The organism is Sphingobium sp. FG11 (assembly GCF_057809915.1).
Map to the genome: position 1 here is coordinate 166409 of NZ_JBMDKW010000001.1, position 55326 is coordinate 221734.

The 55326-nt window shown below is 64.0% G+C and carries 56 protein-coding genes (2 of these 56 only partly in view); 20 read left to right on the forward strand and 36 right to left on the reverse strand.

The window, feature by feature from the left end:
• Positions 1-2302: the 3' portion of a putative bifunctional diguanylate cyclase/phosphodiesterase gene (locus ACODSN_RS00855; RefSeq protein WP_489052370.1), read on the forward strand. The gene continues 212 nt to the left of window position 1, outside the view; only the last 2302 of its 2514 coding nucleotides appear in the window; its start codon lies off the left edge, out of view; its stop codon occupies positions 2300-2302.
• Between the two features lie 44 nt (positions 2303-2346).
• Here the strand turns inward: ACODSN_RS00855 and ACODSN_RS00860 are convergent, their stop codons facing one another.
• Both ACODSN_RS00860 and ACODSN_RS00865 read right to left on the reverse strand, forming a co-directional pair.
• The gene (locus ACODSN_RS00860; protein WP_489052372.1) at positions 2347-3453 is read right to left on the reverse strand and encodes an RcnB family protein; all 1107 of its coding nucleotides are present in this window, start codon (positions 3451-3453) and stop codon (positions 2347-2349) included.
• Between the two features lie 170 nt (positions 3454-3623).
• Positions 3624-4109, reverse strand: a complete 486-nt coding sequence (locus ACODSN_RS00865; RefSeq protein ID WP_489052373.1) for a GAF domain-containing protein — start codon at positions 4107-4109, stop codon at positions 3624-3626.
• 104 nt (positions 4110-4213) lie between these two features.
• On the opposite strand from ACODSN_RS00865, the gene ACODSN_RS00870 reads away from it, so the two are divergent.
• Genes ACODSN_RS00870 through ACODSN_RS00880 form a run of 3 tightly spaced genes read left to right on the forward strand, consistent with a single transcriptional unit; the run spans position 4214 to position 6692 of the window.
• Positions 4214-5449, forward strand: coding sequence for a glycosyltransferase family 2 protein (locus tag ACODSN_RS00870; protein ID WP_489052375.1), 1236 nt, complete (start codon positions 4214-4216; stop codon positions 5447-5449).
• Positions 5450-5481: 32 nt separating this feature from the next.
• On the forward strand, positions 5482-5850 hold the full coding sequence (locus ACODSN_RS00875) for a GtrA family protein (protein ID WP_489052376.1): 369 nt from the start codon (positions 5482-5484) through the stop codon (positions 5848-5850).
• The gene (locus ACODSN_RS00880; RefSeq protein WP_489052378.1) at positions 5847-6692 is read left to right on the forward strand and encodes a class I SAM-dependent methyltransferase; all 846 of its coding nucleotides are present in this window, start codon (positions 5847-5849) and stop codon (positions 6690-6692) included. Before ACODSN_RS00875 ends, ACODSN_RS00880 begins: the two co-directional genes overlap by 4 nt.
• Before the next feature lie 3 nt (positions 6693-6695).
• Here the strand turns inward: ACODSN_RS00880 and ACODSN_RS00885 are convergent, their stop codons facing one another.
• Genes ACODSN_RS00885 through ACODSN_RS00900 form a run of 4 tightly spaced genes read right to left on the reverse strand, consistent with a single transcriptional unit; the run spans position 6696 to position 10697 of the window.
• Positions 6696-7853: a glycosyltransferase family 4 protein gene (locus tag ACODSN_RS00885; protein ID WP_489052379.1), complete on the reverse strand. Its 1158-nt coding sequence runs from the start codon at positions 7851-7853 to the stop codon at positions 6696-6698.
• The gene (locus ACODSN_RS00890) at positions 7850-9577 is read right to left on the reverse strand and encodes a hypothetical protein (RefSeq protein ID WP_489052381.1); all 1728 of its coding nucleotides are present in this window, start codon (positions 9575-9577) and stop codon (positions 7850-7852) included. Before ACODSN_RS00890 ends, ACODSN_RS00885 begins: the two co-directional genes overlap by 4 nt.
• A gap of 4 nt (positions 9578-9581) precedes the next feature.
• Positions 9582-10007, reverse strand: a complete 426-nt coding sequence (gene arfB / locus ACODSN_RS00895) for an alternative ribosome rescue aminoacyl-tRNA hydrolase ArfB (RefSeq protein ID WP_489052383.1) — start codon at positions 10005-10007, stop codon at positions 9582-9584.
• 12 nt (positions 10008-10019) lie between these two features.
• Positions 10020-10697, reverse strand: coding sequence for an RluA family pseudouridine synthase (locus ACODSN_RS00900; RefSeq protein ID WP_489052384.1), 678 nt, complete (start codon positions 10695-10697; stop codon positions 10020-10022).
• Positions 10698-10765: 68 nt separating this feature from the next.
• On the opposite strand from ACODSN_RS00900, the gene ACODSN_RS00905 reads away from it, so the two are divergent.
• Positions 10766-11758 carry an acyltransferase family protein gene (locus tag ACODSN_RS00905; protein WP_489052386.1) on the forward strand — a complete coding sequence of 331 codons (993 nt, stop codon included), beginning with the start codon at positions 10766-10768 and terminating at the stop codon, positions 11756-11758.
• 14 nt (positions 11759-11772) lie between these two features.
• Here the strand turns inward: ACODSN_RS00905 and ctrA are convergent, their stop codons facing one another.
• The gene (gene ctrA, locus ACODSN_RS00910; protein WP_489052388.1) at positions 11773-12480 is read right to left on the reverse strand and encodes a response regulator transcription factor CtrA; all 708 of its coding nucleotides are present in this window, start codon (positions 12478-12480) and stop codon (positions 11773-11775) included.
• 207 nt (positions 12481-12687) lie between these two features.
• Positions 12688-13581 (reverse strand): LysR family transcriptional regulator, encoded by an 894-nt coding sequence (locus ACODSN_RS00915; protein ID WP_489052390.1) that lies wholly within the window; start codon positions 13579-13581, stop codon positions 12688-12690.
• 114 nt (positions 13582-13695) lie between these two features.
• On the opposite strand from ACODSN_RS00915, the gene ACODSN_RS00920 reads away from it, so the two are divergent.
• Together ACODSN_RS00920 and wrbA are read left to right on the forward strand one after the other, a co-directional pair.
• Positions 13696-14421, forward strand: a complete 726-nt coding sequence (locus ACODSN_RS00920; RefSeq protein WP_489052391.1) for a pirin family protein — start codon at positions 13696-13698, stop codon at positions 14419-14421.
• An 84-nt stretch (positions 14422-14505) separates the two neighbouring features.
• Entirely contained in the window at positions 14506-15105 is a 600-nt protein-coding gene (gene wrbA / locus ACODSN_RS00925) for an NAD(P)H:quinone oxidoreductase (RefSeq protein ID WP_489052393.1), read from the forward strand.
• A gap of 67 nt (positions 15106-15172) precedes the next feature.
• Here wrbA and ACODSN_RS00930 read toward each other — a convergent pair whose 3' ends face one another.
• From ACODSN_RS00930 to ACODSN_RS00940, 3 genes are all read right to left on the reverse strand, one after another.
• Positions 15173-15727: a nuclear transport factor 2 family protein gene (locus ACODSN_RS00930; protein WP_489052395.1), complete on the reverse strand. Its 555-nt coding sequence runs from the start codon at positions 15725-15727 to the stop codon at positions 15173-15175.
• 165 nt (positions 15728-15892) lie between these two features.
• Positions 15893-16543, reverse strand: coding sequence for a hypothetical protein (locus ACODSN_RS00935; protein WP_489052397.1), 651 nt, complete (start codon positions 16541-16543; stop codon positions 15893-15895).
• A 98-nt stretch (positions 16544-16641) separates the two neighbouring features.
• Positions 16642-17898 (reverse strand): S8 family serine peptidase, encoded by a 1257-nt coding sequence (locus ACODSN_RS00940; RefSeq protein WP_489052399.1) that lies wholly within the window; start codon positions 17896-17898, stop codon positions 16642-16644.
• Positions 17899-18038: 140 nt separating this feature from the next.
• Between ACODSN_RS00940 and ACODSN_RS00945 the strand changes: the two genes are divergently transcribed.
• Together ACODSN_RS00945 and ACODSN_RS00950 are read left to right on the forward strand one after the other, a co-directional pair.
• Complete coding sequence (locus tag ACODSN_RS00945; RefSeq protein ID WP_489052401.1) at positions 18039-18527, forward strand: RNA polymerase sigma factor; 489 nt, start codon at positions 18039-18041, stop codon at positions 18525-18527.
• Positions 18524-19216, forward strand: a complete 693-nt coding sequence (locus ACODSN_RS00950) for an anti-sigma factor family protein (RefSeq protein WP_489052402.1) — start codon at positions 18524-18526, stop codon at positions 19214-19216. The genes ACODSN_RS00945 and ACODSN_RS00950 overlap by 4 nt, the downstream gene beginning before the upstream one ends.
• Positions 19217-19228: 12 nt before the next feature.
• Here the strand turns inward: ACODSN_RS00950 and ACODSN_RS00955 are convergent, their stop codons facing one another.
• From ACODSN_RS00955 to ACODSN_RS00985, 7 genes are all read right to left on the reverse strand, one after another.
• Entirely contained in the window at positions 19229-22390 is a 3162-nt protein-coding gene (locus ACODSN_RS00955; RefSeq protein WP_489052403.1) for an amidohydrolase family protein, read from the reverse strand.
• Positions 22391-22409: 19 nt separating this feature from the next.
• Positions 22410-25178 (reverse strand): TonB-dependent receptor plug domain-containing protein, encoded by a 2769-nt coding sequence (locus tag ACODSN_RS00960; protein WP_489052404.1) that lies wholly within the window; start codon positions 25176-25178, stop codon positions 22410-22412.
• Positions 25179-25361: 183 nt separating this feature from the next.
• On the reverse strand, positions 25362-26114 hold the full coding sequence (locus ACODSN_RS00965; protein WP_489052405.1) for a metallophosphoesterase family protein: 753 nt from the start codon (positions 26112-26114) through the stop codon (positions 25362-25364).
• Between the two features lie 38 nt (positions 26115-26152).
• The gene (dcd, locus tag ACODSN_RS00970) at positions 26153-26707 is read right to left on the reverse strand and encodes a dCTP deaminase (protein ID WP_489052406.1); all 555 of its coding nucleotides are present in this window, start codon (positions 26705-26707) and stop codon (positions 26153-26155) included.
• A 6-nt stretch (positions 26708-26713) separates the two neighbouring features.
• Positions 26714-27175 carry a cytidine deaminase gene (locus ACODSN_RS00975; protein WP_489052407.1) on the reverse strand — a complete coding sequence of 154 codons (462 nt, stop codon included), beginning with the start codon at positions 27173-27175 and terminating at the stop codon, positions 26714-26716.
• Positions 27172-27837 carry a GH25 family lysozyme gene (locus ACODSN_RS00980; RefSeq protein ID WP_489052408.1) on the reverse strand — a complete coding sequence of 222 codons (666 nt, stop codon included), beginning with the start codon at positions 27835-27837 and terminating at the stop codon, positions 27172-27174. Before ACODSN_RS00980 ends, ACODSN_RS00975 begins: the two co-directional genes overlap by 4 nt.
• Positions 27838-27869: 32 nt before the next feature.
• Positions 27870-28352 (reverse strand): UPF0262 family protein, encoded by a 483-nt coding sequence (locus ACODSN_RS00985; protein ID WP_489052616.1) that lies wholly within the window; start codon positions 28350-28352, stop codon positions 27870-27872.
• Between the two features lie 121 nt (positions 28353-28473).
• Between ACODSN_RS00985 and ACODSN_RS00990 the strand changes: the two genes are divergently transcribed.
• Complete coding sequence (locus ACODSN_RS00990; RefSeq protein WP_489052410.1) at positions 28474-29964, forward strand: replicative DNA helicase; 1491 nt, start codon at positions 28474-28476, stop codon at positions 29962-29964.
• On the opposite strand, the gene ACODSN_RS00995 is transcribed toward ACODSN_RS00990, so the two are convergent.
• Both ACODSN_RS00995 and ACODSN_RS01000 read right to left on the reverse strand, forming a co-directional pair.
• A complete protein-coding gene (locus ACODSN_RS00995; RefSeq protein ID WP_489052411.1) occupies positions 29955-30608 on the reverse strand; it encodes a ferritin-like domain-containing protein in 654 nt (217 codons plus the stop codon). The two genes, ACODSN_RS00990 and ACODSN_RS00995, sit on opposite strands and share 10 nt — an antisense overlap.
• The gene (locus ACODSN_RS01000) at positions 30605-31831 is read right to left on the reverse strand and encodes a glycosyltransferase family 4 protein (RefSeq protein ID WP_489052413.1); all 1227 of its coding nucleotides are present in this window, start codon (positions 31829-31831) and stop codon (positions 30605-30607) included. The genes ACODSN_RS00995 and ACODSN_RS01000 overlap by 4 nt, the downstream gene beginning before the upstream one ends.
• 104 nt (positions 31832-31935) lie before the next feature.
• Here ACODSN_RS01000 and ACODSN_RS01005 point away from each other — a divergent pair, with 104 nt between their 5' ends.
• Entirely contained in the window at positions 31936-32340 is a 405-nt protein-coding gene (locus tag ACODSN_RS01005; protein ID WP_489052415.1) for a GtrA domain-containing protein, read from the forward strand.
• Positions 32341-32360: 20 nt separating this feature from the next.
• Here ACODSN_RS01005 and ACODSN_RS01010 read toward each other — a convergent pair whose 3' ends face one another.
• The 6 genes from ACODSN_RS01010 to astD form a co-directional block, all read right to left on the reverse strand.
• Complete coding sequence (locus ACODSN_RS01010) at positions 32361-33146, reverse strand: phosphoadenylyl-sulfate reductase (protein WP_489052417.1); 786 nt, start codon at positions 33144-33146, stop codon at positions 32361-32363.
• Complete coding sequence (locus ACODSN_RS01015) at positions 33139-33579, reverse strand: DUF934 domain-containing protein (protein WP_489052419.1); 441 nt, start codon at positions 33577-33579, stop codon at positions 33139-33141. Before ACODSN_RS01015 ends, ACODSN_RS01010 begins: the two co-directional genes overlap by 8 nt.
• A complete protein-coding gene (locus ACODSN_RS01020; RefSeq protein ID WP_489052420.1) occupies positions 33572-35203 on the reverse strand; it encodes a nitrite/sulfite reductase in 1632 nt (543 codons plus the stop codon). The genes ACODSN_RS01015 and ACODSN_RS01020 overlap by 8 nt, the downstream gene beginning before the upstream one ends.
• Before the next feature lies 1 nt (position 35204).
• A complete protein-coding gene (locus ACODSN_RS01025; RefSeq protein WP_489052422.1) occupies positions 35205-35504 on the reverse strand; it encodes a DUF2849 domain-containing protein in 300 nt (99 codons plus the stop codon).
• Entirely contained in the window at positions 35504-36289 is a 786-nt protein-coding gene (gene cobA / locus ACODSN_RS01030; RefSeq protein WP_489052423.1) for a uroporphyrinogen-III C-methyltransferase, read from the reverse strand. Before cobA ends, ACODSN_RS01025 begins: the two co-directional genes overlap by 1 nt.
• A 95-nt stretch (positions 36290-36384) precedes the next feature.
• On the reverse strand, positions 36385-37818 hold the full coding sequence (gene astD / locus ACODSN_RS01035) for a succinylglutamate-semialdehyde dehydrogenase (RefSeq protein WP_489052424.1): 1434 nt from the start codon (positions 37816-37818) through the stop codon (positions 36385-36387).
• A gap of 138 nt (positions 37819-37956) precedes the next feature.
• On the opposite strand from astD, the gene ACODSN_RS01040 reads away from it, so the two are divergent.
• From ACODSN_RS01040 to fghA, 6 genes are all read left to right on the forward strand, one after another.
• Positions 37957-38826 carry an alpha/beta fold hydrolase gene (locus tag ACODSN_RS01040; RefSeq protein WP_489052426.1) on the forward strand — a complete coding sequence of 290 codons (870 nt, stop codon included), beginning with the start codon at positions 37957-37959 and terminating at the stop codon, positions 38824-38826.
• Positions 38819-39961, forward strand: coding sequence for a glycosyltransferase (locus ACODSN_RS01045; RefSeq protein ID WP_489052427.1), 1143 nt, complete (start codon positions 38819-38821; stop codon positions 39959-39961). The genes ACODSN_RS01040 and ACODSN_RS01045 overlap by 8 nt, the downstream gene beginning before the upstream one ends.
• A 95-nt stretch (positions 39962-40056) precedes the next feature.
• A complete protein-coding gene (locus tag ACODSN_RS01050; protein ID WP_489052428.1) occupies positions 40057-41460 on the forward strand; it encodes an NAD(P)H-dependent flavin oxidoreductase in 1404 nt (467 codons plus the stop codon).
• Complete coding sequence (locus ACODSN_RS01055) at positions 41460-41672, forward strand: DUF2093 domain-containing protein (protein ID WP_489052429.1); 213 nt, start codon at positions 41460-41462, stop codon at positions 41670-41672. Before ACODSN_RS01050 ends, ACODSN_RS01055 begins: the two co-directional genes overlap by 1 nt.
• A gap of 360 nt (positions 41673-42032) precedes the next feature.
• A complete protein-coding gene (locus ACODSN_RS01060) occupies positions 42033-43142 on the forward strand; it encodes an S-(hydroxymethyl)glutathione dehydrogenase/class III alcohol dehydrogenase (protein WP_489052430.1) in 1110 nt (369 codons plus the stop codon).
• Positions 43142-43978 (forward strand): S-formylglutathione hydrolase, encoded by an 837-nt coding sequence (fghA, locus tag ACODSN_RS01065; RefSeq protein ID WP_489052432.1) that lies wholly within the window; start codon positions 43142-43144, stop codon positions 43976-43978. The genes ACODSN_RS01060 and fghA overlap by 1 nt, the downstream gene beginning before the upstream one ends.
• A gap of 26 nt (positions 43979-44004) precedes the next feature.
• On the opposite strand, the gene ACODSN_RS01070 is transcribed toward fghA, so the two are convergent.
• Positions 44005-44886 carry a TIGR03619 family F420-dependent LLM class oxidoreductase gene (locus ACODSN_RS01070; RefSeq protein WP_489052433.1) on the reverse strand — a complete coding sequence of 294 codons (882 nt, stop codon included), beginning with the start codon at positions 44884-44886 and terminating at the stop codon, positions 44005-44007.
• Positions 44887-45184: 298 nt separating this feature from the next.
• Here ACODSN_RS01070 and ACODSN_RS01075 point away from each other — a divergent pair, with 298 nt between their 5' ends.
• On the forward strand, positions 45185-45337 hold the full coding sequence (locus ACODSN_RS01075; RefSeq protein WP_489052435.1) for a hypothetical protein: 153 nt from the start codon (positions 45185-45187) through the stop codon (positions 45335-45337).
• Between the two features lies 1 nt (position 45338).
• Here ACODSN_RS01075 and purU read toward each other — a convergent pair whose 3' ends face one another.
• From purU to ACODSN_RS01090, 3 genes are all read right to left on the reverse strand, one after another.
• Entirely contained in the window at positions 45339-46181 is an 843-nt protein-coding gene (gene purU, locus ACODSN_RS01080) for a formyltetrahydrofolate deformylase (RefSeq protein WP_489052617.1), read from the reverse strand.
• 106 nt (positions 46182-46287) lie between these two features.
• A complete protein-coding gene (locus ACODSN_RS01085) occupies positions 46288-47301 on the reverse strand; it encodes a 2-oxoadipate dioxygenase/decarboxylase family protein (protein WP_489052437.1) in 1014 nt (337 codons plus the stop codon).
• 72 nt (positions 47302-47373) lie between these two features.
• Positions 47374-48384 carry an SPOR domain-containing protein gene (locus ACODSN_RS01090; RefSeq protein WP_489052439.1) on the reverse strand — a complete coding sequence of 337 codons (1011 nt, stop codon included), beginning with the start codon at positions 48382-48384 and terminating at the stop codon, positions 47374-47376.
• Between the two features lie 287 nt (positions 48385-48671).
• Between ACODSN_RS01090 and ACODSN_RS01095 the strand changes: the two genes are divergently transcribed.
• Positions 48672-50069, forward strand: a complete 1398-nt coding sequence (locus ACODSN_RS01095; RefSeq protein ID WP_489052440.1) for an SPOR domain-containing protein — start codon at positions 48672-48674, stop codon at positions 50067-50069.
• Positions 50070-50100: 31 nt separating this feature from the next.
• Here the strand turns inward: ACODSN_RS01095 and msrB are convergent, their stop codons facing one another.
• Positions 50101-50550, reverse strand: a complete 450-nt coding sequence (msrB, locus tag ACODSN_RS01100; RefSeq protein ID WP_489052441.1) for a peptide-methionine (R)-S-oxide reductase MsrB — start codon at positions 50548-50550, stop codon at positions 50101-50103.
• Positions 50551-50621: 71 nt separating this feature from the next.
• Between msrB and ACODSN_RS01105 the strand changes: the two genes are divergently transcribed.
• Complete coding sequence (locus ACODSN_RS01105) at positions 50622-50882, forward strand: hypothetical protein (RefSeq protein ID WP_489052443.1); 261 nt, start codon at positions 50622-50624, stop codon at positions 50880-50882.
• Here the strand turns inward: ACODSN_RS01105 and cobU are convergent, their stop codons facing one another.
• The 5 genes in view from cobU to ACODSN_RS01130 are tightly spaced (each overlapping or abutting the next) and all read right to left on the reverse strand, a layout consistent with a single transcriptional unit that may run on beyond the window.
• The gene (cobU, locus tag ACODSN_RS01110) at positions 50883-51395 is read right to left on the reverse strand and encodes a bifunctional adenosylcobinamide kinase/adenosylcobinamide-phosphate guanylyltransferase (RefSeq protein ID WP_489052444.1); all 513 of its coding nucleotides are present in this window, start codon (positions 51393-51395) and stop codon (positions 50883-50885) included. It lies immediately after the preceding gene.
• Positions 51392-52855, reverse strand: a complete 1464-nt coding sequence (locus ACODSN_RS01115) for a cobyric acid synthase (protein WP_489052446.1) — start codon at positions 52853-52855, stop codon at positions 51392-51394. The genes cobU and ACODSN_RS01115 overlap by 4 nt, the downstream gene beginning before the upstream one ends.
• The gene (gene cbiB / locus ACODSN_RS01120; protein ID WP_489052447.1) at positions 52843-53781 is read right to left on the reverse strand and encodes an adenosylcobinamide-phosphate synthase CbiB; all 939 of its coding nucleotides are present in this window, start codon (positions 53779-53781) and stop codon (positions 52843-52845) included. Before cbiB ends, ACODSN_RS01115 begins: the two co-directional genes overlap by 13 nt.
• Positions 53774-54751 carry an aminotransferase class I/II-fold pyridoxal phosphate-dependent enzyme gene (locus tag ACODSN_RS01125; RefSeq protein WP_489052449.1) on the reverse strand — a complete coding sequence of 326 codons (978 nt, stop codon included), beginning with the start codon at positions 54749-54751 and terminating at the stop codon, positions 53774-53776. Before ACODSN_RS01125 ends, cbiB begins: the two co-directional genes overlap by 8 nt.
• Positions 54748-55326, reverse strand: the 3' portion of a protein-coding gene (locus tag ACODSN_RS01130) for an adenosylcobinamide-GDP ribazoletransferase (RefSeq protein ID WP_489052451.1). Its footprint extends 153 nt past the window's final position; only the last 579 of its 732 coding nucleotides appear in the window; its start codon lies beyond the right edge, outside the window; it ends in the stop codon at positions 54748-54750. The genes ACODSN_RS01125 and ACODSN_RS01130 overlap by 4 nt, the downstream gene beginning before the upstream one ends.

A 55326-nucleotide genomic window follows, 5' to 3' on the forward strand; every position in this document is an offset into this window, starting at 1 on the left:
GATTCGCAGGGGCTATGACTGGTTGGGCAGGTTCGATCCGGCGGATCGCAAAGCATTGATCCGGGCCGCCGTGCAGTCACCCAATCCCGGCCCCATTCCGGTGCAGATGACCGGCGCGAACGGCGAGCGGCGATCGGCCCTGATACGCATGATGCGGGTTCCGTCCACCGGCCCTTCGCCCCGCTGGTACGGCACGATCGAGGATATGGGCGATTGGCAGGACGAACTCGCAACGTTGCGGGCGGCCCTGGCCGAAAGCCGCGACCATCATCGCGCCTCTATCGAACTTACGCCGCAGATCATGTGGACGGCAACGCCCGAAGGGGCATTGGAAGAGATTAGCCCGCGCCTGAGCGATCTGACCGGCATCACTATGAGGGAACAGTGGGATTCCGCCTGGCGCGGCATGATGCACGTCGACGATGTCGCGCATACTGTAAATACATGGGCGGATCATGTCCGTTCGGGCGAACCAGTCGATGTCGAACAAAGAGTTCGCATGCGCGACGGGAATTACCGCTGGATGCGTACGCGCGGCGTCACGCGTCGCGACGCGCAGGGTGTGATCATGCGCTGGTACGGCACGCTGGAGGATGTGCACGAGCAAAGGCTGGCGCAAAAGGCGCTGCTGGAGAGCGAGGAGCGCTTCCGGCTGGCGGTGCAGGCGGCTCGCCTTGGAATCTGGGACTTTGATATCGAGGCCGACGAGCGGACCTGGTCCGCCGAACTGCGCGCGATGCTCGGGCTGGACGCGGATTCGCCCGCGACGCAGGAGCAGGCGATCGCGCTGCTCCATCCCGACGATCGCGCCGTGCTGGCGAAGATGATGGAGGAAGTTGCGCAGCGGGATTCCTCCACCCATTTCGAAGCGACCCTGCGTATTTATCGCGCCAATGACGGCGCTTTGCGCTGGATCAGGAGCATCGGCTGGACCACCCAGTCGGCCGGCGGCCATCCGAACCGCGTTCTCGTGACATTTCAGGATATTACCGAACAGCGTGAGGCCGACGAGCGGATCCGCTGGGCCGCCGGGCATGATGCGATGACCCGCTTGCCCAATCGCGCGGCGTGGCAATCGACGCTGGAGCAGATGGCACGGGAGGCCCGGCTGACGGGCGAACGCTTTGGCCTGATGTTGCTCGACATAGACGATCTCAAACGGACGAACGATTCGCTCGGCCATGATGCGGGGGACGCGTTGCTGAGCGAATTTGCGGCCCGCCTGCGGGACTCCGCGCCACCCGGCGCCATGCTTGGACGTCTGGGCGGGGACGAATTCGGCCTGATCTCGACTTCGCTCGGCGACAGCGCGGCGTTGCAGGCAAGCAGCGCGGCGATACTGGACGCCGTGCGGAAACCCTATGTCCATAATGGCCGGGCGCTCGACTGCGGCGTCAGCATCGGCACCGCCATGAGTGGCGAGCATGGCGACCTGGCCGAAGATCTGTTCAAGGCAGCGGACCTGGCGCTCTACGCATCGAAGGCGGCCGGGCGCGGCCGGTCGACGCTGTTCCATTCCGACCTGCGCGCGCACGCACAGCAACATAGTTCGATGATTAACCTGGCGCAGCAGGCGGTGGCGGACGATCTGATCACCCCTTATTACCAGCCCAAGATCGATATGCGCAGCGGACGAAATATGGGCTTTGAGGCGCTGCTGCGCTGGCGCCACCCCCGCCTTGGCATCCAGTCCCCGGCCAGCATAGTGGCGGCGTTCGAGGTTCCTGAGATCGCCGTCGCCATGACCGGCAAGATGCTGGACGCGGTGGTGCGCGATGTCGGGCGCTGGTTGAAGGCGGGCTTCGATCCGGGTCGGGTCGCGTTCAACGCATCGGCGGCCGATTTCATGAATGATGATTTTGCCGAAACCGTGCTGCAACGCTTTGCCCGCGCTGGCCTTTCACCCCGGCATTTCGAGGTCGAGGTGACGGAAACGGTGTTTCTGGGGCGCGGCACCGAAAATGTGGAGCGCGCCTTGCGCTGCTTCGCGCAGGCGGGCGTGCGGGTGGCGCTCGACGATTTCGGCACGGGCTACGCCTCGCTCACCCATATCAAACAATATCCGGTGGACGTGCTGAAGATCGACCGCAGTTTCGTGAGCAATATCGAGCGTGACGCCGGAGACGCGGCGATCGTCGACGCCATCGTCAAGCTGGGCGACAGCTTTGGCATGGAAGTCGTCGCGGAAGGTGTGGAGACCGAGCGCCAACGGGACATGCTGATCAAACATGGCTGCCATATCGGCCAGGGCTATCTGCTCGGCTATCCCGAGCCGTTCACCAGCAACCCGGCGGCGCGCTGAATGGGGGCCGACTCACCGGCCGACCCCGTCCAGTCCACGCTATTTCATTTGCAGGCGCAGGCCCGGCGCACCCGCTTGCGGACGACAGGTTTGCGATAGCTGACCCGCTCGGTCACATAGGTCGTCGTCGTCGTCGTCGCCGGCTCGATCGTGACCGTCGTCACAGTCGGAGCGGGGTAATAATAGCCGCCCGAAATATAGCCGCCGCCGCCATGAGTGACGATCGGTCCATGCGACCAGTGGGGGCCGCCATCGCGCGGCGGGGGTGCGTCGTAATCGACGCCGCGTGATGTGCCCCGCACGTCGCCTTCATAGCGGCCCTCATATTCGCCGCTGTAGCTCGTGCCGTCCTGGCCATGCCAGGTTCCCACCCAGCGACCCTGATAAGCGCCGTCATAGGTCACGCCATCGTCATCATGGCCATAGTCGCGGTCATAATCGGAGCCTGCGCCGCGCGGCGGCCCCCCGCGAGGCGCATCCTCGGCCTTGTCGATCGCATAGCCAGCGACCGCACCGACGCCGGCGCCGATCAGCGTGCCTGCGGTTCGATTGCCGCGCCCGGCGATCCGGTTGCCGGCGACACCGCCGACGACCGCGCCGATCGCCGCCCCGCCGACGCCGTTATCCGGGCGGCGATAGGTGGCCTCGTCGTCGTAACGGCGACCGTCATCATAGCGATCATCGTCATAGCCGCCATCATAGCGGCTCCAGTCGATGTCGCTGCGATAATCGCTGACCCGGCCATAGCGATCGGTCATCACCGCATCGTCATAATAGCGCGACCAGCCATAGCCATAGCCGGGCGTGGGCAGGCCATAAGCGCCGTAGTTCCCGATATAGAAGCCGGGGTTGATCCAGTAGCGCGGGAGGACATAGCCCCGGATCGGACGCTGATAGCCGTTCCATCCGCCCGGCGCGCGCCATCCGGCATACCAGCGGCCATTCTGGCGCTGTCCCCAGCGATGGACCCCGCCCATTTGCGGACGCCCGCCATGCCAGCCGCTGTTCATGCCGGGGCGAGCATGGCCACCCGAAAAGCTCTTGCCCATGACGGGCAGGGCGCTCGTGGCGGCATCGCTTGCCAGGGCAGGCGTGCCCGCGCCAGCAAGCGCAGCGCTGGCGCCGATGATGAGAAGCTTGCGAGTGCGCATATATTATTCTCCCTGTTCGCGCCCGGTCGAGGGACGACGCGCGCAGCACAACGGCCAAAATCTTAACGCTCTGTTTAGCATGATGATCCGCGCCAAGCCATGATTTCGGCGCTGCGTCCCTGTCCCGAAACGAGGCAGGCAGCCTCCGTCGGGCGGGGGGTGTCAGGGTCTTAGGCGATGCGTTCGGCGATCAGTATGGCCAGCGCTTCCAGCCCGCGCGCATCCTCGCTATCGAAGCGCCCCTGCGACGGGCTGTCGAGATCGAGCACGCCCACCAACCGACCCGCATGCAGCAGCGGCACGACGATTTCCGAAGCGCTGGCCGCGTCGCAGGCGATATGGCCGGGAAAGGCGTGAACGTCCGCGACCAGTTGCGTCTCCCGCGTCGCCGCCGCCACGCCGCAGACGCCGCGCCCCAGTGGAATGCGGATGCAGGCGGGCTTTCCCTGAAACGGACCCAGAACCAGTTCGCCGTTCACCAGCCGGTAGAAGCCGGCCCAGTTGAGATCGGGCAGAAACTGCCACAGGATCGCGGCAATATTGGCCATGTTGGCGACAGCATCCTCCTCACCCTGCGTCACCGCATCGGCAGCATGGAGCAGGTCTGCATAAAGCGCGGCCTTGTCGGCGGGAGCAGTGGGGGCGAAGTCGAACATGGGGCCAATATAGCGATTGCGATCCGCGTCCGCGAGAGTGCGGCAAGAATCCGTTAACCAAAAGCGTCTATCTCGATCGAAAGCCTGTCATTTCGAGGGTGGCGATGTTCGTTGATACCACATATGTGCTGACCGAGTTGCGGACTGGCGCACGCGCAATCGACGTTTCCATCGTTATGCCCTGTCTGGACGAGGCGATCAGCCTGCCTCATTGCATCGCCAATGCCCGCCGGGCGCTGGCGATGATCGAGGAGCGCCATGGCTTGTTCGGCGAGATTGTGATCGCGGACAACGGATCGACCGACGGCAGCCAGGCGATCGCTACCGATCTCGGCGCGCGGGTGGTCCCGGTTAGCCGTCGCGGCTATGGCGCAGCGCTGATCGGCGGCGGCGAAGGCGCCTATGGCCGCTATCTGCTGATGGGCGACGCAGACGGCAGCTATGATTTTACCGATGGCGTTGCGATGATCGGCGAGCTTCTGGCGGGGGCGGATCTGTGCATGGGATCGCGTTTTCGGGGCGGCATCGCTCCCGGCGCCATGCCGTGGAAGAACCGCTATATCGGAAATCCGGTGCTGACCGGCATTCTCAACCTCTTCTTCCGTCCCGGCATCAGCGACGCCCATTGCGGTCTGCGCGCGATCACGAAGGATTGTTTCGCGACGCTTGGCCTGACGGGCAGCGGCATGGAATTTGCGAGCGAAATGGTGATCAAGGCCAGCCTGCGCCGTTTCCGCATCACCGAAGTGCCAGCTACTCTCTCCAGGGATTTGCGCGATCGCGCGCCCCATCTGCGCCCCTGGCGCGACGGCTGGCGACATCTTCGTTATCTGCTGATGCTCAGCCCGACCTGGGTATTCGGTGTCCCCGCGCTTGCGGCGATTGGGCTTTCCGCCGTCATCCTGCTGGTCGCGATCGGTTTTTGGGTCGGCATCTTCCAGGGGGAGACGCCCTTTGGAATTGGTTGGTCGATCGCCAGCGGTTTCCTCCTGACGACGGGCCACCTGGCGCTGCTGATGGCGGTTGTAAGCCATTTGCACGGCGTTACGCTGGGCTATCGTCGATTGCGCCCGGTCATCGCCCGGTTCGGCGGCCGCCTGAATCTGGAAACGATGCTGTGCCTGGGCGCATCGCAAATCGCCATTTCGATGACAATTTTCGCCGTTACGGCCTGGTACTGGTCAGATCACGGCTTCGTTGCCCTGCCCAATCCGCTGCCGTTGGTGTTGGCGGGACTGTTGGGCGCGATCGGCGCGCAGACTATCTTCGGTGGCTTTTTGCTGGCGATCGTCGTCGGGCATGACTCACGCTTCATAGCCATGCGGAATAGCGCGACATGAATGCGCACCTCCGCCGCAGTCCTCGCTACATAATGGTTTCTCTGTTCTGCATGGGGCTAAGTAACGTCATTTTGGTCGTGGCGGACAGGGGCGGCTTATCCAGCGCCGGGGCGGTGCTGTTGAGCGCCGCCATTCTCATCCCCGTCGGCTACCTGTTACAGACATGGGTAACATTCGCGGTTCGGCCGGGTCATGTAGCATTTCTGCGCTATGCCGCAGGACTTGCCCTGAACGTGCCCTTGTCATGGCTTATACTGTTTCTAAGCCATGACCTCGCAGGCATCGACATGATCCTCGCCGCGCCGCTGGCTACGATATTGCTCTTTTTCTGGACCTATTTCGTCAGCAACTGGGCGCTTTCGCGCCAGCGTCCTCTTTCGACCGAAGGAACATCGCCATGATCGCCAGCAACGACCTGCTCGCCACATTCGTCGCGCGCTACCCGGCGCAGCCCGCCACCGCATTCTGGCGCGGAATCGAGATTGAGCAACTCGCTCGTGCCTTCGATTCGGACGGCGTTGGACTCGATCTGGGCTGCGGCGACGGCATCCTCACCGACATATTGTTCAAGCGGATCGGCGTCACACCGCATCTGATCGGCGTTGATATCGACCCGCTGGAAACGGAGGCAGCCACTGCCTATTCCTTTTATGACCGCATTCATACGGTCCCGGCACAGGCCATTCCCGAGCCGGACGCGAGCATCGATTATGTCATTTCCAACTCCGTATTGGAGCATATCCCCGATTTAGAAGGAGTGATCGCGGAAGTCGGGCGATTGCTGAAGCCAGGTGGTCGTTTTTATTTCACCGTGCCCGCGCCCGGTTTTCACCAAAATCTGCGTGGCAGCGTCCTGCCCGGCATATCTCGCGCGCGCTATCTGGCTGACCTCGATAAGCGGCTGGCCCATTTCCACTATCTTTCGGCCGCAGACTGGCAAGGCATGGCGGAACGTCACGGGCTCGCCCTCGACAGTGCGACGGGTTATCTCGACGGCCGGGAAACGCGCCGGTGGGAGCATCTGTCGCGCATGACGGGTGGCCTGTTGCATAGCCTGAGCTTTGGCCGCAGCCGCCCGATCGAAATCCAGCGTGCGCTGAAGATTCGGGACCTGCAGAACCGCATGGCGCTGCCTGCCCCGGTCGCTTCGGGTATCGCAAAACTGATCGCCTGTCCCGAAACGCCGGATAGCAGTGATATTCAGTCCTGCCTTCTCGTCATCGGACATCGTCCGCGCGACTGATCCTCAATCGCCCATGGTGTAATTGTGCGCCACCGCCTTAAGCGATGTTTCGATCGACAGGCGTTCGGCGTTGGCGGCGTACCAGTCGCGCGTGCGTTGCCGCAATGCATCGGATTCGTGGACGCTCGCGACGATTGCCGAAGCGAGCGCGTGTGGCGTCGCCGGATCGGCGATTAATCCGTTAATGCCGGGTTCGACCAGCTCCACGGCGGCATTATCATCCGCCGTGACGACGATGACGGGCACGCCTCGCGCCGAAGCTTCGACCACGATCAGCCCATAGCCTTCGCGCGCGGACGGCTGGACGATACAAAGGGCACTGCGCATCGCTTCTTCCAGAACCCGCGCCTCTACAAAACCCGGCAGGGAGATGGCGGATTCCAGATCATGGGCGGCGATCGCGGCGATGATGTTGTCCCGCTCCGGGCCGTTGCCGAATAGGATCGCACGGAGGTCTGGTACGGCCTGTCGGGCGATGGCCAGCGCCTCTACAAGCAAAATCAGCCTTTTTTCCGGTATCATCCGGCCAGCATAGACCAGCGTCGGCGGAGTGCATTGCGGTCCCCGCGCACCGTCGGGGATCGCCTCTGCCAACCCCGCCAGATAATGGATGGTGCCGTTTATTCCTAAGGCCTCCAGTCGAGCCTGATGCAACCGGCTGAAAACATAGGCGCGCTGCCGAACCTTGGCGCAGGCTTGCTGAATCGTCCATCCGATCCATCCGATCCGCCCGAGATAATCGCGCCAATAATCGCGGCTCCATATCTCGAACCAGTCGCATATGATGCGATATCCGGCGAAGCGTCGCAGCAGTCCGGCCGCCAGCAACGCAAAATAGGGGAAGGAACAGAGATGCACGACATCATAATGTCTTCCGTGACGCGCCAGATGTCCAAAGACGCCCCATCCAAAGCGCAAGGGTGGCAGGATACGGCGCTTGCCTTCCTCATAAAGGACCGCGCGAGGCGCGACGGGAATTACCCTGACGCCGGGAATGTCGGGCGCGGCGTCATGGTCCCACTGGGCCATGGTGAGATAGGTGACTTCGTGCCCGTCGGCCGCCAGTCGCTCGGCCAGTGCGCGATACCATCGTTCCGCCCCGCCGATTGTCCACGGGAACAGGCAGTCATAGACGATGCAGATATGGAGCGGTCCGCTCATGGATATGGCCTCCGATTGGTGCCGCATGCAGCCCGCAGCGCATTATAGGGGCCTTCGGGTGCCGGTCGTGCGTCGATCCGGTCGCGAATGGGCGTCATCATCGTGGCGTCCACGAATGTCACTTTATGTTTGTGGCACAGATCGGCTACCTGAGCCGGCGTCAGATCGCCCGCCAGCAGCCGGATCGGGCGGTTGGAGAGGTCGGGCCGGTTGAACACCAGATCGTCGCCGAATGCGACGGCGCCATTGTCCACAATGGCGATATCCGTGCGCAGGCGATCGATCCGCGCCGAAAGCCGGGCATAGGGTAGGGTCAGCCATGCGGCCATCGCCATATGGGCGGGCAGCATCACGAAAAATGTCGCGCCATTACTCCAGTTCCACAGGCTGCGCCCAGGCCAGCGTCCATTCAGCAAGTGCCACCCTTGCGCGCCCAGCAAACAGAAACTGCCGATCACGCCGTGGAGATAGCGATAGCCCCAGCCATGACCCTGATAGGCGAGGAGCAGGCCGATTACCGCGACATGGAGGGCGATGCCTGCGACCAGAGGACGGACTGCGCGCGCGCGCCAGCCAAGGACTGTCCCCGCCGCTGCCAGAGGAAGCAGCAGCAGATGCTGCCAGGCGACGAAGCGCAACAGGTTCATGGCCATGAGCCACAGATTGATCGGACCTGCCGCACCCAGCATGTCGAATATCCGGTCGGCATATCCCATCCGATCGCCGGTATGCGACAAACCCGACATAGCGCCGCCCGAAAGCTGGGCGACCATGTTGGGCCATGCCAGCCAGAACAGCCCGATGAGGGCATAGGCGGCGGCATAAACCAGCGCGAGCGCCCAGCGCCGCTGGAACAGCAAGCCGACCAGAAACGGCAGCACGAACAGCGGGTGAAACAGCGGCTGGTGCAACCCGGTAGCCAGGAACCCGATGACGATTGCGCCAGCGTGGCGCCATCGCCCATCCCTAAGGAAAAGCGCCAGCCAAACCAGATTGAGCGCCAGATGGCCCGCCATCGCGTGCGCGGTCATCCCCTGAATGACGACCTGCGACGATCCGGCATAGAGCAGGAGGGCCGCTGCAAGCGCGTTCGGGTCATCGGGCCACAGGCGCACCGCGATCCGCCAGAGCGCCATTGCACCGATTGCGGTGAACAGCGGACTCGCAAGGCCGGGATCGCCGGCCACGCCCATCATCGCGCGCGCCAACGCGTTGATCGGTAGATAAGAGGAGACCCAGGCCTGTCGTCCGGCGATCGGTAAGATGAAGAACTGGTTGAGCGCCTCGGCGATTGGTCGCCATACTGGTGCGATCGGCCAGCTTAGCCGGCCACCCGCATAGATGGCGGCGTCGAATGTCGCCATCTGTTCATCGCGAGTCAGGTCGTGCCCTTGCAGCAGCAGATGGTGTCCCGCCCATGCGAGCATCGTCAAAAGCAGCGCGACGGCCCAGGGCCGTCGGGCGATGTTATCCATCAAGGCCGCACTGGCTGGAGTTCCCGCCTTCAGTCCGAACCGGATGAACAATGTGATGAAAAGCGCGAACCACAAATCCTGTCGCAGGAACAGAAAGCTGGAAAACAGCCTTTTGTCCTGAACCGGATCGATCACCCCGCCGACCAGTGCGATTGCCAGCAATGCCGTCAGGCTCACCGGCAGCCAGATTGCCGCTTGCCGCAACCAACGCGTTACAGCCGCGTCATCCAATATTTCATCCCCCATCATACCCCTAGTCCAGCCGCACCCGTCCGCGTCCCTGCTTGACCGAGGCGCGTTTCGTCTTGCCGTCGACGCGGCGGGTTTGTGATGCTTTGGTGGGCTTGGTCGGGCGGCGCTTTTTCTGGACGATGGTCGCTTCGCGGATCAGCGCGATCAGCCGTTCGCGCGCATCCTGCCGGTTGAGCAGTTGCGATCGCGATCCTTCGCTGCGCAGGATGAGGACGCCTTCGCGCGTCATCCGCGCGCCGGCAAGCTGGGCGAGCCGGTGCTTCACCGCTTCGGGCAAGGAGGGCGAGTTGGCGACGTCGAAGCGCAGGATGACCGCGCTGTCGGTCGTGTTGACATGCTGGCCGCCTGCGCCGGACGCGCGCGTGGCGCTCTCGACGATCTCGTCGCTGTCGATCGCGATCGATCGGGTGACGGGGATGGCTGCCATGGCTGCCGCGCCCTAGAGTTCGAGTGCGTCCAGCAAGCTGCCGTCGAACCCCGCCGCCGCGAAGGTCGCGGGCAGGGGAGCGGTGGCTTGTGCCGGTGGCTTGTCGCCGCGCGGGACGCTCAGGAACCGGCCATGGAGCAGCATGGGTTCGCCGCCCTGACCATAGACGGGATCGCCGACGATGCCGAAGCCCAGCCCGTGCAGCGCGTGAACGCGGATCTGGTGGGTGCGCCCCGTCTGCGGCGTAAAGGCGATCAGCGCGCGGCCATCCTTTTGCGCGACCATGCGCCATTGCGTCACCGCCGTCTTGCCTGCCTTGGCCGGGATCATGCGCCAGCCATCCGCGGCGCTGCTGATCTTCTTGAGCGCCAGATCGATCACGCCTTCCTCCTGCGCCGGCACGCCTTCGACCACCGCGACATAGCGTTTGGCGACCGTTCCCGCTTCGAACGCGGCGGCAAACCGCTTGTGTGCCTTGGGATTGCGGGCGAGCAGCAGGCAGCCGCTGGTGTCACGATCGAGCCGGTGGACGGGCAGCGGCCAGCGCTGAAAGCCGAAGGTCAGGGAGGAGAGATGGTTCTCCAGCGCCAGCGATCCGTCGCGCGGGGCATCGACCGGCAGACCGGCGGGCTTGTCGAGGATGATGGCCTCGCCATCGATGAAGAGAATATGGTCGGCGAGCAGGGACAAGGATGATCCGTTCGGGCAAAGGAGGCGTCGATTGACGCGAGCGCGCCATCCTATAGGGGGTTGGACCGATGGAGAACAGGGGGGCATCCGCCGGAGCACAGGAGGGCGCGACAGCGGGGGAAAATCCCGCGCGGCCGGATGCGCGTCTCGACTGGGTAGACACGGCGCGCGGCATCGGCATCATCGCCGTGGTGATCGGCCATGTGTGGACGCAGGGCGCGTTGCGGGGAGCGGTCTACAGTTTTCATATGCCGCTTTTCTTTCTGCTGTCGGGCTATTTATCACGGCCGCAGCCGATGGGCGTTTTCACGCGGCGGCAGTTGGGGGGGCAGTTACGGCCCTATGCGGCTTTCCTGCTGCTGCTGATTCTTGCCGACCAGGTGATCGAGCCGATGAAGGGTGGGCAGCCGATATTTCATCGCTGGCCGCATGATCTGGGACCCATCCTGCTGGGCGGATCATGGCTGCGCGGACCCTATACGATCTTCTGGTTCGTGCCGTGCCTGATGGTAGCGCGCATCCTGTTCAATGCGGCGCTCGTCCGCTGGCCCGATCCGCTGGATCGGCGCTGGGCGGTTATTCTCCTGCCTTCTCTGGTACTCGCTTATGGGGCTGGTCAGGCGACCAACGTCTCGCCGTTGGGCCTGCTCACCGTGCCGATGGCGGTTGTTTTGCTGTGGGTGGGAGCGGCCTCGCGGGGGTTGGCGTTGCGGTGGTGGATGATCGCCGCGCTTGTCCCGCTGGCGCTCGCGGGGCTGGCGCTGATCGTGCCGACGCTCAATATGAAGGCGGGCGATTATGGCTGGCCATTGCTGTCGATCGGGTCGGCGGTCGCGACGTCGCTGGTGATTTTTGCGGTCGCGAGGCGGATCGCTCCGGTCGCGTCACCGCTGGCGACGGTCGGGCGTGCTTCGCTCGTCATCATGTACTGCCATGTGGCGCTGATTCACTATCTCACGCCTTATTTGGACAAGGCGTGGTTAATGGCGGTGGCGCTGCTCGCGCCCTTCGCCTTTTACCATCTGATCCGGATCACACCGCTCAGACGCGTGTTTTTATAGCCGGACGGGGCCGATCAGGCGACCCGCGTCTCGACCTCCAGAACCTCATCGGGATCGCGCAGCACATAGCCGCGGCCCCACACGGTCTCGATATAATTGTCGCCACTGCAAGCCAGCGCCAGTTTCTTGCGCAGCTTGCAGATGAACACGTCGATGATCTTGAGTTCAGGCTCGTCCATGCCGCCATAAAGATGGTTGAGGAACATTTCCTTCGTCAGTGTCGTGCCCTTGCGGAGCGAGAGCAGCTCCAGCATCGCATATTCCTTGCCGGTCAGATGGACGCGGTTGCCGTCCACTTCCACGGTCTTGGCGTCGAGATTGACCGACAGCTTGCCGGTGCGGATGACCGATTGCGAATGGCCCTTTGAACGGCGCACGACCGCATGAATGCGGGCAATGAGTTCTTCGCGATGGAAGGGCTTCGTCACATAATCGTCCGCGCCGAACCCGAACGAGCGGACCTTGCTGTCCATCTCGCTGATGCCCGACAGGATCAGCACCGGGGTCTGCACCTTGGCCGCGCGCAATTTCTTGAGCACGTCATAGCCGTGCATGTCCGGCAGGTTGAGATCGAGGCAGATGATATCGTAATCATACAGCTTGCCGAGATCGAGACCTTCCTCGCCCAGATCCGTCGTATAGACGTTGAAGCCTTCGGTCGTGAGCATCAGCTCGATCGCCTTGGCGGTGGTCGGCTCATCTTCAATAAGCAGCACGCGCATGTGAAGCCCCTTTGCGTCGCAGATCCCGTTCACCCACCAGAACGGCTTCCGATCCAATTCATTAACTAAAAAACATCTGAAGGACAAAGGTTAATTTTTCGCTAACCCGCAGAACTCCACGAGTCCCCGGAAATGAATCACTTTACAAAGAGTTGAAGCCGAAACGATTTTTTCGGGAGTCAAGATGAGCTGATCGGCCGAGCAATTTTAACAGCCGTGATGGCGCGCGAGAAAATCGAGCAGGGCGTCGACGCGCGCGGGCCTGAGCCGGGATGGCGGCGTGACCAGATGGACGCCGAATGGCGGCGGCCGCCAATCGACCAGCAGTTCTTCCAGTTCGCCCGAAGCCATTGCATCGCCGACGATGAAGTCGGGCAGGCGGGCGATGCCGACGCCCAGCCGCAAGGCAGGCAGCATCGCATCGCCGCTGTTTACCGTGATGCGCGGGCGGACCTTCACCGTGACACTCTGGTGGCCGGGTCCGCCGAAGCGCCAGACGTCGGGGGTCGTGACATTGGCGTAACATAGACAGTCATGGTCGCTCAGATCGGCGGGGTGCGTCGGGCGCCCGCGCGCCGCCAGATAGGCGGGCGACGCGACCACATGGAGGGGGACATCGGCCAGCCGCCGCGCGCGCAGCGAACTGTCCGGCATGTCCGCGATGCGGATCGTGGCGTCGAGTCCCATTTCGACGAGGTTTATCGTCTCATCCGACAAATGGAGATCGACGTCGACAAGGGGATATTCCTTCGCGAACTGCGCGACCAGCGGGGCGATGCGCAGCAAGCCGAAGGTCATCGGCGCGCCCAGCCGCACCGGGCCGGCCAGTTCCGCCGTTTCGTCCCGCGCCGCTTCCTCCGCCGCGGCGCCCTCGGCCAATATGCGCGCGGCATGATCGGCGAGGCGGCGTCCGCTTTCGGTCAGGGCGAGGCGGCGGCTGGTGCGCGTGAACAGGCTGGTGTCGAGATGCTGCTCCAGCCGGCTGACCGCCTTGGAAATGGTGGCCTTGGAAACGCTGAGCGCCCTGGCGGCTTCGGTGAAGCTGCGATGTTCGACCACGGCGGCGAACATGGCCCATGCCTCAAAATCTGGTAGTCGCATAAGGGAAACAATCCGTTTCAATGCTGCCTGTTTTCGAAACGATCATGCGGACTAGATTGGAGGAAAGCAAGCCGGAACCGCCCGGCCGCATCGAACATCTGAAAGGATAGTCTCATGACCGAAGTTGTCGAAACCACGACTGGCATTCAGCGCCGCCCCTTCGCGTCGCTGGGCCATGCCGACCATGGCTGGCTGAACGCCCGCCATCATTTTTCCTTCGCGGACTATCATGATCCCGACCGGATGAGCTGGGGCAAGATCCGCGTATGGAATGATGACGAAATCGCCGCGCGGCAGGGCTTTCCGCCCCACCCGCACGCGAACATGGAAATCATCACCTATGTCCGCAAGGGCGCGATCACGCATCAGGACAGTCTGGGTAACAAGGGCCGTACCGAAGCGGGCGACGTGCAGGTGATGTCCGCCGGGACCGGCATTCGCCACGCCGAATATAATCTGGAGGATGAGACCACTACCCTGTTCCAGATCTGGGTCATTCCCCGGTCGGCGGGCGGCAATCCGAGCTGGGGCGCGAAACCCTTTCCCAAGGATGATCGCGCCGGCAAACTGGTGGTTCTCGCCAGCGGCTATGACGAGGATGGCGAGGCGCTGCGCATTCGGGCCGACGCCCGGCTGCTCGGCGGAACCGTGAAGGCGGGAACCAGCGTGACATATGAGAGCGCGGCTGGCCGCCACCTGTATCTGGTCCCGGCGACCGGCCGGATCGAGATTGACGGTCAGCCGTTCGAAGCGCGGGACGGCGCGGCGATCATAGGTGGGGCCCCAATCACCATCACCGCGATCGAGGACGCCGAAATCGTTCTGGTCGACAGCGAATAGGTCCGTCCCCCTACGGACCTTAGGCCGCTCGGGCCTTTCCCTCCCCCCGGCGCGGGCGGCCACCATTAGCCAAGGAGACAATCAGTGGCCAAAATTCTCGTTCTTTATTATTCGTCCTACGGGCATATCGAAACCATGGCGAAGGCCATGGCCGAGGGTGCGGCGTCGACCGGCGCGCAAGTCGATATCCGCCGCGTGCCTGAAACCGCCCCGGTGGAGGTGGCCCGCAACGCCCATTTCAAGCTCGATCAGGATGCGCCCGTCGCTACGGTGGCGGAACTGGCGGATTATGACGCGATCATCATCGGCACCGGCACCCGCTTTGGCCGGATGTCGAGCCAGATGGCGGCGTTTCTCGATCAGGCCGGTGGTCTGTGGGCGCGCGGCGCGCTCAACGGCAAGGTCGGCGGCGCGTTCACATCGACCGCCAGTCAGCATGGCGGGCAGGAAACGACGCTCTTTTCGATCATCACCAACCTGCTGCATTTCGGCATGGTGGTGGTCGGGCTGGATTATGGTTTTGCCGGTCAGATGGGCGTCGACAAGGTGCGGGGCGGATCGCCCTATGGTGCGACGACGCTCGCCGATAGCGACGGCAGTCGCCAGCCGGGCGAAGAGGAACTGGAAGGCGCACGCTATCAGGGGCGGCGGATCGCGGAAACGGCGATCAAGCTGCACGGCTGAGGAGCGGCGGGCGGGATCGGCGGCGGCTTAGCGCCCGCCGGCCTGAAAATCTGGGCTGGCCGGGCCGTCAGAGGATATTCTGATGGTCCGGGCGCGCGGTGGGCGGGCTGGAAAACCAGTCCTTGTAGATGGGGTCCTCCGGGAAACGCGCGCCCCAGTTGGACATGTGCGGAACGCTGGTGATGTCCCAGTCGGGATAGGTATCGCGCGCGTCGGACCAGTCCCAGATGCAGGTGCGGCGCAAAATCTTCCATTCGCCATCCCGCTTTTCGCACAGGTCGCGATAGCGGCCGCCGTGGAAGAAGGTGGTGTCCGGCTCGGCGAACACGACCACGCACAGGAACATGCTCTCGCGCCTGGCGCGGTTGCCGTCGATTTCGCACAGGACATTGCCCATATGATGGCTGCAGGATTTGACCTTGTCCCGCATCGAATCCACGGCATCTGCCCAGCCATGGCCACTGCCGATATAGCCGCCATGATCGTCCGTGGAATCGGGCCAGTAGGTCGATTTTATGCCTTCAATGTCCATCCGGTCGGCGGCGCGGCAATAGAGCATGAGATTGTCATGCAGCAACTGCTTGTCATAGAGCGATTCAAGCTGCGCGTCGGTCAGTGGCATATCATCTCCTGAGGCAGCCCGATTTTTACGGTTCGTCATAGCTGACCGTGAGGACTGCGACAGGATATTGGATTAAGGTGTATGCCCCAATCGGGTCAAGGCCCGGCGCGGCATTCCGCGCTCCGGCGGAGTAGGACCGCCGGAGCGCGTTTCAGAGCGGGCTACCTAGTGGCTCGCGCCCGCCGACGATCCATCATTGGACGAACCCGTGGCCGTGCCGCTTCCGGAAAGCTGGCCGCTGACATTCGCCGAAGCCGCGCCGTTGAGCGTATTCGTGGCGGAACCCGCTGCGCCAGTGGCCGCAGCGTCTCCCTGGTCGACCGCAGTGCCTGCGCGTGAGCGGGTTTGCGCGACGGCGTTCGTGGTCCGGTCCCGTGTGGTCTGGACGGCAGAGGCCGCGCGGTCGCGCGCGGTTCCGGCGGTGCTGGTGGCGCGATTGCTCACCGTGCCCACCGCGTTACGCACGTCGTTGGTGCCCAGCGTGTCGGCGGTCAGGCCGCCACTGGCCGAACCGCTAGCCGATCCCGATGCCTTGGCGCCCTTGCCATGATGGCCGAGCGTTCCGGCGGCCGAACCATGGCCGCTGCCCCGGCCCGATCCCTGAGCGCCGACGCGGCCATTGTCGAGATCGATGCTGCGATCCAGCCCGATGCCGCCGGATCCACCCAATGTTCCGCCCAGCGATCCGCCGACGCCGCCAAGCGTGCCGCCGATATTGCCGCCAAGGCCACCGCCGCCGCCGAGCAATTGGGCGGAAGCCGGGGCCGCGATGAGTGCCGCGAAGCAGGCGGTTGCCAGAATGAAAGTCCGTTTCATCGATCGTCTCCTTGTTCAATGTCGATGCGATGAAGGGAGAACGGTGGCAGATTGGCATTTAATCCCGGCGGGACAGAAAAAATTTTAAGCGGCGCGGATCAGGGGATATTCCGGCATTCGCCGCAGATGATCCCGTAGCCATAGGCGCGGCTTTTGCCGGTCGGAGCAGGCGTCGCCTTCGCGCGCAGGATCGCCACGCTGCCGGCGTCTAACAGCCTGCCTGCCACCAGCGGCGCGGCGAAGGAGGTGCCTCGAACGCGTTGCTTGCCGCCATCGGTTCGGGCGGCATCCATATCCGCGCCGGGTGCGGCGAAGTCGATATGGAGTGCGCGCCCTGCCTCCGGCAGCAGGCGGTTCCCGCCATCGATGCCGGTGACGGCGATCACGCCGGGGTAGGAGGCGGGATAGGCGGGTGGCGCGGCGGGGCCGTCATTGCCCACCGCCGCGACGATATCGAGGCTCTTTTCGCGCGCCAGCCTTATGGCGCCGGCGAGCAAGGGATTGTCGGGACCGACGAGGCTGATCGTGACGACCGCCACCTTGCGCGCGACCATCCATCCGAGCGCGCGGGCGATGGCGAACGCGCCGCCGCCAGCCGGATCGGCGCCATAGACGTCGGCGGCCAGCAAAGCCGCGCCGGGCGCAGCGCCCCGGATCACGCCCGTGCCGCTGATGAGGGAGGCGACGGCTGTGCCATGCGCATTGGCGCGGGGCGCACCATCGGCAAAGCCGCGCTGTTCGATCGGGCCGGTCAGCGCGGGATGGCGCGCGACGCCGCCGTCGATCAGGCCGATCGCTCGCCCGGTGACGGCCTTGTCGGGGGCAAGCGTCCCTGCGGGTGCAGCCGTCGCGCCACTGGGGAAATAGAGATTGTCTGCGCTGACCTGCGCCATGGGTGCGAGTTTGCGGACCTGCCCCAGCGCGCGGGCGAGGCTGAGGCCGCGCGGGACGGAGAGGCGAAACACGGTGAGGCCAAGCCCTTCGACCGGGGCGCTGCTGATGGCGTAGCCAGCCTTGCGCAGGGCTTCGAGACTGGGTGCGTCCGCATCCGTCATCAGGATAGTGCCCCGTCGCGCAGGCTCTTGCCGCTCGTCCAGCTCGACCAGATCCGCATGGTTGCGCAACAGAGACCCGATGCGGGCGGCGCGCGCCGCCGCCAGCCGCTCGCCGAGGCGAGGCAGCGCGAGGGCGCCCTGCTCCGATTGTTTCAGCAATCCGGTGACGGGATCCAGCGCATCTGACGTCGCCGCGCCGAGCCGGTCCAGCCCGGTCCGGGGCGATGACAGCAATTGCGCCTGTGCCGACGATACGGACAGGGCAAGGCTTGCAATGACGAGGTGCTGGATGACTTTCATGGCCGCTGCTTCGATCGTGTCATGGCTGTTCTGACTGGGCGAGGATGAATGGTTCCATAAAATTTGTTCCTTTTCTATGGTCACAGGGATGAAACGGCCGGGCGCACTCGTTTCATCCCTGTAAAGGTTATGGAGACCCGATGTCGTTCGAACGCGACCTGCTCGCCATCCTGCCCCGGCTGCGGCGCTTTGCCGCCAGCCTGTCGCGGGATCGCGCCGATGGCGACGACCTGTGTCAGGCGGCGCTGGAAAGGGCTTTGCGGGCGCGCGATCAGTGGCAGGCGGGCACGAGGCTGGATAGCTGGATGTACAGGATCATGCGCAATATTTGGATCGATGAAGGCCGCGCCCGCCAGCGCGCGGCAAAGACATTCGCGCCGGAAGAGGCGGGAGAGCATGTCGGCCATGCGGGCGATCGGGAGATCGAGGCGCATGTCATGTTGTCCGATGTCGATCGGGCGATGCAGGCGCTGCCAGACGAGCAGCGCGAAGCAATCGCCCTCGTTCTGGTCGAGGGGCTTTCTTACAAGGACGCGGCGGCGGTGCTGGGCATACCGATGGGCACATTGACGTCGCGGCTGGTGCGCGGGCGCGGGGCGCTGATTGAAATGCTGGGGGAAGCGGCATGACCGATATCGATGAAGCGGCCCTGATCGCGTGGGTCGATGGTGAGCTGGACGAGGTCGCAAGGCGGCGGATCGACCGCGCGGTGGCGCAGGATCCTGCGCTGGCGGCCCGGCTGGAGACGCATCGCCTGCTGCGGGCGCGGCTGGGTGGCCATTATGCGCCGATCGCGCAGGAGCCGGTGCCCGATGCGCTGCGCCTTATGCTGCGCGATGAGGCGCGGGTCGTGCCGCTGGCCCGGCCAGCGCTGCGCTGGCGCGCATGGGCCACGGGTGGCGCGATCGCCGCCAGCCTCGCTTTGGGGCTGGGTATCGGGCGGATCGGAATGCAGGCGGACGGGCCGATCGCTGTCAGGGATCATGTGATGGTCGCGCATGGGGAACTGGCGTCGGCGCTCGACAGCCAGTTGGCCGCTGCGCAGGGCGACGCGCCGATCCGCATCGGCCTCACCTTCCGGCGCAAGGGCGGGGGCTGGTGCCGCAGCTTCGACGGCGCTGCGGTCGCCGGGGTAGCCTGTCGCGGCGTCGGCGGTTGGCAAGTGCAACAGCTCGTGCCGGGCGACGGTGGCGCTATGGCCTATCGGCAGGCATCGTCCGGCGACAACCGGATGATGGCGACGATAGACGCGCTGCGCGATGGCGATCCCGTCGATGCCGCCGGGGAGGCGCGGGCCAGGGCCAAGGGCTGGCGCTGACTCCCGCGCCGCTCAGGCATGGGCGACCGCGTGGCCCGCGCAACAGGCGGCCCGGCTGGATTCCACATAGTCGGCGTCGTGCCACCAATAATGCTGATGGGCATGCGCCAGCGCGAGTTCAGGCGCGGGCATCACCGGCGTCAGCGCCGCCTGCGGTTTGGCCGAAGCGAAGGGCGCCATCAGTTGCTCGGGCGAATGCACGACGCCGTTGGCGACGACCTGCCTCACATTGGCCACCGCCGCCACATCGCTGAGCGGATCGCCCTCGATCAGGATGAGGTCCGCGAGCATGCCGGGTTCGATCCGCCCGATCGGCTCGTCCATAAATTCGCCCGACCAGCGTGTCGTCATCATCAGCGCATCATGGGGCGAGACGCCGCAACGGACCATGCCGCGCAGGTTGAGATGCAGGCTGATCGCGGTGAGGTCGATCGGGGCGTCGGTGCCGGACAACGGGTGCCAGCCCGCGGCGAGCATCGCCTTGATCTGACCCACCTGCCGGTCGAGCGACGCCAGCAGGGGCTTGCCGCCATCACCCTTCATCGCCTTCGCTCGCGCTAGCAGCTTGGCATGTTCCCACGGCGGATAGAGAGCCGTGATCCGGGGATCATGAGCCAGTCCATCGTCGAGGCCGAGCAGCGCGGTGGCGGCGAACAGGGTGGGGGTGCGGCCCGCTCTGGCGGCGGCGAACAGATCGTTGACGTCGCCATAGCCGCCGCCCAGCGAAGTGACGGTGCGCGAATAGCCGTAGCGATTGGTCGCGCCGATATGCTCCATGCCGTCCATGCCGCTGTGCAACGCCGGATAATGATAGTGCGACGATAGATGCATGCCCATGCGGTGCGCGGCGTCGACCACTTCCTTCTGCGTGTCGTGGCGCAGCCGGACATAGGTTTTGACCATGTCGTAATCGAGCGCTCGGGCACGTTCCAGTTCAAGCGCCATCTGGCCCTTTTCGGTGACGGGGCGCATGAAATTATAGAAGATGCGTCCGCCGTCGATCGCTTCGCCGGTGGCGTAGTGGCGGGCGGCGATCCGCTTGCCGCTCTGGATCGCCTCGCGGTCCTCGACCATGTGATAGGCCGGGCAGCCGGGCGAGCGCGTCGCGGTGATGCCCATGGCGAGCCACAGGCGACCCATCCGGTCGCCATAGCCATAGCCCGCCATCTGCCGGTGGGTGTGCATGTCGATGAGACCGGGCATCAGGGTCAGGTCCGGCGCGTCGATCAGCCTGGCATTGGCGTCGGACGGGGCCTTGCCGTCATGCGGCGTAACGCCCGCGATGAGGTTCCCGTCGATGATGACATCCACGCCGCTTTTGTAGGCGGGCGACAGGGCGTCCCAGACCTTGCCCGCCCTGATGATGGTGCGGCCCGCCGGTTTGGCGTTGGCCCAGTTCAGGCGGCACGGGATGGTCTGCGCCGCGCCGCCGGTGGCGGGTATGAGGCGCAGCTTGCCGCCGCTCAGATAGAGCAGCGATCGGGAATCGCCGCTCCAGCTTGGCGCATCGGTCAGTTCGGTGGTGATCTGCCGGGGCGGGCCGGTGAAGGACCCATCCGGTGCGACCGGCGCGACCCAAAGCGTGCTGGCGAACACGAACGCCATGGATTTGCCGTCCGGCGACCAGACCGGCCCGTCATGGCCGCGCGTGCCGAGCGACTTGCCCTCGATCGCCGGGCGGTAGGTGCCCTTGCCGGTGGCGAGGTCGACCGACAAGATCTGGCTCGCGCCTTCGCGATAGCGAGCGGTGGTGGGTTGGAATGCGGCATAGGCGATGGTCTTGCCATCCGGACCGAAGCTTGGCCGGCCCGGTTCCCATATGCCGTCGAACAGCTTGCGCACGACCCCGGTAGACACCTCGACACTGTGCAACGCGCCTTCCTGATCGAGGAAGGCGATCAGCTTGCCGTCCTGCGACCAGCTGCCCCAGGCGACCGCCTTGTCGGGGATATTGGTGAGCTGCTTGTCCTTGCCGCTGGCGACGTCATGCAGCCACAGGTCGAGCGTGCCGCCCCGGTCGCTGGAATAGGCGATGGTCTGGCCATCGGGCGACCATGCGGGGTCGCATTTATGATAGGGGTCGCTCACCAGTTTTTTCGGGCTGCCGCCGATAGGCATGACGTAGATATCGTTGAGCGCCGCGAACAGGATGCGCTTGCCGTCGGGGGACAGCATGGGCGCGGCGATGCCGATGACGGGCTTGGGCGTCGTGGAGGTGAAGTCGCGCCTCTTCTTGCGATAATCCGGGGTCGTCACCGGCACCTTGGTAGTGAAGGGGATGACTGAAGCCTTGCCATCCTTGAGGCGGCGGACCTTGCCACCCGATGCGTAGAAGACCGCGCCGTCTTTCGCGAAGGCAGGGCGGAAGGGATAGATATCCTCGCCCGCCACCAGGGACTTGTCCCCCGCCACCAGCGTCAAGGCTCCCGGCTGCAACAGGGTGTAGGCGAGCGCCCCATCGGGGGCGAAGGCGGGGGCCAGAATGCCGTTGGGGTTGAATCGGTCCGCAGAAGGAGGGACGGCCACACTCTGGGTCACGGCACGGGATGCGAGATCGATCGTCACCAGCCTGACGCCGCCCTGAACATAGGCTACGCGCTTGCCGTCCGGCGACCAGGCCGGTTCGCTGTCGTTGGTGGCGCCGGTCGATAAAGGCGAAACCTTGCCGGTGGCGACGTCCAGCAGATAGATGGCGTAGCGCCCCTCCGCGCGGTCGCTGGAAAAGGCGATCGACCGGCCATCGGGCGACCAGCGCGGCTCGCGATCATCGAACAGGCCGTCCGTGTGCTGCTGCATTTCTCCACCATCGGCGGGGATCGACCAGATGTGGAAATTGCCCGAACGATAGGATTGGAAGGCGATGCGCGACCCGTCCGGCGACCAGTCCGGCTGGCCCAGATCGTCGAAATCGCCGCTCAGCCGGGTGAGGGGGCCGCCGCTCGAGGGCATCGTCCATAAAATGCCGAGCAGGTCGAAGGCGATCCGCTGGCCGTCCGGCGACAGGGTGAGCGCCACATTGGTGCAATCCTGAACCGTGACGAGCGAGTCCCTGCCGGGCGCCGGCGCGCCGGACGAGGGCGCGGCGATCGACCCCGCACCGCCCCCGGCCGCGAGCAGCCCGATCCCGCCCGCCGCGATCGCTTCGCGGCGGTTGAGCTTAATCCTGCCCGTCATCGCATCGTCTCCGTCAGCTTCAGAATTCGAGATTGAACCGGCCATAATAAAAGCCGCCGCTGATGCCGTAGGGCGCGTACATGTTATACAGGCTCCCTACCGCCCGGTTCACGGGTTTCAATTTGTTGGGATAGGTATTCAGCAGATTATTCGCGCCGATAGACAGCTTGACGCCCTTGGCCAGCTTATAGCCCAGTTCCAGATCCACAATGACCTTGGGTTTCAGCGTTTCATCGACAAAACCCGATACGCAGCTTCCCACGCCGACGGTCGGGCATGACAGGAAATCAGCGTCATAGCGCACGGCGGATGCGGCGCGCTGAACCACCTTGCCATAGCGGGTGGCGCGCAGGTTGAGATTGAAATCGTCCTTTTCCCAAAGAACGTTGGCGATGAACTTGTTACGCGGCGTGCCTTCGCTGAGGTCGCCCTGACGCGAGCGACCTATGAACGCCGCCGCGCCGATCGGCGGGGGGTCGATATGGGTGAAAAGGGTCTTGTTGAAATTGGCGGAAAGGCTGAGCGTCGCGACGCCCATATTGCCCAGACCGGCGCGATAGGTGCCGACAATGTCCAGACCGCGCGTCCGCGTATCGGCCGCGTTCGAGAAAATGAGCGCGCCGAATGCGCTCTGGTTGCCATTGGCTCGCAGAATATCGACGACGCTCTGCCCCTGCAGCGTTTCGCTGAGCAGGATGCGGTCCTTCACCTTGATCTGGTAGGCGTCGATCGTGATGTTCAGATTCGGGGCGGGCGTGAGTACGGTGCCCAACGAGAAGCTGGTCGATTTTTCCGGCTTCAGGGGAACCGCGCCAAGCGCGACGGCGGCTGGACTATTCACTGGCAGGGCGATCACGGGCAGCAGCACTATGACACCGGACTGCACCACGCCGATCGTGCTGGACGAGGCATAATGTTGTTGCTGCAGTGTCGGCGCGCGGAACCCGGTGCTGGCCGTGCCGCGGAAGGCAAGGCCGCGCATCGGTTCGATCCGCAGCGACGCTTTGCCCGTATCGGTGGTGCCGAAGTCCGAATAATCCTCATGCCGACCCGCAAGGCCAAATTCGAGGCCTTCGATGATCTTGCCTTCCAGATTGAGGTAAGCGCTCCAGTTGTCCCGCTTCCAGGAGCCTGAACCGCTGGGCGGGAAGCCGGTCACGCCCTGCGATCCGACGCCGAAATAGGAGGAAGGGTCGCCGGGGCTGATCCTGAACTTGTCCCGGCGATATTCACCGCCCGCAGCCAATGCTAACGGCCCGGCCAGACCGATCTCGATGTCCTTGCTGAGATCGAGATTGGTCGTCCATTCATCGAACCGCAGCTTGCCCAGATAGAAGCGTCCGGGACTGTTGATGCCGAGGGACGTGTTATAGGATGTGGTTTGCGCATATTTGACCTGGTTCTGCGCATAGCTGCTACTCAGATCGAAATGATATCCGTCGCCGACTTCACCGCGCACGCCTGCCGCATATTGAAAATCGCGGTCATACACGTGGATGCGCGGGATATAGCCTTCGGGATAGAGGGCGATATTATTGTTGAACGCCGTCGGCAGGCGGTAGGTCAGCCAGCCCGCCGCGTGGCGCTTTGAAAAGGTGCCGAAGCTGTAAAGTTCGACACTCTCGCCGACCGGCAGCATCGCATCATAGCCGACATTGCCGCCAATGACTTGCGGCTGGCCATATTTGGCACGGATGCGATTGGGGTTGGCGTTGCGCGGGTCGCCGGTCGGGTAAAATTGTCCGGCGATCGGGCTGCTCTGTGTGATCGTATTGTCTTGCAACACGCCATCGCCCGACAGGTGGATATAGCCGCCGTCCGGCCCGAGCGAAAAGCCCTTGTCGATCTGCCAGCGGCCCTGCCAGCCGCCATTGTCGGCGGTGCTGCCCAAGGTCAGCGCCGCGCCGCCCTTCGTATCGTTTTTCAGGATGATGTTGACGACCCCGGCGATCGCGTCGGACCCATATTGCGCCGATGCACCGTCGCGCAGCACTTCGATGCGCGAGATCGCATTGCCGGGGATGAGGTCGAGGTCCGGCGGAGACTGGCCATTCTGGGTCGCGCCGTTGATGAAGAGCGTGGCGGTGTTATGCCGCCGCTTGCCGTTGACGAGCACCAGCAGCTGATCGCCGCCGAGGCCGCGCAGCGAAAGCGTGCGGACGGCCCAACTCGCGCCCGCGCCATTATTCGAGACGTTGATGGACGGAACGAGCGTGCCGAGCAGGTCGCGGACGGACTGCTTGCCGCTCGATTCCAGATCCTTCGCGCCCAGCACATCGATCGGCGCGAGGCTTTCGGCGACGGTGCGGGTCGTCTGGCGTGTGCCGGTGACGATGATCGGCGCGGCCATCTCTTCGGCTTCCGGCGCCGGTGCGGGGGCGAAGGCCGTGGGGCCACCAGCGACCGACGCCTGCGCGAACTGGACCGCCATGGGGCTGCGTCGCGTCGCGCTGCGGTTCGTCGGCATGGCGAGCGCGATCACGCCCGTGCCGGCGACGGATTGTTTGAGCGCCGTTCCCGCGAGCAGCCGATCGAGCGCGCCTTCGGTCGACAGCCAGCCCTGGACATGGCGGCTCTGAATCGCGGCGACCTCGTCATAGGGGAAGAGGATGCGCACGCCCGACTGCGCCGAAAGCGCGCGCAGGGCGCTGCTCAGGGGCTGGGCCTCGATATCGAATTTATGACGTTGCGAGAGCGTGATGTCGGTTTTTGCGGATGCGAGAAGTTCGGTGGGCGAAACAAGACAAGTGGCGAGGGCGAACCCTGCGAAAGCATGGTTTATACGCATCAAATTTTCCCCTGCTGGACGACATATTTGTCGTTCTGTTCCCTGAAACGAAGAGAAAGTGCGAAATCCTCTACGGATTGTCGGCAGGCGGAAATATGGAATGTTTCTCAACTGGATATGAGATCGAGTCAGTTTATACGCCGCCGGTTTGGCGCCCTGACAATGCTGCGAAGCACAATGATGTCAGCTGGTTTGCAGAAACCAGCGATCTTCGCCCTCCAGGCCGAGGGCCGTCAGCCGCCCGCTGGCGTAGGCGCCCGTATCGATTCCGATGCGATTGCTGCGGACGTCGATATCATCGGTAATGCTGTGGCCGTGGACGATCATCTTCTCATGCGGGGCGGCATGATCGAGGAAGGGCTGGCGAATCCATCGGAGCGCTTCTGGCTGTTGCGCCGCCAGCGCCACATTGGGGCGAATGCCCGCATGGACGAACAGATAGTCGCCGATGGCGATCATATCTTCGAAGCCGTCCATGAAATCGACATGCGCGCGGGGGATATGCGCCAGCATCCAGGATGCGATGGCGGCGTCATCCATCGCCCTGCAGGCTGACGGAGCCAGGCCGTAGCTGGCGAGCGTCGCATCGCCGCCGATGCGGCGGAAGATCCGCACGGCCCGTTCATCGCCGCGCGCCGCGAGGATGAATATTTCCTCATGATTGCCCTTGATGAAGCGGATATCTTCGCCTGATCGGGACAGCGCGATCGAACGGTCCAGCACGGCCGCGGAGTCGGGGCCGCGATCGGTGAGGTCGCCCAGGAACAGGAGGCAAACGGGCGAAGGCTGGCGGGCGGCATCGTCGCGCGCGATCATGCCGAGTAGCTGGTCGAGAAGATCGGCGCGGCCGTGAATATCGCCGATCGCGTAGACGCGGGGACCGCCGGTGCTGGCGGGCGGAGCGGCTGCCGGTCTGGATCGACGGAATCTCAGCATGGGATGGGCGAGTCCATGACGCCCATGATCGCATGGCGTCAGAGGCGGGGCAATGTGACTCCCTGCTGGCCCATATATTTACCGGCGCGGTCGGCATAGCTGACCTCGCACGGTTCATTGCCCTGAAGGAACAGGAACTGGCACGCCCCTTCATTAGCGTAGATTTTGGCGGGCAGCGGCGTGGTGTTGGAAAATTCCAGCGTCACATGCCCCTCCCAGCCCGGTTCGAGCGGGGTGACGTTGACGATGATGCCGCAGCGGGCATAGGTCGATTTGCCGAGGCAGATGACCAGCACGTCGCGCGGCACGCGGAAATATTCGACGGTACGGGCCAGGGCGAAGCTGTTGGGCGGGATGATGCAGCAGTCCGTCTGACGATCGACGAAGCTGTTCGCGGCGAAATCCTTCGGATCGACCACGGCGCTGTCGATATTGGTGAAGATCTTGAATTCGTCAGCGACCCGCGCGTCATAACCGTAAGAGGACAGGCCGTAGCTGATGCACCCTTCGCGTCGCTGGCTTTCGACAAAGGGTTCGATCATGCCCTGCGTTGTCGCCTGTTCGCGAATCCATTTATCCGACATGATAGACATGGGGGTTCAGTCCTTCCTGACGGGCAATATGCCAAGGTCCGATGGACCGAAGGCGTGGGGGAGGAGGGTGGCGAGATCATGTTCGACGATAGCGCCGCCGACGGGCGCGGCACAGTAGATTGCGATCCGCCGTCCCGCCATCTGTTCGGCTTCGTGGAGAATCTGGCGGCAGCGGCCGCAAGGGGTCACTACGGCATCGCCTCCGCCCGCGCCGTCCCCGCCGACGATGGCGATCGCGGCAACGTCGGTAAGGCGGCCCTGCGCATTCGCGGTGGCGAGCGCGACCGTTTCCGCGCAGAGCGACAGGCCATAGCTCGCATTTTCAAAATTGCTGCCGGTCACGATCGCCCCGTCCGTCAGGCGCAGCGCCGCACCGACCGCAAAGCCGCTATAGGGCGCGTGGGCATGGGTCATCGCGTCGCGGGCGGCGGCGACCAGATCGCGCGTGTCCGGGCTGACGGTTGTCATGGCGCGACCACATCCCATCTGACCGGCCCGTCGATGCCGTCGATATGCCGCATGTCGCTCGCCGTCCACATCACCCATTTGCGGCTGGCATAGTCGGGCGGGAAGAAATTGCCGTCGAGCCAGAGCGTGCGATTGATCCCCGACCCGACATCGTAGCGCGCGTCGAAATCGGGCGCGACGTTGAGCAGGACGGGCTTTTCCGCATGCGCTTCGATCAGATTGACCAGAGTGTTCAGCTCCGAAAGCACCATGTCCCGCGCCGGACGGGCCGGGCAGCCGGGATCGAAAGCCAGCCGGATCACAGGGGGCAGCGCGGCATTGTCGCGCGGCACGGTCGTCACGAAACGCGTCGCCTGGTCGGAGGCCAGGCGGCACAGGCTGAAATCGATCGCCGCGCCGTAGCGCATGCCCGCGGCGCGTACGCCCGCCCAGTTGCGGGCAAAGGCCGGATCGCGCAGATCGGCGCCGCGTGCCGCACGGATATAAGCGAAATCCGCGCCTTGCGCCGCCAGCGTGCCCCATTCCACCTGTCCGCTGCCGGAATCGACTGACAGGCCCTGAACCGGATAATCGTCCCGGCCCGGCGCCCACGCGCGGGCATAGAGCCACAGCGCCAGCCCGATCGCGCCGATCAGGGCCGCCGCGATGGTGATGCGCAGCATGACCTGTGCAAGGGTGAGCCGACCGATCGTTCCTACCCCTTGATATGCAGGACGCAGATCAGCGTGAACAATCGGCGCGCCGTATCGAAATCGACCTCGATCTTGCCGTCGAGCCGCTCCTTGAGCATCTCCGCCGCATCATTGTGGATGCCACGCCGGGCCATATCGACGGTTTCGATCTGTTGTGGCGATGCATTGCTAATCGCCTGATAATAGCTGTCGCAGATTGCGAAATATTCGCGGATAGGCCGTCGGAAACGGCCGAGTCCCAGGATGATGGCTTCCAGCGGCGAATCATCCTCCCGCTGGATTTCGATCACCAGGCGGCCGTCCTCGACCCGCAACACCACCTTGTAGGGACCGGCATAGCCATCGGCATGGACGCGCTGGGGGGCGAAATGATTATCCTCCAGCAGATCGAAAATCGCGATCCGCCGTTCCTGCTCGACGTCCGCGCTGCGCCACAGGATCGTTCGCTCGTCGAGCTTGATGTCTATGATGCGCGTATCGGCCATGATGGAGGAATTGGTCACTGCGGCGGGAGCCGGTGAAAGGCAAGGGGAAGTTGTCCACAGCTTAGGCCAATCAGTCGCGCTTGATCCTTGCGCCCGGCGCGCGCGGGGTAGATGAAGGGGGATGGTCGAAGCTGTAAAACTGAATGTCGCCACCGACGCGGGTGGTCCGGAACTGCCTCGCAATGTCGAGGCGGAAGCGGCGCTGCTGGGCGCGCTGATGATCGACAATCGCATTGCCGAGGATGTGCAGCTCAAATTGCGGTCCGAACATTTTTTCGAGCCGCTGCATGGTCGCATCTTCGAGGCCGTGATGAAGCTGCTGGAGCGGGACATGGTCGCCAATCCGGTGACGCTCAAGCCCCTGCTGGATCAGGACCCCGCGCTTAAGGAACTGGGTGGGGCGGGCTATCTTGCGCAGCTTACGGGCAATGGTGCGGCGCTGATCGGCGCGCGCGATTTCGCCGCGCAGATTTACGATCTCGCGCTGTTGCGCCAGCTCGTCAATGTCGGCCGGGAACTGGTTGAAAATGCGATGGATACCAGCGAGGATGTCAATCCGCGCCAGCAGATAGAGGCGGCGGAGGTAGCGCTCTACAAAGTGTCGGAGGGCGAGGGCGAAGTCGGTTCGGTCAAAAGCTTTTCGACGGCGACGACGATGGCCGTGCAGGTCGCGGAACGGGCGCTTAACAGCGGCGGCCATTTATCGGGTATCACGACCGGCATCGGCAGCCTCAACGAAAAGATCGGCGGCCTGCATAATAGCGATCTCATGATATTGGCCGGTCGCCCCGGCATGGGCAAGACATCGCTGGCCACCAATATCGCCTATAATGCCGCGTCGCGCTGGCTGCGGGATGAGGCAGACGGCATTGCGCGCGAAAAAAATATGGGCGCCAAGACCGCCTTTTTCAGTCTCGAAATGTCGGCCGATCAGCTTGCGACGCGCGTGCTGGCCGAGCAGTCGGGGATCAGCGGCGAAGCGCTGCGCATGGGCAAGATCAGCCGCGCCGATTTCCAGAATCTCTCGCGCGCCGCGCGCGAGCTTCAGGAACTGCCGCTGTTCATCGACGACACGCCGGGTCTGACGATCGCAGCGCTGCGCACCCGCGCGCGACGGCTAAAGCGGCGGCACGATATCGGCTTGGTTATCGTCGATTATCTCCAGCTGTTGCAGGGCACGGGCAAGGGTGACGGCAACCGGGTGCAGGAGATTTCCGAGATCTCGCGCGGCCTGAAAACGCTGGCGAAGGAGCTGAACGTGCCGGTGCTGGCGTTGTCGCAGCTCAGCCGCGCGGTGGAGCAGCGCGAGGACAAGCGTCCGCAGCTATCCGATCTGCGCGAATCCGGGTCGATCGAGCAGGACGCCGATATGGTCTGGTTCGTGTTCCGCGAGGATTATTACGTCGCCGCCAAGGAGCCGGGCAACAAGGAAAGTTCCGAGCATCTGGAATGGGCGGCGGAGATGGAACGCATTTACGGCCTCGCCGAACTTATCATCGCCAAGCAGCGCCATGGTTCCACCGGGCGCATCCGCATGAAGTTCGACGCCCGGATCACGCGCTTCTCCGATCTCGTCGGCGACAGCTATGGCGCGATGGAAGATTATGAATGAGCTGGCTCGTCCAGCGGGTCGAGCCAGGTCGTGCGCCGCGCTGAGGCCGGGTTGAGGTAGATCAGCGGCAGTTTCACCGTGACTAGTGTCTTGTGCACCAGCCAGTCGGCGGCGCGCTCCGCCCGGCTCGGTTCCGCCCCGCCATAACGGTCCAGCCACGCCTGATAGGGTTGCCAGTGACTCGGCTCGTCCCTGCGGATGACCTCGAAGATGCGGGTCAACGGCCGGTCGGACAGGATCGCTTTCGATTTCAGCAGGATATCGAGTTGCCGGGAGCCGCGCTGTTCGGTCAATATGATGATCCGGCACAGCTTCTTGAACAGCGCATCGTCTGCCACGATGGCGTCGGTATCGAGATCATCGATCGTCGTGCCGAACGTCAGCCCGATCAATCGATCGATATGACCGCAGGTGCGATCCACCGACAAGGGCATCTGTCCACGCAACTGAAAATAGCGTTTGAACATCAGATAATGTTTGCGCTCATCATCCCGATGTTTGCGGACGGCCGCGATGAAATCCTGCTCCTCGGGGCATTTGCGCAGCACGGCTTCCAGGACCCGGTCGATGCTCGAATAGCCCCGATATTCATTATAGATATAGAGCGAGCACAGGACGTCGAGAAAGCGCCGCGTTCCGATCATGCGCGTGGCTCCTGCAATCGCTGCCGCCGGTCGAGCACGGCTTCATAGCCAGTCAGCACATGGTCCAATATCTGGTCCCACCGCCATTCGCACGCCGTTTCCCGTGCTGCGCAGGCTATGGCCGCGCGACGGTTCGGATCGGTGATGAGCGCGGCGACCGCTTGCGTATACTGCGTCACGTCATGATGTGAAATCAAGCCATCCACGCCGTCGGAAATCAGGTTGGTGGCGCTGCCGATCCTGGCTGCGACCACGGCGAGACCGGCGGCCATCCCCTCCAGCGTCACATTGCCGAAAGCCTCGGTCATGCTCGGGTTGAGCAGGATATCGCAACTGGCGACCGCAACCGACAGATCGTCGCCGGCAAGATGGCCGGTGAACAGGGCATCGGGCAGCAGCGCTGCCATGCGGCGGCGCGCCGGACCGTCACCGATGATGACGGCCTTTACCGGCAGGCCCTGTGACCGCAGACGCTGGACCACCTGCGCATAATGATCGACATTTTTTTCGAGAACCAGCCGCCCGAAAAACAGCAGGGCGATGTCGTCCTGCCCGATCCCGTGCGACCGTCGCCATGCCTCACTGCGGTGGGCTGGATCAAAGCGGTGTGAATCGACGCCTCGTCCCCACAAGGCTGTCTTGCCGGGGCCATATCGGGTGGCGAACTCCGCCACCATGGCAGGCGTGGGGAGCAGGGTCAGGTCGCAGCGCGCATAAAATCGGTCGAGACTCCGTTCGACGATCGGGCGCAGCATCCGCAGGCCGTAATAGTCGCAATAGGTTTCGAACCGCGTATGCAGGCTGGAGACGATCGGTATCCCATGGGCCTGCGCAAAGGTCTGGGCCTGATTTCCCGATATGTCCGGTGTCGCGATATGGATGAGATCCGGCCCAAAGGCCTCGATATCCTTGCGCACCGACCGACCAAGTCCAAGTCCCAGCCGAAATTCCGAACGGCCCGGCAGGGAAATCGAAGGCACGGATATCAGCGTTCCCTGTGGCTCGAAGGCCGGCGTCCGGGTCGTTGGCGAATACACGCGAACCGTCGCGCCTACCCGGTCCTCCAGATGGCGGACCAGCTTGTTGAGAGCCTGATTCGCACCCTCCTTGAGGTAGTTATAATTTCCGCTAAATAGAGCCAGCTTCAACCCTGCAAGACGATCATAGGCGGGAGCGGGGGCGCGACTTTCGGCGAAAGCGCGCGAGGCGGTGGCGGGGATCATCTTATATTCCTGTTAACTTGCCGTCAGAGTCTAAGGCTATTTCGATCATGCATTCCCCTGTGCCGCCCGCTGATACCGATTATGCCCCAAAGCGTATAGCGTCTTTGCGCAACCGACTTTTTTCGTTGCGCGCGGCGGCGATGCTGGCGCGCAATACCGTCGTGAGCTGCGCCGTGTTCGCGCTGGGCCTCATCCTGCTGTGGCTGTTGGTCGAGGAAGGCGGCATCAACAAATATCTCGCCGCTACGGTCAGCTTCGTTGCGTCCAACGGCACCCATTATGTCGCCGGCCGCTGGTGGATTTTCGGCGAGACCGACCGGGGCATGGGCGCGGGGCTGATCTATTTCCTGATGACGGCCGGACTGGGGCTGGCCGTCACCATGATGATGTTTGCGCTGTTCGCCGACCTGATCGGCCTGAACTATCTGATCGCGCGGGCAATCGCTTCGTTGTTCGCCGGTCTGGCGATGTTTGCGACCAATGCGATATTCAATTTCCGCAGCCTGTAATCGCCGCCATGGAACGATCGTCAGAATACCGGCTGGTTGGCCGGATCGTCCGGATCGACGGCGGGAATGGGCGTGACGGGCGAATGAATGCCGCATTCCACCTTGTCCCAGCCGCGCCAGCGACCCGCGCGCGGATCTTCGCCCGGCAGGACCTTTGATGTGCATGGCTCGCAACCGACCGAAAGATAGCCCTGCGCCTCCAGCGGATGACGCGGCAGATCGTTCGCCTCGAACCAGCTGTCGAGATCATCCTTGGTCCAGTCGCCCAGCGGATTGATCTTGAGCCTGCCATCCTCGATTTCGAAGCGCGGCAGTTTCTGCCGGGTGGTCGACTGGAACGCCTTGCGGCCGGAGATCCAGGCGTCGAGTCCATCCTTGGCGCGCTTCAACGGCTCCACCTTGCGGATATCGCAGCATCCGTCCGGATCATAGGACCAGCGCAGGCCGGTTTCGTCCCGCTTGGCCAGAACCGCGAGATCAGGTTGCACCGTGCGGCTGTCGGTAAAGCCGAACCGCGCAATCAGCGATTCACGATAGGTCAGCGTCTCGGCGAACATCTTCATCGTATCGACGAAGATCACCGGAATGTTCCGGTCCGCCTTTGCCACCAGGTCGAGCAGCACCGCGCTTTCCGTGCCAAAGGAGGAAACGACCGCGACATGACCGGCCAGGCCCTCGGCAAAGACCGCTTTCAACATGGTGAGGGCGTCGATGCCCGCAAACCGGGCGTTGAGCGCATCGGCGTCGCTTTGCGTGAAAGCGGGGCGGGTGTCGATCACATCGACTCTGCGGGCGGGTTCAGCCATCTTCGGTCTCCGGGTGCCGCTTCGCCCAAATCGGGCTGCGGCCATCGATCGCCTTTTGATAGACGTCGGCATAGCGATTGAGGGCGCGGTCGACGGCGCCGTCGTCCAGCGCCTTGTCAGGGTGGAAGCTGTCGAAACCGCATCGGCGCATCGCCGGGAGCTGATCGACCAGCACATCGCCGACCGCGCGCAATTCGCCGCTATAGCCTGACTCGCGCAGGATGCGGGCCGCGGAATAGCCGCGACCGTCGCCATAGGCAGGGAAATTGACCTCCACGAGCGCGATCCGGTCGAGATGCGGCAACAGTTCGCGCGCATCGTCGCTCGGCTCGATGCGAACGGCGGTGGCGTTGGACTGGCCGGTGAAGGATTCGACCGTCACGGCCGGTTCCTGCGCGGCGTCGCCGTCGCGGAAGGAAAGAAACTCAACCATAAATGGCTTCCTTGAAGGGCTTCATGCCGATACGGCGATAGGTGTCGAGGAAGCGTTCGCCCTCGGCTCGCTGCGCCAGATAGATGTCGGTGACTTTTTCGATCGCATCGACCACGCCATCTTCGGAAAAGCCCGGTCCGGTGATCTGGGCGAGCGCCGCATCCTCCGCGCCCGATCCGCCGAGCAGCAATTGGAAATTCTCGACACCGCGCCGGTCTACCCCCAAAATGCCGATATGGCCGGCATGATGATGGCCGCAGGCATTGATGCAGCCGGAAATCTTGAGCTTCAGTTCACCCAGTTCCGCCTGACGCTGCGCATCGGCGAAGCGCTTGGCGATCTTTTGCGCCAGCGGGATCGAGCGGGCGTTGGCGAGCGCGCAATAATCAAGGCCGGGGCAGGCGATGATGTCGGTGATGAGGTCGAGATTGGCTTCCGCCAGCCCGGCCTCGTCGAGCTTTTGCCAGATGGCGTAAAGGTCGGCCTTGCGGACATGGGGCATCACGAGATTTTGCGCATGGGTTACGCGCAACTCGTCGAACGAATAGCGTTCGGCGAGATCGGCGACCAGTTCGATCTGGTCGGCGGACGCATCGCCCGGAATGCCGTCAACGGGTTTGAGGCTGATATTGACGATCGCATAGCCCGGCTGCTTGTGCGCCGCGACCTGCCGGTCCACCCATAGGGCAAAGCCGGGGTCGGATCGGTCGATCGCGTCGCTCGCGCCGGTTTCATAGGCGGGAGCGGCGAAGCAGGCACGGATGCGGGCCATTTCCTCACGCGGTGGATTGAGACCAAGCCCCTTCATATGGGCGAATTCTTCCTCGACCTGGCGGCGATATTCCTCGGCCCCCAGTTCGTGGATCAGGATCTTGATCCGCGCCTTGTACTTATTGTCGCGGCGGCCGTAGCGATTATAGACGCGCAGGCAGGCTTCGAGATAAGAGACGATCTCATCTTCCGCCACGAAGTCCCTGATTTCAGGCGCGATCATAGGCGTACGGCCCATGCCGCCTCCGGCAAAGACCTTCGCGCCGATCTGGCCGTCGCGCTCGATCAGTTCCAGCCCGATATCGTGCAGGCGCATGGCCGCGCGATCATCCTTGCTGGCGATCACGCAGATTTTGAACTTGCGCGGCAGATAGGTGAATTCGGGATGGAAGGATGACCATTGCCGCAACAGTTCAGCCCAGGGGCGCGGGTCCGCCAGTTCATCGGCCGACACGCCGGCATATTGATCCGACGAGATATTGCGGATGCAGTTGCCGCTCGTCTGGATGGCGTGCATTTCGACCGTCGCCAGTTCGGCGAGGATGTCGGGCGCATCGGCCAGCTTGATCCAGTTGAGCTGGAGATTCTGCCGCGTCGTGAAATGGCCATAGCCGCGATCATATTTGCGCGCGACATGGCCAAGCATACGCATCTGCTTGCCCGACAGGGTGCCATAGGGAATGGCGATGCGCAGCATATAGGCATGGAGCTGAAGATAGAGGCCGTTCATCAGCCGCAGCGGCTTGAACTGGTCCTCGGTCAGCGCGCCTGACAGGCGGCGTTTGGTCTGGTCGCGAAATTCCTCGACGCGGGCGTCGACCATGGCCTGGTCATAATTGTCGTAACGATACATGTCAGATCACCCACTTGCCGATGTCGGCTTCAGCCGGTTGTGTGATAAGATCGGCCCGGACGGTCGGCCCGAGCGCGCGAATACGGTCCTTGATATGGGCCGGGCGAACGGCGCCATCGTCGCCAAGGCTCGCGTCGATGACGTAAGCGCCGACGACGCGCAGCGCCGCTTCTTCGGTGCGGCCGAGATCTTCGCCCTTGTCGCCGAGATCGACCGCATCATTCACCTGGCGCGACCAGCCGTCGCCCGCCCACCAGATCACATCGCCCGTGGCAAGATCATTGCCCGTCAGGATTTTCACTACCCTATCTCCGCCTTGTCTTGCATGCCCGCAGCCAACCCCGCGAGCGCATCGAGCGCCAGCGCATAGGTCGCGACGTCCCCGACTACAATCAGGGCCGGACTCTTTACTGTTTCGCGGGCCATCATGTCGCCCAGATCGGCGAGAATGGTGCGTAATGTCCGCATGTCGGCGCGGGTGCCATTTTCCAGCACCGCGACTGGCGTGGCCGGCGCGACACCATCGGCGATCAGCTTGTCGGCGATGTCGGCCGCGCTCGCGACGCCCATGTAGATGACGAGGGTGCGCCCTTTGCCCGCGAGGCCCGACCAGTCCTGATCGGCCAGCCCCTTGCACTGCCCCGCCACGAAGCTGACCGCGCTGGACGCATCGCGATGGGTGAGCGGCAATTGCGCCTGCGCGGCAGAGCCGATCGCCGCGCTGATGCCCGGCACGATCTCCACCGGCACGCCGACGACGCGACATGCCTCCATCTCCTCGCCGCCGCGTCCGAAAATGAACGGATCGCCGCCCTTAAGCCGGACGACGGAGCGGCCCGAACGCGCCAGCCTGATGAGCAGAGCGTTGATCTCGTCCTGCGGCAGCGAATGGCGATTGCGTTGCTTGGCGACCGAAATCAGGGTCGCGTCGGGCGAAGCGAGCGCCAATATTTCGTCCGACACCAGCCCGTCATGGACGATCACCGCCGCGTCGCGGATCAGGCGCGCGGCGCGGACTGTGAGCAGATCGGGATCGCCAGGACCAGCGCCCACCAGATGGACGGTCGCGGATAGAGTCTGAACCATGCTGCCCACATGGCCAAGCCGGGCAAGGACTTCAATCCAAAATGCTTTTGTCGATGCATAGGAAAAGTTGGGCCGAGGAAGGTGGTTCGGGCGGATCAGTCGCCCATGGCGCCCGTATCGATATCCTTCAGTCCTACGCCTATCGTAGCGCGCGGCTGCTCGATTTCGGCGGAAACGACGGGATAAGCGCAATAATCGGCGGCATAATAGGCGCTGGGCCGATGGTTCCCCGATACGCCGACGCCGCCAAAGGGCGCGGACGAGGAAGCGCCGTTGGTCGGGCGGTTCCAGTTGATGATGCCGGCACGGACATTGGACCAGAACTGATTATAATGTTCGGGCGTACCGCCGATCAGCGAGGCCGACAGGCCATAGCGGCTGTTATTCGCCTCGGCGATGGCGGAGGCGAAATCCGGCACGCGAATGACCTGAAGCAACGGGCCGAACAGTTCGACGTCGGGCCGCTCGGCCATGGCGGTGACGTCGATGATCGCGGGGGTCAGGAACGGGCGATCCTTGACCGGGCGGACCATATGTTTGATCGGCCGCCCGCCATGGCTCATCAGGTAGAGGAAGCTCTCGGTGAGGCCATCGGCGGCCTCATTGTCGATCACCGGACCCATATAGGGGGTCGGGTCGGCATGAGGATGATCGATGATGAGCCGGTCGGCGATCTTCTTGATCTCGGCAATGACCGCGTCGGCGATCGAGTCGCGTACGATCAGGCGGCTGGCGGCCGTGCAGCGCTGGCCGCTGCTCATGAATGCCGACTGGATGACGAGCGCGGCGGCATTGGCGATTTCCGGCGTGTCCCACAGCACGACCGGATTATTGCCGCCCATTTCGAGGGCCAGGATCTTGCCGGGTTCGGCAGCGAATTGACGATTGATCGCGATACCGGTCTGGGCCGATCCGGTGAACAATATGCCATTGACGTCGGGGTGGGCGGCGAGCGACTTGCCCTCTTCCGCCCCGCCGAGCAGCAGGCGGATGGCGTCGGTGGGCACCCCGGCCTGATGATAGAGTTTGACCAGCATTTCGCCCACCGCCGGGGTCTTTTCCGATGGTTTGAAGACAACGGCGTTCCCGGCCAGCAGCGCCGGGACGATATGGCCGTTGGGCAGATGGGCCGGGAAATTATAGGGACCAAGCACCGCCATGACGCCATGGGGCTTGTGCCGCACGGACTGACGCGCGCCCATAGCGGCATCGAGCCGTTTCTGGCCCGTGCGCTCGGAATAGGCGGTGACGGAGATGTCGACCTTCGCCATTACCGCAGCGACTTCGCCGCGCGCGTCCCATAGCGGCTTGCCGGTCTCCCGCGCGATCAGATCGACCAGCGCATCCTCGTGCGCGCGCACGACATTGACGAAGCGGCGCAGCGTTTCGATGCGGACGGCGATCGGCTGCGCGGCCCAGCGCGGCCAGGCGGCGCTGGCGCGGGCCACCTCCTGTTCGACGTCGCCCGCCGTCCCCTCCCACAACAAGGTCCCGGTGGCAGGCTCGAATGAAGTCAGCGAAGAGGACATGGTCTGGCTATGGCTCAAAAATGGGGGCTGCGAAAGGGAAAGGCGTGCGCGCGTCCTTCGTTCCACACGCATGATTTGGCGGCTTGCGGGGGAGCGTGCATCCGGCGATATGGGGGGCAACGGGTGGAAGGATCAAGCGTGGGCACCTATAGCGACGGATATTGGTGGTCCCCCGATGGCCTGCGCCTCCATTATCGCGATTATGCCGGTGGATCGGATGGCCGTCCGCTCCTGCTTTGCCTGCCGGGCCTGACACGCAATGCGCGCGATTTCGAGCCGCTGGCGGATCGGCTGGCGGGGGAGTGGCGGCTGATCTGTCCCGACCTGCGCGGGCGTGGCGAAAGCGCGCAGGCGAAGGACCCGATGAGCTATGTGCCGCTGACCTATCTTCAGGATATCAGCCGCTTGCTGGCCGATCTTGCGATCACACGCTTCGTGGTGGTGGGTACGTCGCTGGGCGGCATCATCGCCATGCTGATCGCCGCGACCCAGCGCGCCTGGCTGGCTGGCGCTGTGCTGAACGATATCGGGCCGACGGTGGAGGAAGCGGGCCTGGCACGCATCCGGGCCTATGTCGGCAGCGGCGGTGCGCAGCCGAGCTGGGTCCATGCGGCCCGCGCGCTGGAGGATATCAATCGCGACGTGTATCCCGCCTATGGACTGGAGCAATGGCTCGCCATGGCCAAGCGGCTGTATCGGCTGAACAACGCCGGGCGGATCGTGCCGGACTACGACATGCGCATTGCCGAGCCGCTGCGGGCAGCCGGGTCGGAAGCGGCGGTCGATATGTGGCCGGTCATGGCCGGCTTTCGCGACATTCCCACACTCATCCTGCGGGGCGAGCGGTCCGACATATTGAGCGCGGCGACGGCCGACCGGATGGCGGGCGAGATTGGCGCGAGCGCCGAATTGGTGACGGTCGCCGGGGTCGGCCATGCGCCGCTGCTCGACGAGCCGGACGCCGCCGCAGGGATTGACCGCCTGCTGGCGCGCATTTTGAATGGCTGACGCACCGGCGAGGCGGCCGCGCCTGCTGCATGTTCACAGCAGCTTTTCGCTCGGCGGCAAAGAAGCGCGCGCGGTTCGTCTCATGAATATCTGGGGCGACCGGGTGGACCATGCGATCATCAGCGCCGTACCCGAGGCGATGGGTGCGCGCGATGCGATCGACCACGCGACGCCCGTGACATTTCCCGCTTCTCCCCCGCTCGCGGGTAAGCCCGGCCTGCGCCGGTTCCGGGCGATCGCGCGCTTCATGTGCGATTATGATCTGGTGCTGAGCTATAATTGGGGGGCGATGGATGGGGTGATGGCGCATCGCCTGTTCGCGCATGCCATGAATTTGCCGCCGCTCATCCATCATGAGGATGGTTTCAACGCCGATGAGGCGGTGTCGCTCAAACCCGCGCGCAACCTGTATCGCCGTGTGGCGCTTCAGCGCGCCGACGCGCTGGTGGTGCCGTCGGTCAGGCTCGAATCGATCGCGCGGCAGGTTTGGAAGCAGCCCGCGTCCAAAGTGCATCTGATCCGCAACGGCATCGATGTTGCGCGCTACGGGGATGCGCCAGCCCCCAACGTCATGCCGGCTTTGCGCCGCAGCCCCGGCAAGCTCGTCATCGGCACGCTCGCCGGTTTGCGCCCGGTCAAGAATCTGTCCCGGCTGGTCCGCGCCGTCGCGCCGCATCGCGACCGGCTGCAACTGGTGATCGTCGGCGAAGGGCCGGAGCGCGACGCCATCGTGGCGCAGGCGGCGGCGTGCGGCATGGACGATCTGTGCATGGCGGGATTCATGGCGGAGCCGTGGCGCTTCGTCGGCCTGTTCGATATCTTCGCCCTGTCTTCCGACAGCGAGCAATTTCCGATTTCGCTGGTGGAGGCGATGGCGGCGGGTGTGCCGGTCGCGTCCATGGATGTCGGCGACGTCGCCAATATGGTCGCGCCCGAGAACCGGCCTTTTATCGTGCCGGACGAAGCCGGATTGTCGGACGCAATCGGCATGCTTGCCCGCGACGAGGCGCTGCGGGCGCGACTGGGCGCGGCCAATCGCGCCCGCGCCGCGCGCGACTTCACCGAAGCGGCGATGGTGGACGCCTATGCGCGGCTCTATGGTCAGGCACTGGCCATGCCGCACCTTTTGTTATAAAGGCGCCCGCGAAAATTCGTTATCCGGGACCAAATCTGCTAAGGGCAGTCTTTGGAGCGGTTGGCGAAGCCACGGGCTGTTCGCGGGAGATATCTTTGTTCAAGGGGTTGAAGCCCATCATCTATGGCGGCCGCGAAGTCTGGCCGCTCGTAGAAGGCGGCAAAGGCGTGGCCGTGTCCAACCATGCAAGCTCGGGCGCATGGGCCGCCGCCGGCGGCATCGGCACGGTGTCTGCCGTGAACGCCGACAGCTATGACAGTTTCGGCAATGTGATCCCGCAAATCTACCATGGCCGCACGCGGCGCGACCGGCACGAGGAACTCGTCGCCTACGCCATCGACGGGGCCGTCGAGCAGGTGAAGCGCGCATTCGAGATCGCCGGTGGCAAGGGCGCGATCAATATCAACATATTGTGGGAAATGGGTGGTGCCCAGCGGGTGCTGCACGGCGTTTTGGAAAAGACCAAAGGCATGGTGGCGGGCGTGACCTGCGGCGCGGGCATGCCTTATAAGCTGAGCGAGATTGCGGCGTCCTATGGCGTCAGCTATCTGCCCATCGTCAGTTCGGGCCGTGCGTTTCGCGCGCTGTGGAAGCGGGCCTATTCCAAGGCGTCGGAATGGCTTGCGGCCGTGGTGTATGAGGATCCGTGGCTGGCGGGCGGGCATAATGGCCTGTCGAACGCGGAAGATCCGCGCGAACCGCAGGACCCTTATCCGCGCGTCAAGGCGCTGCGCGACACCATGCGCGAGGGCGGCATTTCCGACGAGGTGCCGATCGTGATGGCGGGCGGCGTATGGGCGCTCAAGGACTGGAACGACTGGATCGACAATCCGGAACTCGGGTCCATCGCCTTTCAGTTCGGCACCCGGCCGCTGCTGACGCAGGAAAGCCCGATCCCGCAGGAGTGGAAGGAGCGCCTGACCCAGCTGGAGCCGGGCGATGTGCTGCTGCATCGTTTCTCGCCTACCGGCTTTTACAGCTCGGCAATCCGCAATCCCTTTCTGCGCAGTCTGGAAGCGCGGTCCGAGCGGCAGATTCCTTTCAGCACCGAACAGGCGGGCGATCATACCCATCAGCTCGATGTCGGTGTGAAGGGCAAGAATTTCTGGGTAACGCGCGGGGACCTGCTGCGCGCGCGCGAATGGGTCGGGCAGGGGTTCACTGGCGCGCTCAAGACGCCCGACAATACGCTCGTGTTCGTTGGGGAACAGGAAAAGAGTATGATCCGCAAGGATCAGACCGATTGCATGGGCTGCCTCAGCCAATGTTCCTTTTCCAGCTGGATGGACAGCGAGACCAATTCGACCGGACGGCTCGCCGATCCGCGCAGCTTCTGCATCCAGAAGGCGTTGCAGGAGGCGGTGCATGGCGGGTCGCTGGACGACAATCTGCTGTTCGCGGGCCATGGCGCCTATAAGTTCCGGCAGGATCCCTTCTACTCCAACGGCTTCGTGCCGACCGTAAAGCAACTGGTCGACCGAATCCTGACCGGCGACTGATGGCGGATATTCAGGGGCTGGCGGTGCTGCATTACGACACACCGCATTTCGAGATCGTCAAGCCGGGCCAGTTCGTGCTGTGCGCCATATCCGGCGAGCGCGTCGATCTGGACGACCTTAAATATTGGAGCGCGGAGTTTCAGGAAGCCTATCGCGGGCCGACGGAAGCCACGGCGTCTTTCCTGGCGCATCGACGGCTTTCGGCGGACTGATCGGGGCGCACTCCCTTATTGGGGAGCACAGCGCATAATTGCGGTTTATTCCGGTTAAATTCTGGTGTAGCATCCCTTGAAAGCGGCAAAGATCGCTCCCATGAGGAAGGATGTTGGAATGATGTCTCGCATAGACATATTCGGTGATCGGATTTGTGTGGTGTCCAGTTTGCTGATCGTGGGCTGGTTCCTGTACAGCACTGTTTTTTAAGTCTCCGATAACAATTTTGCGGCCGATATTGGCGGCCGCCTGGCACCGTCTGGTGTGCCGTTCACGCAGCCTCGCTTCGTGCTGCCCAGCTTGACCAGCGGATTCCAAAGACTTAGCACGGCCCCTCATCAGGAAGGAGCGTCCTGCTTGTGAAGACCCGCGCCGCTGTCGCCTTCGAAGCGAAAAAGCCACTCGAAATCGTCGAACTGGATCTGGATGGCCCGCGCGCAGGCGAGGTTCTGGTCGAGATCATGGCGACGGGCATCTGCCATACCGACGCGTACACGCTGGACGGATTCGATAGCGAAGGCATATTCCCCTCGATTCTCGGCCATGAAGGCGCGGGAATCGTGCGCGAGGTCGGTGCAGGCGTCACCTCGGTCAAGCCGGGCGATCATGTCATTCCGCTCTACACGCCTGAATGCCGCCAGTGCAAAAGCTGCCTTTCGGGCAAGACCAATTTGTGCACCGCGATCCGCGCGACGCAGGGGCAGGGGCTGATGCCCGATGGCACGTCGCGGTTCAGCTATAAGGGGCGCACGATCTATCATTATATGGGCTGTTCGACCTTTTCGAACTTCACCGTGCTGCCGGAAATTGCGGTCGCGAAAATCCGCGAAGACGCGCCGTTCGACAAGAGCTGTTATATCGGCTGTGGCGTTACCACCGGCGTGGGCGCAGTGGTCAAGACAGCCAAGGTGACGCCCGGCAGCAACGTCATCGTCTTCGGTCTGGGCGGCATCGGTCTCAACGTGCTTCAGGCCGCTCGAATGGTGGGCGCGGACAGGATCATCGGCGTCGATATCAATCCCGCGCGTGAGGAATGGGGGCGTCGTTTCGGCATGACGCATTTCGTCAACCCGACGACGATCGACGGCGATATCGTGCAGCATCTGGTGGCGCTGACCGATGGCGGCGCGGACTACACGTTCGATTGCACCGGCAACACCACCGTCATGCGGCAGGCGCTGGAAGCCTGCCATCGCGGCTGGGGTGTCTCCACCGTCATTGGTGTGGCGGAGGCGGGCAAGGAAATCAGCACGCGTCCCTTCCAGCTCGTGACCGGCCGCGTCTGGCAGGGCAGCGCCTTTGGCGGCGCGAAGGGGCGGACCGACGTGCCCAAGATCGTCGACTGGTATATGAACGGCAAGATCGAGATTGATCCGATGATCACCCATGTTCTGAGCCTGGAGGAGATCAACAGGGGCTTCGATCTGATGCATGCCGGGGAAAGCATCCGCAGCGTCGTCGTTTTTTGATGGAAGTTCTTTCGGAAAACCGTGCCTTTGGCGGTGTGCAGGGCGTCTATCGCCATGCCTCGGCACAGACTGGCACGGACATGACATTTTCGGTTTTCGTGCCGCCTCATGAACCGGGCGCTCGGTTGCCGGTGGTCTGGTATTTGTCTGGGCTGACCTGCACCCATGCCAATGTCACCGACAAGGGCGAGTTTCGCGCCGCCTGCGCCGAGCTTGGCCTGATCTTCGTCGCGCCGGACACATCGCCGCGTGGCGATCAGGTTGCCGACGATCCTGAAGGCGCGTGGGACTTCGGGCTGGGCGCCGGCTTCTATGTTGATGCGACGCAGGCGCCTTATGCGCGCCATTATCGCATGTGGTCCTATGTGACGCAGGAATTGCCGGCGTTGATCGCGGATGCATTTCCTGCGGACATGGCGCGCCAGTCTATCATGGGACACAGCATGGGTGGCCATGGCGCGCTGACCATCGGTCTGTCATTCCCTGATAGATTCCGGGCCGTCTCCGCTTTCGCGCCGATCGTCGCCCCGTCGCGTGTTCCGTGGGGCGAGAAGGCGTTCGGGTGCTATCTGGGCGAGGACAGGACCGTCTGGCGCAAACATGACGCCGTCGCCTTGATCGAGGACGGCGCGCGCGTATCCGCCCTGCTGGTGGATCAGGGCGAGGCCGATTCCTTCCTTGAGCGCGAATTACGGCCCGAACTGCTGCGCGCGGCGTGCGACGATGCAGGCATACCGCTGACTCTCAACCTGCGCGCCGGTTACGATCACAGCTATTATTTCATATCGACGTTCATGGCGGATCATCTGCACTGGCATGCTGCCCGATTACGTTGAACCGCGACGGGAAGCCGCTCGCCCGATCACTGAAACGGCTTGATGATTTGCATCAGATTTTCCAGATTTCGCCACTGTCCTTCGACGCTGTCTTGGAGGAATGTGAACAAGATCCGGTGAAATCCCATGGCGTGAAGTTCTTCGATCCGCTGACCCGCATTTTCGGGAATCGAGAATTGGGATAGCGGGTCCATGACGACGGTGTGGTCGAGATCGTCGAAGGACCGGCCCGCGCGGGCCATTTGCTCGCGCAGATCGGTCATCAGGTCGGCCATCTTATCCCCCTGATCGACCGGAACCCAACCGTCGCAATAATCGGCGATGCGCGGCAAGGCGAACTTGTTCCATGCCCCCATCAATATCGGCGGGCCGCCGGGTCGCGCGGGCCGGGGACCAGACCACATCGGTTCGAACTTGACGAAGTCGCCCGAAAATTCGGCGACTTCGTTGGTCCATATCTCTCGCATCGCCAGAACGGTTTCACGCACCACCTTCCAGCGATCCTCGAAGGCAACGCCATAATCCGCCATTTCCTCCGCGCTCCATCCGGCCCCGGCGCCCACGATAAGACGGCCATTTGAAAGATGATCGAGCGTCGCCAGCATCTTGGCCAGTCGGATGGGATGATGTTCGGGCAGCAGGATAACGGATGTGCCGATCTTGAGCGTCGTCGTCGCTTCCGCCGCGCTCGTCAGCGCGATCAGCGGATCGAACAGATCCTGATATTCCCTGGGGGTTTCGCGATATTGCGGGCGAAGCGACTTCTGGCCCGTGGGCACATGGGAATGTTCGCCATACCAGAGGGATTCAAATCCGTTAGCCTCCAGAAACCGGGCGAGGTCACGGGGCGCGATCGTCGAGACCGTCGCTCCGCTGCCCAATCCGAAAACAGGTCCATCTCCGCGCATATATCCTCCTGGCAACAGGCATCCAGTGGTCGCTCTTGCTTGAGCGCCACCACGCTAGACACGCGGCCCGTCTCTCACAACCCTGATGTGATCGGGCGGAGACGGTCCCAAGCCGGCATGAACCGGGGCCAAGAAAACCTATCTTTCCAATTTCAACTATATCGGTAGATATACCGGCGAGCGTAAAAACTCCGCGGCTTTTGAAGGATGTCAGCTTGCTCCGCGTCACCAACGGCTAAAGCGCACGTTTCCGAAGCGACGACGCAAGGTTCCGTGTTCCCTTGAGAAGGAGAAGACGATGACCCGCAAGACCCTTTTGTCCCGCAAGCGCCAGCACAGCCTGACGGCAGCGTCGCTGCCGGTTCCGCATCCGTCATGGTCGCGCCGGGAGCGTGTACATGGCGGCGCGGCGCTTGCGCCCGATGATTTCTGGTCGCGGCTGGGGCTTTAGCCTAGCTGAAAACCACGGTCTTGCCGCCGTTCAGCAATACGCGCCGGTCGGCGATCCAGCCGACGGCGCGCGCCAGCACCTGCGATTCGATGTCGCGGCCGATGCGGATCATGTCGTCCGCTGTGGCGCGGTGATCGACGCGCTCGACCGCCTGTTCGATGATCGGTCCTTCGTCGAGGTCGGCGGTCACGAAATGGGCGGTCGCGCCGATCAGTTTGACGCCGCGTTCGTGGGCGCGATGATAGGGACGTGCGCCCTTGAAGCCGGGCAGGAAGCTGTGGTGAATGTTCACGCAGCGTCCGGCAAGTTGCGTCACCAGCTCTTCCGACAGCACCTGCATATACCGGGCGAGGATCAGATATTCCGATCGCGTGCGGGCGAACAGATCGAGCAGCGCGGCCTCCTGCGCCGGTTTGTCGCCATTGGGGGGCAGTTCATGATAGGGAATGCCATGCCATTCGGTGATCCGGCGCATGTCGGGATGGTTGGACGCGACGCCCATAATGTCCACGGCCAGCGTCCCCGTTTGCCAGCGATGGAGCAGGTCGGCGAGGCAATGCGATCCCTTGGACACGGCGATCAGCATCCGGGGCTTCTCATCGGCGGGGGTGAGGCGCCAGTCCATCGCGAACGAATCGCCGATCGCGGCGAAATCCGAGCGCAATTGTTCGGTGCCGCTTGTCGCCTGCGCAGATGTTTGTTCGAAGGCGACGCGCATGAAGAACAGCCCGGCGGCGCGATCCGCATATTGCTGGCTGTCGGTGATGAACCCGCCCCGGTCGGCGAGAAAACGGCTGACCGCCGCGACGATGCCGACGCGATCGGCGCATACCAGCGTGAGCACCCAGGAGGGCACGGGAACGATATTCAAGAACAAGCCTCCTGCATGCAGAGCGGATGCGTTGCCCTACACGCTTATGCCTATCAAGCCTTTAAGTCCGCCGCGCCGATCATGAAGACGATGTCATGGCGAAGATGCCGGTCGCGTTGCCGGTGTCGAAAGCCAGGTCGATCCGGCCGGTCGCGGGGTCGATGTCGCGGCTGATAAATTCGAAGAAGGAGCCGGGCACGCGACGGCGCTCACCGTAGGCAAACTCCCGCTCGACGCTGTCGGCGCGCAAGGCGGTCTGGCGAACGCGCCCGCTTGCGGAGATTTCCAGCCTGTCCTTGATCGGCGCGCCGTCTGTTTTCAGGCGATCGGCCAATGCGGCCACATCGTCCACCCGGTCGGTCGCGTGATTGAAGGCATTGCCTTCGGTGGCGATCCACGCGGCTTCGCTGGACCGGGACAGGAGCAACTCATAATCCTCAGTGGCCGGTGGCGCGTGATGCCGGTCGAATGCGGCGACGATGGAGGGGAGCGCGCGTGCGGCGTCGTCCATACCGATGCTTTCGCCTGCCGCGAACCTGTTCAGCACGGCTTTTGCCTCTTCGGTCAGGGGATCGCGGGTCGTGCCAAACACTCGGGCTGCCGCATCGATACATTCGGGATCGAAGCGATCCACATGCAGTTCGCTCAGGAAAAATTGCGGGATGGCTTCGGGCAAATCCGCGTGCCGATAGGCGCGGCCGGTCATCCGCAGGCGATCAAGCGGATAGACGGCCGCCATTTCATAGCCGAGGGGCCGGAAGATGCGGGTGAAGGCGTCCTCGCCCGGCGGAACCTGCCCGGTGGGACCTTCTGGCAGGCGGATAGTGCGCAACGCGCCATGGTCGAACGTCATTCTCCGCCCGCGCCGCAGGGCGTCGGCGACATAGGCGGCTCCGCTTGGCGTCCGGCGCAACAGATCGTGGAACAGCGCGACATTCATCGCCATCGCAAAGACGGCGCGTGACACGGTGGGGGTGCGCTCGGCCAGCAGGCGCGGATCGATGGCCAGCGCGTCGAGCGCGGACCGTCCCTCCGCCTCGCCCAGTAGCGTGGTCGTCAGTGCGACGAGGCTGGCTTCATTCTCCCGCGTCATGCCTTGGCTCCCTCGAAAAAGGCCCATGCGTCATATAGGGATGGTTTTGTTGCAGGGGGAGCCGCCCGGCGATCACATTTTCTTGGGCATGCAATCCGATCCGGCCGCCTTGATCGAACCGCATAGCTTGGCCGCTTCGGCGCTGCTGCCCAGCGGGCCGGCCTGAAGCCGCGTGACCGCGCCGCTTTTTACCAGATAGGGTTGATAGGAGGAAAGACCGCGCACCTTGCCGGTCAGGCTGGCCCATAGCGCGCGGGCGCGCCCATCCTCCCCGAATGCGCCAAGCTGAACGCGCCAGCCCGATCCGCCAGCCGGTGCGGCGATAGCGGCGGCAGCAGTATGGGTGGTACGGGGCGTCGGCAGGGCGGGCTTTGGCTTGACGGTGGCGACCTGCGTGGGGCGCGCTGGTGTGACCGGGGGCTGACCGATGGTCGAGGGCGGCAATTGGGTCGAGCGGATCGATGATTGGTCGGGGCGGGCGACAGGAGCGGGCGGCGGCGGAGCGGCTGCGGTACGGGTGGCCTGCTGCCCCAGCGTGGCGGCGAGCGCCAGCCCCTGCTTGCGTTGATCCTCGGGAATATATTTGTCCATCTGTTGCAGGCTGGTGGTCGCCTGCGGCAGGCCGGAAGCGGCAGCGCGCGTCATCAGCGCATAGCCGCGAACCCAATCCTTGGCGGCCAGATCGCCGTTGAACAGGGCGGTGCCGACGATATATTGCGCGCGCGCATCGCCCCGGCTGGAAGAACGCTGAAGATAGGGCATCGCATTGGCGCGGTCGCCCTGCTGGAACATCAACAGGCCCAGATTATCCTCGGCGCGCACATGGCCCTGAGCGGCGGCCTTTCTATACCAGTCGAGTGCGGCGGAGAGATCGGTCTGGACGCCCCGGCCGAGCTTATAGGCCTGACCCAGATTGAATTGAGCGTCGGCATCGCCCTGCTGTGCCAAGGGACCCCATTCGGCGACGGCCTTACCGTAATCGCCCTGCTGCCATGCATCGACGCCCGTCTTGACGTCCGCCAGCGCCGGCCCGGTCAGTCCGAGCGCCACGGTCGCGGCCAACATCCCCCAATACAGCTTCATTCGCACATGCTCCCGCCTGTCTATCGTGCTTCGCGCGCGATCGTCCCGGCCGGATTATCATAAGAATAGTCGGGTTGACACGCAGTTAACCCTGCCGCGCGCCAAGTTCGGCCAGTCCCGACGCGGTTAACCATTTTTTAGGTGCGATCATGGCATTGCAAGCTGGAACGGGATTTCTCCTGGGAGATTTGCGTGCGCGTTTCGGCATTAGCATCGCTGACGATCGACCGGATGGCCCAGCAACTGCCGCGTGGACGCGGGTGTCTGAACGAAGGGTGGATATCAACATGAAGCGCACGACATTTGGAAAGGCGATGATCGCATCGCTGCTCGTCGCGACGACCATGGTCGGGTGCAGCGGCGCGGCGTTCCGACGCACGGCGGTAGCAACCACGCCGGAAAAGGACGCCGCGAAACTCGCCGCGAAGGCGCAGAAGGCTTTGGCCGCGCGCGACTCGGCTGGAGCCATCGAGGCAGCGGAAGCCGCAGTACGGGCCGCGCCGGGCAATGCCGACTATCGACAGATATTGGGGCGCGCCTATGTCGCCAACGGTCGCTTCGCTTCTGCTGAAACCGCGCTGACCGACGCGATGACTCTGGGTAACAGCGATCCGCGCACGATTGTCAGCCTGGCGCTGGTGCAGGTGGGTCAGGGCCGCAATGACGCGGCCCGTGCGCTGCTCGCCGCCCATATGGACACGGTGCCAGCCGCCGATTACGGCCTCGCCATCGCCATGGCGGGCGACACCGCTGAAGGCGTGAGGATATTGTCCGGTGCGATCCACGATCCGTCCGCCAACGCGCGCACGCGCCAGAATCTCGCCTATGCCTATGCTCTGGCCGGTCGCTGGAAAGACGCAAGGGTGCTGGCCGGCGAGGATATGGAGCCGCTGGCCGCCAATCAGCGAGTCGCGCAATGGGCGATGATGGCCGATCCCGCGCTCGCGCCGCAGCGTGTGGCTACTCTGATGGGCATCACGATCAATCCGGCGGACACGGGCCTGCCCACGGCGCTCGCGCTTGCGCCTACGGCTCCTGCCAGCGCTTTGGCGGATGCCGGGTCGGCCAGCGCCGCGCCTGCTTCATCGGACGGGACGTTCGCGGACCCCGGACAACAGATTGCGGCGGTCGATCCCGTACCGGCCCCTGCCGCATCCCCCATCATTGAGACGGCTGCCCCCGCACCCGTTATTCAGGCATCGCAACAGCCGGTTCGCTCGGCAGCGGTCGCCACGACCTGGCCCGGCTTCGTGATGGAAGGCCGCAGCGCCAGGTCCAAAGCCGTTCACGCCAAGGCTGTTGCTCCCCGCGTGGCTATGGCTGCTCCTGCCGCCAGGATGCAGCAGGTTGCGCTGGTCAAGCCAGCCTCTGGTAACGCCAGTAACTGGGTTGTCCAGCTTGGCGCGTATGATTCGGCGGCGATCGCGAAGGAACGGTGGACGAGCATGGCGCGCGTCAATGGCATGCTGGCGGCTTTCCCGGTGCTGACCAGCCAGGTGACGGTCAAGGGCAAACCCTTCCTTCGGCTCGCGGTCAGCGGCTTTTCCAGTCGCGCCGACGCTGTAAGCCTGTGCCATTCGGTGCAGGCGCAGCGGGGCAAATGCTTCGTCCGTGAAGGCGCGCCTGGCGCGATGACGCAACGCTGGGCCGTGACGGCCAAGGCGCGGCAGTTCGCATCGCGCTAAAAATTCGGGGGCCGCGCGCAGCGGCCCCAATTTAGGCGATATCTTCGACCTGGGGCAGATAGTCCCCATAGCCCTGCGCCGTCATCTCGTCACGATGGACGAAGCGCAGCGATGCCGAGTTGATGCAGTAGCGGAGGCCCCCGCGATCGCGCGGGCCGTCTTCGAACACATGGCCAAGGTGGCTGTCGCCATGCGCCGATCGCACTTCGGTGCGGACCATGCCCAGCGAGGCGTCGCGCAGATGGCTGACATTGGCCGGTTCGATCGGCTTGGTGAAGCTGGGCCAGCCGCAGCCGGATTCATATTTGTCCGCGCTGGCGAACAGGGGTTCGCCCGACACGATATCGACATAGATACCCGGTTCCTTGTTGGCGAGCAGCGCGCCGGTGCCGGGACGTTCGGTGCCGCTTTTCTGGGTCACGTAAAATTGTTCGGGGGTCAGCCTGTCGAGCGCTTCGGCAGTCTTGCGATATTCGGTCATGGGTTCCTCCTTCGGCAGCCTATATGGGCGCAGCGGGCACATGATTCCAGCGGGGCGGCGAAACGGGCGACATGGCGAAAAAGCGGCGATATCTGACGGCCACCATGGCTGATGGCTATGTGAAGATGATCGGGCCGACGCGCGACCCGTTCACCCATTATTGGCGGATCGTCGCGCAACTGGAAAATGGCCGGACCGAGGTTTTCTGGGGCCATAGCCGCTCGCTGGCCGAGGCGAAGGGCAAGCGGGCCGCGATGGAAGAGGCGGCGCGGATGCGGGGATGGACCGGCTATGCGTTCGAGGTGGTCGAACTGGTCGAAACGCCGGCCTGATTATTTCAGCCGTAACGGCAGGCCGGCGGCGACGAACAGCACTTCGTCCACCGCCGCCGCTAGCGCCTGATTGACCCGCCCGGCTTCGTCGCGGAACCGCCGGGCCAGCGCATTGTCCGGTACGATCCCCAATCCCACTTCATTGGCGACGAGGATAATCGGCCCTGGCGCGCGGGCGATCGCGAGCACGAGTTGTTCCGTTGCGGCGGCGATGTCCCGATCGGCCAGCAGCAGATTGCTGGTCCACAGTGTCAGACAGTCGATCAGCAATATGTTCGTCCCGCGGCCATGACGGTCGATCGCGCCCGCCAGATCGACGGGAGCCTCCACCGTCGACCAGCGCGGGCCGCGATCGGCCTGATGCAAGGCGATCCGATCGGTCATTTCATCGTCGAAGGCGTGCGCCGTGGCGACAAAAATCAGGTCTCCCGCCAGCGCTTCCGCGCGCGCCTGCGCATGGCGGCTCTTGCCCGATCGCGCGCCGCCAAGGATGAGAAGCGATCGGCTTGTCATGGGCGGTGCGCCTCTTGGGACAGGGCGATGAGGGCGTCGACGTCAATATGCTTCTCGATCGCGATGGCGATTTCGTCCAGCGCCCGATCGACCGAGGCGTGATAATCCACGCCATCGCCGCGTGCGCCAACCTTGGCGAGCAGCGCCGCCCGCTGGGCCGGATCCGCGAGGATGCCGTGGACATAGGTGCCCATGACCGAGCCGTCAGCGCTGATCGCGCCATCGGTGCGGCCATCCTCAAACCGGGCGAAGGGTTTGCCGGTATCCGCTCCGACGGTTTCGCCCATATGCATTTCATAGCCGTCGAACGGCGCGCCGAGCGCTTGGCCGCGCACGGGCTTGAGCGCTTTTACGGGCGTTAGGATCGTTTCCACATTGAGCAGCCCAAGCCCTACGACGTCCGCGGCTGCTCCCTCTATCCCATGCGGGTCGGCGATGCGACGACCGAGCATCTGATAGCCGCCGCACAACCCCAATATCATGCCGCCCCGGCGATGATGGGCGAGGATATCGATGTCCCAACCCTCCGCGCGAATCGCAGCGAGATCGGCGATCGTCGCCTTGGACCCCGGCAGGATGATGAGCGACGCATCGGCGGGGATCGGCTGGCCGGGCGGCACCATCAGCAGTTCGACGGCGGGTTCGAGCTTCAGCGGATCGAGATCGTCGAAATTGGAGATTCGCGGCAGGATCGGGCAGGCGATCAGCACACGGCCGGTCCCGCGATCCGTGCGCCGTTCCAGCACGACCCCGTCCTCACTTGGCAGGCGCGCCGTCGCCGCCAGCCAGGGAACTACGCCAAAGCCGCGCCAGCCCGAAAGCGACTCGATCTGCTGATAGCCGTCCTCGAACAGTGCCGGATCACCCCGGAACTTGTTGATGATGAAGCCCCGGATCATTGCGGCGTCGGCGGGATCGATCACGGCTTTCGTACCGACGACCGCCGCGATCACGCCGCCGCGATCGATGTCGCCGACCAGCAGCACAGGCACCTGCGCCGCGCGGGCAAAGCCCATATTGGCGATGTCGCCCGAGCGCAGGTTGATTTCCGCAGGGGAGCCGGCGCCTTCCACCACCACGATATCGCAGGCGCGCGACAGGCGGCGATAACTGGCCATCACCTCGTCCAGCAGCGCGCCGCGCGCCTGACGATAGTTACCCGAGCCGAGCGTGCCGCGCACCTTGCCATGGACGATCAGTTGCGAGGTGCGGTCGGCCTGCGGCTTGAGCAGTACCGGGTTCATATCCGTATGCGGGGGGACGCCGCAGGCCATCGCTTGCAGGGCCTGTGCCCGCCCGATTTCGCCGCCATCCTGCGTGACGGCGGCATTGTTCGACATATTTTGCGGCTTGAACGGGCGTACGACATGCCCGCGCCGGACGAGCGCGCGGCACAGGCCGGCGACCAGCACAGATTTACCGACATCCGATCCCGTGCCCTGCAGCATCAGAGCGCCCATGCGACGCCTCCCGTGATCAGCCATAAAGCGAGGCAGGCGCGCAGATAGATGGCGAGGGCGCGGTCGATGTCCCGCGCCGTTGCCTGATCGCGCCCGTCGCCGATCCATGGCTTGTCATGCATCACGCCATCATAGCGGATGGGACCGGCGAGCCGCAAATGGAGCGCCCCGGCTATCGCCGCCTCGGTCCATCCGGCATTGGGCGAGGCATGGTTGCGGGCGTCGCGCCACATCACGCGCCACCCGCCGGGCGCGACCATACAGAGAAGCGGGCCACCCAGCCGCGCGGGGGCCAGATTGAGCAGGTCGTCGGTGCGGGCGGCCGCCCAGCCGAAGGCGCGCCAACGCTCCTCCCGATGTCCGATCATGCTGTCGGCGGTATTGATCGCCTTGTAGATCCACAGACCCGGCAGACCGCCCACCAGCAGCCAGAAGAGCGGCGCGGTGACGCCGTCGCAGAAGCTTTCGGCGAGGCTTTCGATGGCGGCGCGGGCGACGCCAGCCTCATCCAGTCCCTCAACGTCGCGGCCGACGATCATCGCGACCGCGTCGCGCGCCCGGCCGAGATCGCCCGCGCCGAGCGCTCGTGCGACGGCGCGGACATGATCGTACAAACTGCGTTGCGCAAGGCCGGGCGCGGCGAGCAGCGCGCAGGTGATCCAGCTCCAATGACCGGGCATGGCGGAGGCGAAACGCTGGAGGGCCAGGGCTATTCCGCCTGTCAGCAGGACGAGAAAAAGCATCGTGACGATGCCTAGCGTGCGCCGGACGGCGAATGCGGCGTCCGACCCGTTCCACCGCGATTCGCACCGGGAAATAACCGCCGCGAATGCGCCGACCGGGTGGCCGACGCGGCGATAGAGCGCGTCCGGCCAGCCGAAGGCGGCTTCGATCGCGAGTGCGGCGAGGGCGATCGGTTCAGCCATCGGACAGCGCCCGATCCAGCCGGGCATATGCGTCGTTCGATCCCGGCAGGCCGAGGCGCAGCCAACGGGGATCATAGTCGAATGGACGGGTCAGGATCGCGCTGGCCGCCAGCTTTTCGAAGAGCGCCATCGCATCGTCGGTCTCGACAAGTCGGAAGAGCGGGCATTCGCCCCAAGCGGTCAGGCCATACCGCGCCAGCAGGGCGTCGAGCGCCGCCGCTTCGGTTCGCAACCGAGCGCGCATCGTGTCGATCCAGCAATGATCGCGATAGGCGGCCGAGCCGATGGCGATGGCGGCCGCTGAAACCGGCCAGGAGCCAAGGATCGCGCGCATCTGCGCAAGCAGCGGCACCGGGCCGATGATGAAGCCGAGGCGAAGGCCCGCCAGTCCGAAAAATTTGCCGAAGGATCGAAACAGCAACAGTCGGCGATCGTTAGTCACATGGGCAGCGAGGCTTACGTCAGGGTTGGAGTCAGCAAAGGCTTCGTCGATCACCAGCCACCCGTTCGCCGCCTCCAGTCGGTCGAGATGTGCGAGCATTATCGCCTCATCGTGCACTGCGCCGTCGGGATTGTTCGGGTTGGCGAGTAAGAGGATGCCGCCAGCGGCGGGCGTGCCGCCTAAGTCCGCTTCGCCACCGGAAAACATCTCCGCATGGGTGCGATAGCTTGGCCAGCCGTAGCGCGCAGGGCCGGGCAACAGGCGGCCGAGCAGTCGCAGGCCGATCTCGGTGCCGGGGAGGGCGGCGACATGGGCGGGATCGACGCCGAAATGCTGCGCGGCGGCAACTTCCAGTACGCGCAGGTCATGTTCTTCAGGCAGCCGCCGCCAGTCGATGTGCAGGCCGTCCGCACCGGGCCAAGCGTGGGGATTGATGCCAGTGGACAGGTCGATCCACGGTTCGGCTGTCGCCGAGAAGCGGGCTTTGGCGTCATCCAGCCGGCCGCCGTGAAAGGTCCATGACGTCATGCCAGCCGCATCCCGACAACCGTCGCGATGAGCAATCCCGTCTCGACCAGTTCGATGCCCGCGCCGTGGCCATCGCCAGAAATGCCGCCGATTGATCGTCGTAGCCAGTGGCTCCACAGGAACAGCAAAAGCGGCGTCGCCAGCAGGCAGGGGCTGCGCCATGCGGCGGCGGCCAGCGCCACTGCCCACAGGCCGATGTCGACGGGGCGTACGGCGTCGCGAAAGCGCGAGGCGAGGCCGGCGTGGAGCGGTGGCAGCCAGCGCGTCCAGACGAGGGGGGCAATCCGCGCTGCAAATGGGATTAGCGCGAGCGCCAGCCATGCGTGGCCGATGACGAGGGTGTGGAGCAGAACCAGCTTGGCGATCAACTGCAACGCGATGGCGACCACGCCAAAGCTGCCGACATGCGGGTCGGCCATCACCGCAAGCAGGCGATCGCGATCCTTGTGCGCCGCGCCACGCGCATCGGCGAGATCGGATAGCCCGTCGAGGTGAAGCGCGCCCGTCACGCTGACCCACAGGGCGAGCGCGGCCAGCGTGCCGGTCCACTCGTCGATAAAGGCGCCAGCCCAGCC

Excerpts from the sequence above, each read along its gene's own strand:
- ACODSN_RS00860 (WP_489052372.1), bottom strand. The coding sequence starts at position 3,453 with ATGCGCACTCGCAAGCTTCTCATCATCGGCGCCAGCGCTGCGCTTGCT.
- ACODSN_RS00865 (WP_489052373.1), bottom strand. The coding sequence starts at position 4,109 with ATGTTCGACTTCGCCCCCACTGCTCCCGCCGACAAGGCCGCGCTTTAT.
- ACODSN_RS00870 (WP_489052375.1), top strand. The coding sequence starts at position 4,214 with ATGTTCGTTGATACCACATATGTGCTGACCGAGTTGCGGACTGGCGCA.
- ACODSN_RS00875 (WP_489052376.1), top strand. The coding sequence starts at position 5,482 with ATGGTTTCTCTGTTCTGCATGGGGCTAAGTAACGTCATTTTGGTCGTG.
- ACODSN_RS00880 (WP_489052378.1), top strand. The coding sequence starts at position 5,847 with ATGATCGCCAGCAACGACCTGCTCGCCACATTCGTCGCGCGCTACCCG.
- ACODSN_RS00885 (WP_489052379.1), bottom strand. The coding sequence starts at position 7,853 with ATGAGCGGACCGCTCCATATCTGCATCGTCTATGACTGCCTGTTCCCG.
- ACODSN_RS00890 (WP_489052381.1), bottom strand. The coding sequence starts at position 9,577 with ATGATGGGGGATGAAATATTGGATGACGCGGCTGTAACGCGTTGGTTG.
- arfB (WP_489052383.1), bottom strand. The coding sequence starts at position 10,007 with ATGGCAGCCATCCCCGTCACCCGATCGATCGCGATCGACAGCGACGAG.
- ACODSN_RS00905 (WP_489052386.1), top strand. The coding sequence starts at position 10,766 with ATGGAGAACAGGGGGGCATCCGCCGGAGCACAGGAGGGCGCGACAGCG.
- ctrA (WP_489052388.1), bottom strand. The coding sequence starts at position 12,480 with ATGCGCGTGCTGCTTATTGAAGATGAGCCGACCACCGCCAAGGCGATC.
- ACODSN_RS00915 (WP_489052390.1), bottom strand. The coding sequence starts at position 13,581 with ATGCGACTACCAGATTTTGAGGCATGGGCCATGTTCGCCGCCGTGGTC.
- ACODSN_RS00920 (WP_489052391.1), top strand. The coding sequence starts at position 13,696 with ATGACCGAAGTTGTCGAAACCACGACTGGCATTCAGCGCCGCCCCTTC.
- ACODSN_RS00930 (WP_489052395.1), bottom strand. The coding sequence starts at position 15,727 with ATGCCACTGACCGACGCGCAGCTTGAATCGCTCTATGACAAGCAGTTG.
- ACODSN_RS00935 (WP_489052397.1), bottom strand. The coding sequence starts at position 16,543 with ATGAAACGGACTTTCATTCTGGCAACCGCCTGCTTCGCGGCACTCATC.
- ACODSN_RS00940 (WP_489052399.1), bottom strand. The coding sequence starts at position 17,898 with ATGAAAGTCATCCAGCACCTCGTCATTGCAAGCCTTGCCCTGTCCGTA.
- ACODSN_RS00945 (WP_489052401.1), top strand. The coding sequence starts at position 18,039 with ATGTCGTTCGAACGCGACCTGCTCGCCATCCTGCCCCGGCTGCGGCGC.
- ACODSN_RS00950 (WP_489052402.1), top strand. The coding sequence starts at position 18,524 with ATGACCGATATCGATGAAGCGGCCCTGATCGCGTGGGTCGATGGTGAG.
- ACODSN_RS00955 (WP_489052403.1), bottom strand. The coding sequence starts at position 22,390 with ATGACGGGCAGGATTAAGCTCAACCGCCGCGAAGCGATCGCGGCGGGC.
- ACODSN_RS00960 (WP_489052404.1), bottom strand. The coding sequence starts at position 25,178 with ATGCGTATAAACCATGCTTTCGCAGGGTTCGCCCTCGCCACTTGTCTT.
- ACODSN_RS00965 (WP_489052405.1), bottom strand. The coding sequence starts at position 26,114 with ATGCTGAGATTCCGTCGATCCAGACCGGCAGCCGCTCCGCCCGCCAGC.
- dcd (WP_489052406.1), bottom strand. The coding sequence starts at position 26,707 with ATGTCTATCATGTCGGATAAATGGATTCGCGAACAGGCGACAACGCAG.
- ACODSN_RS00975 (WP_489052407.1), bottom strand. The coding sequence starts at position 27,175 with ATGACAACCGTCAGCCCGGACACGCGCGATCTGGTCGCCGCCGCCCGC.
- ACODSN_RS00980 (WP_489052408.1), bottom strand. The coding sequence starts at position 27,837 with ATGCTGCGCATCACCATCGCGGCGGCCCTGATCGGCGCGATCGGGCTG.
- ACODSN_RS00985 (WP_489052616.1), bottom strand. The coding sequence starts at position 28,352 with ATGGCCGATACGCGCATCATAGACATCAAGCTCGACGAGCGAACGATC.
- ACODSN_RS00990 (WP_489052410.1), top strand. The coding sequence starts at position 28,474 with ATGGTCGAAGCTGTAAAACTGAATGTCGCCACCGACGCGGGTGGTCCG.
- ACODSN_RS00995 (WP_489052411.1), bottom strand. The coding sequence starts at position 30,608 with ATGATCGGAACGCGGCGCTTTCTCGACGTCCTGTGCTCGCTCTATATC.
- ACODSN_RS01000 (WP_489052413.1), bottom strand. The coding sequence starts at position 31,831 with ATGATCCCCGCCACCGCCTCGCGCGCTTTCGCCGAAAGTCGCGCCCCC.
- ACODSN_RS01010 (WP_489052417.1), bottom strand. The coding sequence starts at position 33,146 with ATGGCTGAACCCGCCCGCAGAGTCGATGTGATCGACACCCGCCCCGCT.
- ACODSN_RS01015 (WP_489052419.1), bottom strand. The coding sequence starts at position 33,579 with ATGGTTGAGTTTCTTTCCTTCCGCGACGGCGACGCCGCGCAGGAACCG.
- ACODSN_RS01020 (WP_489052420.1), bottom strand. The coding sequence starts at position 35,203 with ATGTATCGTTACGACAATTATGACCAGGCCATGGTCGACGCCCGCGTC.
- cobA (WP_489052423.1), bottom strand. The coding sequence starts at position 36,289 with ATGGTTCAGACTCTATCCGCGACCGTCCATCTGGTGGGCGCTGGTCCT.
- astD (WP_489052424.1), bottom strand. The coding sequence starts at position 37,818 with ATGTCCTCTTCGCTGACTTCATTCGAGCCTGCCACCGGGACCTTGTTG.
- ACODSN_RS01045 (WP_489052427.1), top strand. The coding sequence starts at position 38,819 with ATGGCTGACGCACCGGCGAGGCGGCCGCGCCTGCTGCATGTTCACAGC.
- ACODSN_RS01055 (WP_489052429.1), top strand. The coding sequence starts at position 41,460 with ATGGCGGATATTCAGGGGCTGGCGGTGCTGCATTACGACACACCGCAT.
- fghA (WP_489052432.1), top strand. The coding sequence starts at position 43,142 with ATGGAAGTTCTTTCGGAAAACCGTGCCTTTGGCGGTGTGCAGGGCGTC.
- ACODSN_RS01070 (WP_489052433.1), bottom strand. The coding sequence starts at position 44,886 with ATGCGCGGAGATGGACCTGTTTTCGGATTGGGCAGCGGAGCGACGGTC.
- ACODSN_RS01075 (WP_489052435.1), top strand. The coding sequence starts at position 45,185 with ATGACCCGCAAGACCCTTTTGTCCCGCAAGCGCCAGCACAGCCTGACG.
- ACODSN_RS01085 (WP_489052437.1), bottom strand. The coding sequence starts at position 47,301 with ATGACGCGGGAGAATGAAGCCAGCCTCGTCGCACTGACGACCACGCTA.
- ACODSN_RS01090 (WP_489052439.1), bottom strand. The coding sequence starts at position 48,384 with ATGAAGCTGTATTGGGGGATGTTGGCCGCGACCGTGGCGCTCGGACTG.
- ACODSN_RS01095 (WP_489052440.1), top strand. The coding sequence starts at position 48,672 with ATGAAGCGCACGACATTTGGAAAGGCGATGATCGCATCGCTGCTCGTC.
- msrB (WP_489052441.1), bottom strand. The coding sequence starts at position 50,550 with ATGACCGAATATCGCAAGACTGCCGAAGCGCTCGACAGGCTGACCCCC.
- ACODSN_RS01105 (WP_489052443.1), top strand. The coding sequence starts at position 50,622 with ATGGCGAAAAAGCGGCGATATCTGACGGCCACCATGGCTGATGGCTAT.
- cobU (WP_489052444.1), bottom strand. The coding sequence starts at position 51,395 with ATGACAAGCCGATCGCTTCTCATCCTTGGCGGCGCGCGATCGGGCAAG.
- ACODSN_RS01115 (WP_489052446.1), bottom strand. The coding sequence starts at position 52,855 with ATGGGCGCTCTGATGCTGCAGGGCACGGGATCGGATGTCGGTAAATCT.
- cbiB (WP_489052447.1), bottom strand. The coding sequence starts at position 53,781 with ATGGCTGAACCGATCGCCCTCGCCGCACTCGCGATCGAAGCCGCCTTC.
- ACODSN_RS01125 (WP_489052449.1), bottom strand. The coding sequence starts at position 54,751 with ATGACGTCATGGACCTTTCACGGCGGCCGGCTGGATGACGCCAAAGCC.